Annotated in this window: 55 protein-coding genes and 1 pseudogene; 22 read left to right on the forward strand and 34 right to left on the reverse strand. The window is 70.7% G+C overall.

What is annotated here, in order from left to right; genetic code table 11:
• Positions 1 to 219 precede the first annotated feature (219 nt).
• From AB0C75_RS07745 to lxmK, 6 genes are all read right to left on the reverse strand, one after another.
• Entirely contained in the window at positions 220 to 861 is a 642-nt protein-coding gene (locus tag AB0C75_RS07745; protein WP_362888123.1) for a flavoprotein, read from the reverse strand.
• Positions 858 to 1,823: an LLM class flavin-dependent oxidoreductase gene (locus AB0C75_RS07750; RefSeq protein WP_362888125.1), complete on the reverse strand. Its 966-nt coding sequence runs from the start codon at positions 1,821 to 1,823 to the stop codon at positions 858 to 860. Before AB0C75_RS07750 ends, AB0C75_RS07745 begins: the two co-directional genes overlap by 4 nt.
• A 158-nt stretch (positions 1,824 to 1,981) precedes the next feature.
• Positions 1,982 to 2,176 carry a hypothetical protein gene (locus AB0C75_RS07755; protein ID WP_362888126.1) on the reverse strand — a complete coding sequence of 65 codons (195 nt, stop codon included), beginning with the start codon at positions 2,174 to 2,176 and terminating at the stop codon, positions 1,982 to 1,984.
• A gap of 59 nt (positions 2,177 to 2,235) precedes the next feature.
• Positions 2,236 to 2,436, reverse strand: coding sequence for a hypothetical protein (locus tag AB0C75_RS07760; protein WP_362888128.1), 201 nt, complete (start codon positions 2,434 to 2,436; stop codon positions 2,236 to 2,238).
• Between the two features lie 164 nt (positions 2,437 to 2,600).
• Complete coding sequence (locus AB0C75_RS07765) at positions 2,601 to 3,551, reverse strand: T3SS effector HopA1 family protein (RefSeq protein ID WP_362888130.1); 951 nt, start codon at positions 3,549 to 3,551, stop codon at positions 2,601 to 2,603.
• Complete coding sequence (gene lxmK, locus AB0C75_RS07770; RefSeq protein WP_362888132.1) at positions 3,551 to 4,645, reverse strand: class V lanthionine synthetase subunit LxmK; 1,095 nt, start codon at positions 4,643 to 4,645, stop codon at positions 3,551 to 3,553. The genes AB0C75_RS07765 and lxmK overlap by 1 nt, the downstream gene beginning before the upstream one ends.
• 296 nt (positions 4,646 to 4,941) lie before the next feature.
• Here lxmK and AB0C75_RS07775 point away from each other — a divergent pair, with 296 nt between their 5' ends.
• Together AB0C75_RS07775 and AB0C75_RS07780 are read left to right on the forward strand one after the other, a co-directional pair.
• A complete protein-coding gene (locus tag AB0C75_RS07775) occupies positions 4,942 to 6,672 on the forward strand; it encodes an ABC transporter ATP-binding protein (protein WP_362888134.1) in 1,731 nt (576 codons plus the stop codon).
• Positions 6,673 to 6,689: 17 nt separating this feature from the next.
• On the forward strand, positions 6,690 to 8,633 hold the full coding sequence (locus tag AB0C75_RS07780; RefSeq protein ID WP_362888652.1) for an ABC transporter ATP-binding protein: 1,944 nt from the start codon (positions 6,690 to 6,692) through the stop codon (positions 8,631 to 8,633).
• Between the two features lie 39 nt (positions 8,634 to 8,672).
• On the opposite strand, the gene AB0C75_RS07785 is transcribed toward AB0C75_RS07780, so the two are convergent.
• Positions 8,673 to 8,990: a helix-turn-helix transcriptional regulator gene (locus AB0C75_RS07785; protein ID WP_362888136.1), complete on the reverse strand. Its 318-nt coding sequence runs from the start codon at positions 8,988 to 8,990 to the stop codon at positions 8,673 to 8,675.
• The gene (locus tag AB0C75_RS07790; protein ID WP_362888138.1) at positions 8,987 to 9,346 is read right to left on the reverse strand and encodes a type II toxin-antitoxin system RelE/ParE family toxin; all 360 of its coding nucleotides are present in this window, start codon (positions 9,344 to 9,346) and stop codon (positions 8,987 to 8,989) included. Before AB0C75_RS07790 ends, AB0C75_RS07785 begins: the two co-directional genes overlap by 4 nt.
• Positions 9,347 to 9,465: 119 nt before the next feature.
• On the opposite strand from AB0C75_RS07790, the pseudogene AB0C75_RS07795 reads away from it, so the two are divergent.
• Positions 9,466 to 9,869: pseudogene (locus tag AB0C75_RS07795) on the forward strand (hypothetical protein); the annotation flags it as partial.
• A 100-nt stretch (positions 9,870 to 9,969) separates the two neighbouring features.
• Here AB0C75_RS07795 and AB0C75_RS07800 read toward each other — a convergent pair.
• Entirely contained in the window at positions 9,970 to 11,325 is a 1,356-nt protein-coding gene (locus AB0C75_RS07800; RefSeq protein WP_362888140.1) for an LAETG motif-containing sortase-dependent surface protein, read from the reverse strand.
• 95 nt (positions 11,326 to 11,420) lie between these two features.
• Complete coding sequence (locus AB0C75_RS07805; protein ID WP_362888142.1) at positions 11,421 to 13,094, reverse strand: sigma-70 family RNA polymerase sigma factor; 1,674 nt, start codon at positions 13,092 to 13,094, stop codon at positions 11,421 to 11,423.
• A gap of 205 nt (positions 13,095 to 13,299) precedes the next feature.
• On the opposite strand from AB0C75_RS07805, the gene AB0C75_RS07810 reads away from it, so the two are divergent.
• The gene (locus tag AB0C75_RS07810) at positions 13,300 to 16,521 is read left to right on the forward strand and encodes a tetratricopeptide repeat protein (protein ID WP_362888144.1); all 3,222 of its coding nucleotides are present in this window, start codon (positions 13,300 to 13,302) and stop codon (positions 16,519 to 16,521) included.
• Positions 16,522 to 16,579: 58 nt separating this feature from the next.
• Here AB0C75_RS07810 and AB0C75_RS07815 read toward each other — a convergent pair whose 3' ends face one another.
• Both AB0C75_RS07815 and AB0C75_RS07820 read right to left on the reverse strand, forming a co-directional pair.
• On the reverse strand, positions 16,580 to 17,551 hold the full coding sequence (locus AB0C75_RS07815; RefSeq protein ID WP_362888146.1) for a type II CAAX endopeptidase family protein: 972 nt from the start codon (positions 17,549 to 17,551) through the stop codon (positions 16,580 to 16,582).
• Positions 17,548 to 17,736, reverse strand: coding sequence for a hypothetical protein (locus AB0C75_RS07820; protein ID WP_362888148.1), 189 nt, complete (start codon positions 17,734 to 17,736; stop codon positions 17,548 to 17,550). Before AB0C75_RS07820 ends, AB0C75_RS07815 begins: the two co-directional genes overlap by 4 nt.
• A 190-nt stretch (positions 17,737 to 17,926) precedes the next feature.
• On the opposite strand from AB0C75_RS07820, the gene AB0C75_RS07825 reads away from it, so the two are divergent.
• Together AB0C75_RS07825 and AB0C75_RS07830 are read left to right on the forward strand one after the other, a co-directional pair.
• The gene (locus AB0C75_RS07825; RefSeq protein WP_362888150.1) at positions 17,927 to 19,240 is read left to right on the forward strand and encodes a sensor domain-containing protein; all 1,314 of its coding nucleotides are present in this window, start codon (positions 17,927 to 17,929) and stop codon (positions 19,238 to 19,240) included.
• Positions 19,228 to 19,887: a response regulator transcription factor gene (locus AB0C75_RS07830; RefSeq protein WP_362888152.1), complete on the forward strand. Its 660-nt coding sequence runs from the start codon at positions 19,228 to 19,230 to the stop codon at positions 19,885 to 19,887. Before AB0C75_RS07825 ends, AB0C75_RS07830 begins: the two co-directional genes overlap by 13 nt.
• 62 nt (positions 19,888 to 19,949) lie before the next feature.
• Here the strand turns inward: AB0C75_RS07830 and AB0C75_RS07835 are convergent, their stop codons facing one another.
• Together AB0C75_RS07835 and mca are read right to left on the reverse strand one after the other, a co-directional pair.
• A complete protein-coding gene (locus tag AB0C75_RS07835; protein WP_362888154.1) occupies positions 19,950 to 20,240 on the reverse strand; it encodes a hypothetical protein in 291 nt (96 codons plus the stop codon).
• Between the two features lies 1 nt (position 20,241).
• Entirely contained in the window at positions 20,242 to 21,123 is an 882-nt protein-coding gene (mca, locus tag AB0C75_RS07840) for a mycothiol conjugate amidase Mca (RefSeq protein WP_362888156.1), read from the reverse strand.
• 97 nt (positions 21,124 to 21,220) lie between these two features.
• On the opposite strand from mca, the gene AB0C75_RS07845 reads away from it, so the two are divergent.
• The 3 genes from AB0C75_RS07845 to AB0C75_RS07855 all read left to right on the forward strand — a co-directional run bounded on the left by AB0C75_RS07845 (position 21,221) and on the right by AB0C75_RS07855 (position 23,988).
• Positions 21,221 to 21,625, forward strand: a complete 405-nt coding sequence (locus AB0C75_RS07845) for a DUF4307 domain-containing protein (RefSeq protein ID WP_362888157.1) — start codon at positions 21,221 to 21,223, stop codon at positions 21,623 to 21,625.
• A gap of 191 nt (positions 21,626 to 21,816) precedes the next feature.
• The gene (gene greA / locus AB0C75_RS07850) at positions 21,817 to 22,314 is read left to right on the forward strand and encodes a transcription elongation factor GreA (RefSeq protein ID WP_362888159.1); all 498 of its coding nucleotides are present in this window, start codon (positions 21,817 to 21,819) and stop codon (positions 22,312 to 22,314) included.
• 129 nt (positions 22,315 to 22,443) lie between these two features.
• Positions 22,444 to 23,988: an FMN-binding glutamate synthase family protein gene (locus tag AB0C75_RS07855; protein WP_362888161.1), complete on the forward strand. Its 1,545-nt coding sequence runs from the start codon at positions 22,444 to 22,446 to the stop codon at positions 23,986 to 23,988.
• Positions 23,989 to 24,036: 48 nt separating this feature from the next.
• On the opposite strand, the gene AB0C75_RS07860 is transcribed toward AB0C75_RS07855, so the two are convergent.
• From AB0C75_RS07860 to ilvA, 3 genes are all read right to left on the reverse strand, one after another.
• On the reverse strand, positions 24,037 to 24,894 hold the full coding sequence (locus AB0C75_RS07860) for an ABC transporter permease (RefSeq protein WP_362888163.1): 858 nt from the start codon (positions 24,892 to 24,894) through the stop codon (positions 24,037 to 24,039).
• Entirely contained in the window at positions 24,891 to 25,925 is a 1,035-nt protein-coding gene (locus tag AB0C75_RS07865; protein ID WP_362888165.1) for an ATP-binding cassette domain-containing protein, read from the reverse strand. Before AB0C75_RS07865 ends, AB0C75_RS07860 begins: the two co-directional genes overlap by 4 nt.
• Positions 25,926 to 26,102: 177 nt before the next feature.
• Entirely contained in the window at positions 26,103 to 27,332 is a 1,230-nt protein-coding gene (ilvA, locus tag AB0C75_RS07870; protein WP_362888167.1) for a threonine ammonia-lyase, read from the reverse strand.
• A gap of 157 nt (positions 27,333 to 27,489) precedes the next feature.
• On the opposite strand from ilvA, the gene AB0C75_RS07875 reads away from it, so the two are divergent.
• Entirely contained in the window at positions 27,490 to 28,020 is a 531-nt protein-coding gene (locus AB0C75_RS07875; protein ID WP_362888168.1) for a MarR family transcriptional regulator, read from the forward strand.
• A gap of 52 nt (positions 28,021 to 28,072) precedes the next feature.
• Here AB0C75_RS07875 and AB0C75_RS07880 read toward each other — a convergent pair whose 3' ends face one another.
• On the reverse strand, positions 28,073 to 29,218 hold the full coding sequence (locus AB0C75_RS07880; RefSeq protein WP_362888170.1) for a cystathionine gamma-synthase: 1,146 nt from the start codon (positions 29,216 to 29,218) through the stop codon (positions 28,073 to 28,075).
• Between the two features lie 79 nt (positions 29,219 to 29,297).
• Here AB0C75_RS07880 and AB0C75_RS07885 point away from each other — a divergent pair, with 79 nt between their 5' ends.
• The 3 genes from AB0C75_RS07885 to msrA all read left to right on the forward strand — a co-directional run bounded on the left by AB0C75_RS07885 (position 29,298) and on the right by msrA (position 31,382).
• Positions 29,298 to 30,401 (forward strand): hypothetical protein, encoded by a 1,104-nt coding sequence (locus AB0C75_RS07885; RefSeq protein WP_362888172.1) that lies wholly within the window; start codon positions 29,298 to 29,300, stop codon positions 30,399 to 30,401.
• A 40-nt stretch (positions 30,402 to 30,441) separates the two neighbouring features.
• A complete protein-coding gene (locus AB0C75_RS07890) occupies positions 30,442 to 30,603 on the forward strand; it encodes a hypothetical protein (protein ID WP_362888174.1) in 162 nt (53 codons plus the stop codon).
• A gap of 68 nt (positions 30,604 to 30,671) precedes the next feature.
• The gene (msrA, locus tag AB0C75_RS07895) at positions 30,672 to 31,382 is read left to right on the forward strand and encodes a peptide-methionine (S)-S-oxide reductase MsrA (RefSeq protein WP_362888176.1); all 711 of its coding nucleotides are present in this window, start codon (positions 30,672 to 30,674) and stop codon (positions 31,380 to 31,382) included.
• Between the two features lie 48 nt (positions 31,383 to 31,430).
• Here msrA and AB0C75_RS07900 read toward each other — a convergent pair whose 3' ends face one another.
• The 8 genes from AB0C75_RS07900 to AB0C75_RS07935 all read right to left on the reverse strand — a co-directional run bounded on the left by AB0C75_RS07900 (position 31,431) and on the right by AB0C75_RS07935 (position 38,578).
• Positions 31,431 to 31,805 carry a helix-turn-helix transcriptional regulator gene (locus AB0C75_RS07900; protein WP_362888178.1) on the reverse strand — a complete coding sequence of 125 codons (375 nt, stop codon included), beginning with the start codon at positions 31,803 to 31,805 and terminating at the stop codon, positions 31,431 to 31,433.
• Between the two features lie 134 nt (positions 31,806 to 31,939).
• Positions 31,940 to 32,209, reverse strand: a complete 270-nt coding sequence (locus tag AB0C75_RS07905) for a type II toxin-antitoxin system RelE/ParE family toxin (RefSeq protein WP_362888180.1) — start codon at positions 32,207 to 32,209, stop codon at positions 31,940 to 31,942.
• On the reverse strand, positions 32,206 to 32,466 hold the full coding sequence (locus tag AB0C75_RS07910; protein WP_362888182.1) for a type II toxin-antitoxin system Phd/YefM family antitoxin: 261 nt from the start codon (positions 32,464 to 32,466) through the stop codon (positions 32,206 to 32,208). The genes AB0C75_RS07905 and AB0C75_RS07910 overlap by 4 nt, the downstream gene beginning before the upstream one ends.
• 99 nt (positions 32,467 to 32,565) lie before the next feature.
• Positions 32,566 to 33,945 carry an NADP-specific glutamate dehydrogenase gene (gdhA, locus tag AB0C75_RS07915; protein ID WP_362888183.1) on the reverse strand — a complete coding sequence of 460 codons (1,380 nt, stop codon included), beginning with the start codon at positions 33,943 to 33,945 and terminating at the stop codon, positions 32,566 to 32,568.
• A 290-nt stretch (positions 33,946 to 34,235) separates the two neighbouring features.
• Positions 34,236 to 34,919, reverse strand: coding sequence for an ABC transporter ATP-binding protein (locus tag AB0C75_RS07920; RefSeq protein WP_362888185.1), 684 nt, complete (start codon positions 34,917 to 34,919; stop codon positions 34,236 to 34,238).
• A gap of 59 nt (positions 34,920 to 34,978) precedes the next feature.
• Complete coding sequence (locus AB0C75_RS07925) at positions 34,979 to 36,478, reverse strand: ABC transporter permease (RefSeq protein WP_362888187.1); 1,500 nt, start codon at positions 36,476 to 36,478, stop codon at positions 34,979 to 34,981.
• 236 nt (positions 36,479 to 36,714) lie between these two features.
• On the reverse strand, positions 36,715 to 37,974 hold the full coding sequence (locus AB0C75_RS07930; protein WP_362888189.1) for an Ig-like domain-containing protein: 1,260 nt from the start codon (positions 37,972 to 37,974) through the stop codon (positions 36,715 to 36,717).
• A 181-nt stretch (positions 37,975 to 38,155) separates the two neighbouring features.
• Positions 38,156 to 38,578, reverse strand: coding sequence for a hypothetical protein (locus AB0C75_RS07935; protein WP_362888191.1), 423 nt, complete (start codon positions 38,576 to 38,578; stop codon positions 38,156 to 38,158).
• A 108-nt stretch (positions 38,579 to 38,686) separates the two neighbouring features.
• Here AB0C75_RS07935 and AB0C75_RS07940 point away from each other — a divergent pair, with 108 nt between their 5' ends.
• On the forward strand, positions 38,687 to 38,995 hold the full coding sequence (locus tag AB0C75_RS07940) for a hypothetical protein (RefSeq protein ID WP_362888193.1): 309 nt from the start codon (positions 38,687 to 38,689) through the stop codon (positions 38,993 to 38,995).
• A gap of 60 nt (positions 38,996 to 39,055) precedes the next feature.
• Here the strand turns inward: AB0C75_RS07940 and hutH are convergent, their stop codons facing one another.
• The 5 genes from hutH to AB0C75_RS07965 form a co-directional block, all read right to left on the reverse strand.
• Positions 39,056 to 40,615: a histidine ammonia-lyase gene (gene hutH / locus AB0C75_RS07945; protein WP_362888195.1), complete on the reverse strand. Its 1,560-nt coding sequence runs from the start codon at positions 40,613 to 40,615 to the stop codon at positions 39,056 to 39,058.
• A 66-nt stretch (positions 40,616 to 40,681) separates the two neighbouring features.
• Positions 40,682 to 41,848 (reverse strand): GGDEF domain-containing protein, encoded by a 1,167-nt coding sequence (locus tag AB0C75_RS07950; protein ID WP_362888197.1) that lies wholly within the window; start codon positions 41,846 to 41,848, stop codon positions 40,682 to 40,684.
• 87 nt (positions 41,849 to 41,935) lie between these two features.
• Complete coding sequence (locus AB0C75_RS07955) at positions 41,936 to 42,748, reverse strand: enoyl-CoA hydratase-related protein (protein WP_362888199.1); 813 nt, start codon at positions 42,746 to 42,748, stop codon at positions 41,936 to 41,938.
• A 55-nt stretch (positions 42,749 to 42,803) separates the two neighbouring features.
• Positions 42,804 to 43,994: an adenylate/guanylate cyclase domain-containing protein gene (locus tag AB0C75_RS07960; protein ID WP_362888200.1), complete on the reverse strand. Its 1,191-nt coding sequence runs from the start codon at positions 43,992 to 43,994 to the stop codon at positions 42,804 to 42,806.
• Positions 43,995 to 44,147: 153 nt separating this feature from the next.
• Entirely contained in the window at positions 44,148 to 45,017 is an 870-nt protein-coding gene (locus AB0C75_RS07965) for a biotin--[acetyl-CoA-carboxylase] ligase (RefSeq protein ID WP_362888202.1), read from the reverse strand.
• Positions 45,018 to 45,174: 157 nt separating this feature from the next.
• On the opposite strand from AB0C75_RS07965, the gene AB0C75_RS07970 reads away from it, so the two are divergent.
• The 4 genes from AB0C75_RS07970 (at position 45,175) to AB0C75_RS07985 (ending at position 47,964) form a co-directional block, all read left to right on the forward strand.
• Positions 45,175 to 46,755, forward strand: coding sequence for an acyl-CoA carboxylase subunit beta (locus AB0C75_RS07970; RefSeq protein WP_362888204.1), 1,581 nt, complete (start codon positions 45,175 to 45,177; stop codon positions 46,753 to 46,755).
• 24 nt (positions 46,756 to 46,779) lie between these two features.
• Positions 46,780 to 46,986 (forward strand): acyl-CoA carboxylase epsilon subunit, encoded by a 207-nt coding sequence (locus AB0C75_RS07975; RefSeq protein WP_362888206.1) that lies wholly within the window; start codon positions 46,780 to 46,782, stop codon positions 46,984 to 46,986.
• 122 nt (positions 46,987 to 47,108) lie between these two features.
• Positions 47,109 to 47,237 (forward strand): hypothetical protein, encoded by a 129-nt coding sequence (locus AB0C75_RS07980; protein WP_099174806.1) that lies wholly within the window; start codon positions 47,109 to 47,111, stop codon positions 47,235 to 47,237.
• Between the two features lie 115 nt (positions 47,238 to 47,352).
• Complete coding sequence (locus AB0C75_RS07985) at positions 47,353 to 47,964, forward strand: nucleoside triphosphate pyrophosphatase (protein ID WP_362888208.1); 612 nt, start codon at positions 47,353 to 47,355, stop codon at positions 47,962 to 47,964.
• 31 nt (positions 47,965 to 47,995) lie between these two features.
• On the opposite strand, the gene AB0C75_RS07990 is transcribed toward AB0C75_RS07985, so the two are convergent.
• Positions 47,996 to 48,448, reverse strand: a complete 453-nt coding sequence (locus AB0C75_RS07990) for a hypothetical protein (protein ID WP_362888654.1) — start codon at positions 48,446 to 48,448, stop codon at positions 47,996 to 47,998.
• Between the two features lie 381 nt (positions 48,449 to 48,829).
• On the opposite strand from AB0C75_RS07990, the gene AB0C75_RS07995 reads away from it, so the two are divergent.
• Both AB0C75_RS07995 and AB0C75_RS08000 read left to right on the forward strand, forming a co-directional pair.
• A complete protein-coding gene (locus AB0C75_RS07995) occupies positions 48,830 to 50,584 on the forward strand; it encodes a biotin carboxylase N-terminal domain-containing protein (protein ID WP_362888210.1) in 1,755 nt (584 codons plus the stop codon).
• A gap of 121 nt (positions 50,585 to 50,705) precedes the next feature.
• Positions 50,706 to 51,344: a helix-turn-helix domain-containing protein gene (locus AB0C75_RS08000; protein WP_362888212.1), complete on the forward strand. Its 639-nt coding sequence runs from the start codon at positions 50,706 to 50,708 to the stop codon at positions 51,342 to 51,344.
• Positions 51,345 to 51,432: 88 nt separating this feature from the next.
• On the opposite strand, the gene AB0C75_RS08005 is transcribed toward AB0C75_RS08000, so the two are convergent.
• Both AB0C75_RS08005 and AB0C75_RS08010 read right to left on the reverse strand, forming a co-directional pair.
• Positions 51,433 to 52,422 (reverse strand): DeoR/GlpR family DNA-binding transcription regulator, encoded by a 990-nt coding sequence (locus tag AB0C75_RS08005; protein WP_362888214.1) that lies wholly within the window; start codon positions 52,420 to 52,422, stop codon positions 51,433 to 51,435.
• 145 nt (positions 52,423 to 52,567) lie between these two features.
• Positions 52,568 to 54,007 carry an NAD(P)H-quinone dehydrogenase gene (locus tag AB0C75_RS08010; RefSeq protein ID WP_362888216.1) on the reverse strand — a complete coding sequence of 480 codons (1,440 nt, stop codon included), beginning with the start codon at positions 54,005 to 54,007 and terminating at the stop codon, positions 52,568 to 52,570.
• Between the two features lie 275 nt (positions 54,008 to 54,282).
• Here AB0C75_RS08010 and AB0C75_RS08015 point away from each other — a divergent pair, with 275 nt between their 5' ends.
• Together AB0C75_RS08015 and AB0C75_RS08020 are read left to right on the forward strand one after the other, a co-directional pair.
• On the forward strand, positions 54,283 to 54,720 hold the full coding sequence (locus AB0C75_RS08015) for a gamma-glutamylcyclotransferase (RefSeq protein ID WP_362888218.1): 438 nt from the start codon (positions 54,283 to 54,285) through the stop codon (positions 54,718 to 54,720).
• 103 nt (positions 54,721 to 54,823) lie between these two features.
• Entirely contained in the window at positions 54,824 to 55,648 is an 825-nt protein-coding gene (locus tag AB0C75_RS08020) for a purine-nucleoside phosphorylase (protein WP_362888220.1), read from the forward strand.
• The last annotated feature ends 49 nt before the right edge of the window (positions 55,649 to 55,697 follow it).

Below are 55,697 nucleotides of genomic sequence, written 5' to 3' on the forward strand. Positions count from 1 at the left end.
CCGGTATGCCCGTCACCGGGCGCCCTCCGGATGCGGGGTTCACGTCCCGGTCACCGAGCCGTCGGATCTCGGCGAGCAGGTGTGGCGCGGGTACGGGCTCGAAGGAACGTGGCGCGAGCGGGCCCGGAGTACGACGCCACCGGAAGGATCCCGCCACACCGCGATGGACCTCTGTGCGCAAGAGGCCGGTGCCATACGCGGCGACGAGGGCACGGTCGCTCACGGCCGGGCCGCCCCGGCGGGGTCATGCGGCTCCGTACCTCTTCGGTCCTGGCGTTCCCGCAGACGCTCCACTTCCCGGAGCACCTCCGGAAGGATGGCCGGGGCCCAGGCGTCCTTGCGGCCCGTGGTGCGGCTCACGGCGGGCACCGGTGGGACCACGGCAGTGTTCGGACGCTCGGCGAGGGCGGCGACATGCCCTGCGCACACAGGACTCTGCCAGCCTCCCGGAGGAAGAGCGGGCGCGAGCACCACCGGCACGGTGCAGCACTGGATGGCGAGCAGCGCGGGGCTGTCGGCCAGACCGAGCGCACAGCGGGCCAAGAAGTGGAAGGTCGCCGGATACACGAGGACGGCTTCGGCCCACTCCGCCCACTCGACGTGCAGTGCACTGGGCTCGTCGGCGGGCCACGTGTCGGTGCGCACATCGGTGCCACGGTGGTCCATGAGCGCCTGCAGGGTGACGAAGCGCTCCGCACTGCGCGTCACGACGACCCTGGTCTCCAGCTCCGGATACACCTGGCCCAACCAGGTCAGCCAGAAAGGCATGTTGGAGGCGGATGCGGAGCCGGTGACCACCACCAGCAGCCGCGAGATGCCGAGCGGCGGTACGCCTGGGGCCGGCGTGGCTTCGGTGCTCACAGCGCGGCCTCACGGATGATCTCGTCGAGCTCGGTGAGGGCGGTCTGTGACCCGTACAGCGTGTGTACACCGGACAGGTTGACGACCACCTCGTCCACACCGGAATCCCAGTAGCGGTGGATCGCCTCCGCGAGTTCCCGCACGGTTCCGTACAGGAAGGCCCCGCTCTCCAGCAAACCCTTGGCGCCGGACTCCAGGTCCGACGGATCGGTGTCGACTCCTGCCCGCCGCAGCATGTCCTGGTAGTGCGGCAGCCGCAGGTGTCCGGTGTTGCTGGCGAGAGCGAGCCGCACCGGGTCCCGCTTCGCTCCACGGATCGCCATCGGCACCATGGAGACGACCTGGGGCGCCGTGCGCCGCCCCGCCTCGGCACCTTCGGCGAGTGCGGGCCGGAGCGTCTGCCGTACGTAGTCGGCGGGAGTGAGCCAGGTGATGGCGACGTCGGCAAGCTCGCCTGCCACGCGGGCCATGCCGGGGCGCAGCACTCCGAGCCCGATCTGCACCGGAGGTGCGGGCAGCGGGTGCAGTCCGCCGTTCACCTGGAAGATCTCACCGTCGAGTACCGTCCCCTGCTCGCCTTCGAGTAGTCCCCGCACCACGGACACGTACTCCCTGACCGCGGTCAGCTGACTGCGGTAGGGGGATCCGAGCAGACTCTGCTGGAAGGTCCTGGCACCAGGGCCGAAGCCCGCGACCACGGGGTGTCCGGTGGCCGCCGCCAGCGAACGGGCCTGGAGGGCGGCCTCGTAGGGGTGTCGCAACGGCATCAGCGTGACACCGGTTCCGACCGGCACACGGAACCCCGCGGCGGCGGCGTAGGAGAACGACTGGAAGGGGTCGATCAGAGTTCCCTGCCCCTGCCAGAGGCGATGCGCCGGGCTCCACTGCAGATACGCTGCGTACGGGACGATATGTTCCGGCCGGTGCGGAACGAACGGGACTAGGACGGAAAGTACGGGCAAGGTTTTTCTCCTGGAGGGCCGACCCGGCCGAACCGGGCGGCGCGATGAGGCCCGGGGCGCTGCCGGTCGGCGCCGGGGCCCACGGACCGCCGCAGCGGGCGCCGTCTCTCCCGGCACCCGCTGCGGCTCGGCTTCACACCTGTGGGGTGTGAACCCCGTCAGCAGCCGTGGTCGACCGTGGCGGTGACGGCCTGCGACGTGGCGAAGCTGGCGGCCGCGCTCTCGATGGCGCTCAGCACGCACAGCGGCGTCGTCGCCGGCGCGTCGACCGTGGCCTCGACGGTCAGGCTGTCAGCCGACACGTACTCCCCGTAGTGGGAGATCAGCTCCATGGTGGTGGCATTCTGCGACATTTTTTATGCACTCCTGTTGTCTGTTGTTCGGAAGGCGTCTGCCGATCGGAAAGAAGGGGTCAGCAGCCCTTGTCGAAGGTGGAGGTGACCACGCTCACCGCGGCCGAGGCGCTGGCGGCACACGCGGCCGAGCTCTCGGCGGAGATCACCGAGACGCAGACGAACGTGGTGGCCGGTGCCTCCGAGGCGGCGGCGTCCAGCTCGGTCGCGTCGGCGTAGGTGCCGTAACCGGCGATCAGCTCCATGGTGGCGTTCTGCATCAGATTTCCCCTTGTTTGGTTTTCCCTTGATTCCCCGTAGGCGGAGGCGATCCAGCCGGGCCGGGGCGGAAGCAGGGGATGTCGAGCCCTCTCCCTGCAACCGTCCCGGGCCGGTGGCGCACGCCCAGGTCTTTCGAGCTGTCTGTACGAGGTGCGAGGCGCCCTTACGGGGCCGTGATGTTCGCCGACGGGTCGTCGGGGTCGATGCCGGCCTCGGTGAAGCGGTCCACGATCACATCGGCCAGCGACCCCCCGTCCTTGCGGTGCTCGATCAGGGCCTGCGCGAGAACACCCGCGCGGTGCTGGCCGAAACTCAGTCCCCGCATGCCGCTTCGGGAGTCCGAGGGTTCCCAGGCCACGGCCACTCCGTCCGCAAGCGGCCGTGCGAAAGCCGAGACGCCCGCGCCCAGCCCCGGCGCGCCCGACAGGGCGTCCGCGAGAGGCCCGGCCAACTCCCAGGAACCCTTGCGGAGATAGACCACCAGTCCGTCGCGCCGCGGGTACAGACGGCGGACCGAGAGCACCTTCGCCCGGTAGTGCGCCTGGCGTTCCTCAAGGAACTCCAGAGCCCTTCCCCACACCTCTCCCGCTCGGTCCGCGTCGACGAGATGCACGTACACCCTCAGTACGGCCCCGCCGCCCGACGCCTGCCGGGATCCGTCGACGAGGAAGAACCCGGGTGACAGGGCAGGCCGGGCGGCCGGCACGTCCAGGACCACCCGTGCCCCCTCGACCAGCGGCCCCGGAGCGCTGATCCGTTCGCGAGGCGTCCACACACGCACCCCCTCGCGCTCCAGCAGCACCCGGGTGTCGTCCGCCTCCGGTTCGGCGCGCACCAGTCCGGACGCCCGCGTGGTCCGGTGCGGAACCCAGCCGGCCAGCTCCTGTTCGAAGCGGGCGTCCCTCGTGCGCCATGGGACCGGAGTGGGCTCGACGGGCAACCCCGCGTGCAGCACCTCGTAGATACCCAGAGCCAGCAACCTCTGGAGCTCACGGGGGTTGTCCGCCTCGATGTCACGACCGGCGACGGTGGCCGTGCGGAGGTCATCGGCGATTTCCACCGATCGCGCCGCATCCTCCACCGAGCGCGCCGGGATGCGGACTCCTGTGGTCATCACGCGACACCTCCCAGACCAAGAGTTGCGGCGAACCGCTCGGGGGCCAGCAGCGCGGCCCGGCCGACTCCGGCCGCCGCGCGTTCGATACCGGAGACCCGTGTGCTGCGTTGGGAACTCGCGATCAGCCGGTCCAGAGCGTGCCAGCCCGCAAAGGCGGTGGCCCGTACCGGAAGTGACGAGTCGGCCGAGGGTCGGACCTCGCGGTATCCCCTCCAGAAACTCTCCACCCGGGGACGGAGCCGCCCCAGCTTCGCCGCACCTCGTTCCACGATCACTTCGTGCGTCAGATCAAAATCCACGAACGAGCTGTCACCGCGGTCCGTGACAATATCGAGAACAGCGCGGTACAGCCATTCACCGGCGAAACTCCCGATATCGCGTGCGGCATCAGCAAGGCGGAATTCCTCCCAGTCCGTGATGTGCAGAGTCCCGTTGGACACAAGAATCTGATCCAGCCTGAGATCGCAGTGACTGGGCACCTTGACGGCACCCTTCTCACTCTCCAACAGTTTCTCCAGCCCCTCCTGCAGCGCCTTGTCCCCCTGCAGCAGACCCCACACAGTCATCTGACCGAAGCTGAACTCCTGGAACATCTCGTCCGAGATTCCCCGGAGCAGCTTGGGGCTGGGCAGCACGGGTGGGACGGTCTCCAGCTCCACACCGTGCGCGTCGGTGACGTGCACGCGGGCGACGGCTCGCCCCGTCGCGTACGCCAACTCGTCGTCGAACGCCTCGTCCACCATCATCCGGGCGCCGGACTCGGCCTCCTCGACACACGTGAAGGCGACCACACACGCCTCGGCGTCGCTTCCCAGCAACTCCGGCCTGGCCAGCACGTCCTGCGGTATCCGGTCCCCGAACTCCTCGAAGGCCAGCATCCTGTTCAGGCGCTCCGCCGGGCCGGCTCCTGAGCCGGTGAGCCGCTTGGCGAAGATGTGCCGACCGCTCCGTGTCCGCCCCTTCCACACGTCGTTGCGGCCGGGCGCCGCCTCCAGCGTGTCACGGTCGAACGTCCCTAGCCCCAGACGCTCAAGCAACGCGTCAACTTCAGGAACACTGTCCAGGTCAGCGGGTACAACCCTGGCCTCCACCAGCTGTCTTCCTTCTGTCGCTCGATGTCGTTCTGAACTCGATCAACAATGACGACTGAGCACGTGGAACTCCACCCCTGAGAGAGGCAGTCGGCTGCCAATTCGTTGGCAGCCGACTGCCAACGGGGAATGGCAGGCAACTGCCACTCACCACCCGGGTCGCCGCGACTCACCAGTGCTATACAGGAGAACCTCGCGCGCCGTTGAAATCGGTTTACGCCGCGGTTTTCTGACGCCCCGTAAGTGTGAGCAGGCCCACATCCGCCACATATCGCTGCAACTCCGAGAAGGCCCACGTGCTCTTCCGTCTCCTTCGTAGCCGACTACGCCCGTACCGCCGGCAGGTGATGCTTCTGCTGCTGCTGCAACTGCTGCAGACCGGCGCGACCCTGTGCCTGCCCACACTCAACGCCTCAGTCATCGACAACGGCCTGGTCCGGGGTGACAGCGGCTATGTGCTGCGGATGGGTGCCCTGATGGCCGGGGTGACCCTGGCGCAGGTCGGCTGCACCCTGGGAGCGACCTACTGGAGCGCACGGACGTCCATGGCGGTCGGGCGTGACCTGCGTGCGGCAGTCTTCGACCGTGTGATGTCGTTCTCCTCGCGGGAACTGCGCCGGTTCGACGTGCCCTCGCTCATCACGCGCACCACCAACGACGTCCAGCAGGTGCAGATGCTGGTGCTGATGGTGTTCGCACTGGCCGTCGTGGCACCGGTGACATGTCTGGGCGGGATCGTCCTCGCGCTCCAGCAGGACGTCCCGTTGTCGTCGCTGCTGCTTGCCTTCGTGCCGGTCCTGGCCTTCCTCGTCGCTCTGCTCGTACGCGGCATGCGCCCGCTCTTCCGTCAGATGCAGGAGCGTACGGAGGCCGTCGCCCGGGTCCTGCGCGAACAGATCGCCGGGGTGCGGGTCATCCGGGCCTTTGTCCGGGACGACCACGAACGGGAGCGGTTCGCGCGGGCGAACACAGGACTGACGGATGTGGCCCTCCGATCGGGCCGGCTGCTCTCCCTGCTCTTCCCCGCCGTGTTGCTCGTGGTGAACGTCTCCAGCATCGCCGTGGTCTGGTTCGGTGGTCAGCGCATCGCCCAGGGCGACATGGAGATCGGCGCGCTGACAGCCTTCCTCAGCTACCTCATGCAGATACTGACCGCGGTTCTGATGACGACGACCGTGTTCATGCTGCTGCCCCGTGCGGAGATCTCCGCCGACCGCATACGCGCGGTACTCACGGTCGAGAACAGCGTCCTTCCGCCCTCGTCCCCCGTGACGCAGCTGCGCCGACGAGGCCACGTGGAACTGCGCACGGTTGAATACCGCTACCCGGGCGCCGAGAAGCCCGTCCTGACGGACGCGTCCCTGACCGCGCGGCCCGGTCGGACCACGGCGGTCGTGGGCTCCATGGGCTGCGGGAAGTCGACCCTGCTGGAGCTGGTCCTCAGACTCAGCGACCCGACGAGCGGAACGGTGCTCGTGGGTGGCGAGGACGTCCGCTCGCTGGCACCCGACGTGCTCTCCGCCTCCATCGGGTACGTCCCGCAACGGCCGTACCTGTTCGCCGGCACGGTCGGGTCGAACCTCCGCCACGGACGGCCGGAGGCCACGGACGCCGAGCTGTGGCGGGCTCTGGAGACAGCCCAGGCAACGGAGTTCGTCACGGCTGCGGGGGGCCTGGACGCCGCGGTCACCCAGGCGGCCACGAATCTCTCAGGTGGGCAACGCCAACGGCTCGCCATTGCCAGGGCGCTGGTGGGCGAGCCGGACATCCACCTTTTCGACGACGCCTTCTCGGCACTGGACCAAGGGACGGAGCTCGCTCTCCGTAGGGCGCTGGCGCGGGACCGCGGCACGGCAACCACCTTGCTCGTCACGCAGCGCGCCACCACCTTCCGCAGCGCGGACCACATCGTCGTACTGGACGAGGGACGCGTCGTGGGCAGCGGCACCCACACCGCTCTGATGGCGACGGACAGGATCTACCAGGAGCTGGTGCTCTCCCAGCTCACCGAGGAGGAAGCCGCGTGACGGCCAGGAAGGGCGGCGTGACGGCCGTGGAGAGCCCGGAGGCAGCTGACGGGACCGCACGGCTGTCGGACTTCCGCGGCTCCGTGACCCGACTGCTGAGCACCATGGGGCCGGACCGCCCGCTACTCGTACTCACCGTGCTCTGCGGCATCACCGGAATCGCACTGACCGTTCTCGGTCCGGCACTGCTCGGGCGGGCGACGGACCTGATCGTGAAGGGCATGCTCGGTGGCCGACTGCCTGAGGGCCTGACCCGCTCCCAGGCGAGCGATGCCCTGCGACGGAGCGGGAACGACGGCCTGGCGACGCTGGTCGAGAACCTGCACGTCGTCCCGGGCACGGCCATCGACTTCGACGCGGTCGGAACGGTCCTGCTGTGGGCCCTGCTCGCGTACGCAGGCGTGTCCCTCATCGGATTCGTCCAAGCACGGGCCGCGACGGCACTTGTGCAACGAGCGGCGTTCCGGCTGCGCCGGGACATCCAGGAGAAGCTGTCGCGGCTGCCACTGAGCCACTTCGAGGGACAGTCCCGCGGCGATCTCCTGTCCCGGGCGACCAACGACATCGACAACATCCAGCAGACACTCCAGCAGACACTCAGCCAGATCCTCACCTCATTGCTGACACTGGTGGGTGTACTCGCGATGATGTTCTGGATATCGCCCTTGTTGACGCTGGTCGTTCTGGCCACCGTCCCGTTGTCCGTGTGGGTGGCGGCGCGGCTGGGCAGACGCGCACAGCCGCAGTTCGTCCGCCAGTGGCAGACGACCGGGGCGCTCAACTCCCACATCGAGGAGATGTACACGGCGCAGGCACAGGTACGGGCCTTCGGGCGGCAGAGCGAGGCCGCAGCCGCCTTCCGGAAACACAATGACGAGCTCTGCCAGGTGGGGGTCAGAGCCCAGTTCGTCTCCGGCTCCATCCAGCCCGCCATGACGCTCCTGAGCAACCTCACCTATGTGCTCGTAGCCGTCATCGGCACCCTCCGTGTGGTCTCCGGCACGCTGTCCATCGGTGAAGTCCAAGCATTCGTCCAGTACGCGCGCCAGTTCGGCCAGCCGCTCTCCCAGCTGGCTTCTGTGGCCAACCTGCTGCAGTCCGGCGCCGCCTCGGCCGAACGCGTCTTCGAACTTCTGGACGCCCCGGAGGAGCGCGAGGACGCCCGGGAGCGGTCCGGTGCCGGACAGGCCGGCGGTGAGGCCAGCCGCGAGGGCATCGGCCGGGTGGAATTCCAGAAGGTCTCCTTCCGCTACGCGGAGGACCGACCGCTCATCCACGACCTGACACTTTCCGTCCCTCCCGGCCGGACCGTCGCCGTCGTCGGTCCCACGGGAGCGGGCAAGACCACACTCGTCAACCTGCTGCTCCGGTTCCACGAGGTTCAAGGCGGTCGCATCACGCTGGACGGTACGGACATCAGCACCATGTCGCGAGCTCGCCTTCGTTCCCGGATCGGCACAGTGCTCCAGGACACCTGGCTCTTCGGCGGCACCGTCGCGGAGAACATCGCCTACGGGGCGCCGGACGCCACGCAGGACGAAATCGTCGAGGCCGCGCGGGCCACACAGGTGGACCGGTTCGTGCGCACGCTGCCGGAGGGATACGACACCGTGCTGGACGAGGAGGGCTCCAACATATCGGCCGGCGGCCGACAACTGATCACCATCGCCCGTGCCTTCCTGGCGAAGCCGACCGTTCTGGTCCTGGACGAGGCGACCAGCCAGATCGACCCACGCACCGAACTCCAGATTCAGCGCGCCATGGCACGCCTGCGCGCGGGCCGCACCAGCTTCGTCATCGCACACCGGCTCTCCACGATCCGCGACGCGGACACCATCCTGGTGCTGGACAACGGTGCTGTCGTGGAACAGGGCACGCACGACACCCTCGTGAGCGCGGGCGGCACATACGCACGGTTGTACGGGGCGCAGTTCACGGAGCTCACTGGGGCGCCCGGTTAGGCATCGCCGAGGCGTCCAACTTGACGGCCACCGTCCCCGTCAGGCGATAGCGGCGATGTCACCATCATCGAAATAAATGGCTTGGTGCAGACGCCCGCCGAGCGCGGCGGCAAACCGCGCGAGAACGTCCTGTCCGGAGACATTCCCCCGCTCGATCTGCGACACACGGCCCTTGGTGACTCCCATGCGGTCGGCCACGTCCTGCTGGGTCAGCCCACGGGCACGCCGCAGCTCCGCCAGACGGCGACCGGTCACCTCAGCGAGAAGTTCCTCCTTGCCTTCCCGTACGGCCTCCTCTCCACCGGCGCGGGCGACGTGCTCTGCACGGATGTCCTGCCAACGGGTGTAGCCACTCATGATCGTCCGCCTTCCCGGGTTCGTTCTTTCACATATGTCTCGTAGCGCCGTTCGGCCAGAGGGATCGCGTCCCGATACCACTCGTTCCATCGGCCCGACTTGTCTCCCGCGACCAGCAGAACACTGCTGCGCCAGGGATCGAAGGCGAACAAGATCCGAACTGTCTCCGGTCGCAGCTCCTTCAGGTTCGCCATCGACGAGCCGTGAATGGTGTCGACCAGCGGCCGCCCCAGCCCAGGACCTCCCTCGGCCAGCGCGTCCAGCGCCTGCACGACCCGTGCTAACGCCAGCCCGTCCAGGCCGTCGATCCACTCACGAATCTCGTCAACGAGGAAAATCTCCCACTCACCTTCCACGAGTCGAGTATAGCTATCGCTATACCTCGCGGCCACCGGAGAGGAAAGCACCGGATCGCGGGCCCGGCCGACCGAATCAGGTCAGGTACCTCCTGATCACCTGGCGAAGCATGCTGCCCGTCGTGGCGGTCACCGTCCACAGCGGACAGTCCCGACTGTTGCTCTCCGCCCCCTCGATCTGCCTAATCCTGGGCTGGACCTACCTGGTCAATGACGAGAAGATCTCGTCGATCGTCTACTACGTCCGCGACCAGCTGGGGCCGCGTCTGGGGGGGGGCTCTCCTCAGCCCGGGGCACGGTGTTCGGCTGGGAGATCTACCACCGCAACGTCGCGGGCCGCACCATGCGCAAGCGTCTTCAGACCGCGGTGGACCTGTTCACGTACCTGATCCTACCGATGGTCTGCACGATCGCCTTCTGGTGCCCTCCAACCGCTCGCCCCCTGCTGGTGTTCACTTCTGTCGTGCAGACGCTCGCCTTGGCTGTACTGGGCTGGCAGTTCCTGCGCCGTACGGAGCGATAGCACCAAACCATGGCGGGGCACGCGTACGACGCCTGGTCGCGAGGGCCCCGTCCGGATGCCCAAGGGTGGGGCAAGCCGGACGGGGTCCACCCGGGGTGCGTCAGGTGCGCTTGCGGCGGCGCATCATGGCCAGGGCGCCCGCGCCCGCGGCCACCAGGGCGGCGCCCGCCGCGGCGAGCGGGGCCGTGGCCGAGCTGGAGCCGGTGGCGGCGAGGTCGGCGGAGGAGTCGCCGGAGGGCGTGGCGTCCTTGCCCTCGGCCGGTTCCGAGCCGCCGCTCCTGACCTCGGTGCCGTCACCCGTGCCGTCGCCCGCGTCGGTGTCCGAGCCGGTGTGCTCCGGGGCGGGTGTCGCGGCCTTTTCGGCGGTGGTTCCGGCGGAGAGCTTCTCGCCGTCGAGGGAGACCTTCACCGTGGCCTTGCCGCCCCCGGAGGAGACGACCGCCACGGAGACCTTGCTCGCGCTGTCGTTGACGGCGGTGATGGCGTCCGCGTCGGCCGGGGCGTCGTTGCCCGCCGTCTTGTTGGCCTCGGTCATGTCGATCAGCGAGGAGGAGCCGTAGGCGTCGCCGGGCACCCGGTAGGCGTGTACGCCCTCGATGTCGCCGTCCAGGGTGCCCGCCGTGTGGCGGTACTCGATGACGAGCCGGTCCTTGCCCATCGGTATGTCCAGGGCGCGGGTTCCGCCACCCTCGCCGTGCAGCGACCGCAGGGTGTACGTCCCCGACTTGTCGACCTCTGCGGCCTCGCTGCCGGAGAGCCACCCGGCGTGGATCATCTCGGGTGCGGAGAAGCCCGTCGCCGGGCCGCCGCCACCCATGAGCGACTTGGCGCTTGTGCCGTCCAGCTTGCAGTCGGCCAGGTCGCCGTCGGTGCACATCGAGCGGCCCTGGTGGGCGAAGCCCAGGTTGTGCCCGAACTCGTGGCCGACCACGCCCAGTCCACTGGCCGTGCCGTACAGGTTGATCCAGGTGTACGGGCCGGGTACGGAGCCGAGTCCGGCCCAGTCGCAACCGGCCTTCTGCGCGGGGAAGACGATGGACAGGCTCTCGTAGTCCTCGTCGCGCACCAGTCCCTTGGCGGCCAGCGCTTCCTGCGTCAGCGTGTTGATCTTGTTGTGGTCGCAGCCGGCGGCGGTCATCGGCAGCGTGATCGGGCCGACGACCCCTTCGTCGACGGCGGGGACCGTCGTGTACCGGCCGCGTGAGACCTCCGTGTAGAACGAGGCCAGCGAGTCCTTCCGCGTACCGAAGTACGTGTCCGGCGTGCCCGCCTTCACGGCGTCCGCGTCCTCGAAGGACGCGTCGCTGAACTCCACCATGACGGGGAGGGTCTTCCTCTCGACCTTGCTGTCGTCCGCGTGCGCCGTGGCGGGGAGGGCGCCTGCGGTGAGCGCCGCGACGCCTGCGGCCAGGGCGATGCGGCCAAGGGCGATGCGGCCAGGGGCGGATGTCTTCATGAGGTCCTTTTTCCTTCGGAAGTGGTTCCGAGGGGAAAAGAGGGTGCGCCCCGGGACCCATCCCGCGACTTTGCCGTTTCTTTACCCTGGCCGCTTCACCCGGGGAGCAGCGCGGGCTCGAAGCGGAATCTCATGGACGCCGATCCGTAGTAGTAGCGCGTGGTGCCCACCGACACCCCGTGGTCCTCGTCCTTGTCCGCCTTCGCCCACTCGACGAGGCCGAGATGCCGGGTGCCGTCGGCGGTCCGCAGGGCCGCCTCCCCCTTGGCGGTGTCGGCCCAGAGATTCCAGAGCTGGTTCTTCTCCGCCGCGTCGCAGGGCCGCTGTTCCACCGGGGCGTGGTCCTCCGTGCCGCCCGAACGCGTCAGGCACAGCCCGCTCCCCTCGTTACGCACCTGCGTACGCCCCCGGTCGCCCTCGTACGGCTCGAGCAGGACCCACCGCTGGTGCTCCCCGTCGTCGCACGAGGCCTCCACGGGCCGGGCCCCGGCACCGGCTCCCGCCGTGACGCTCATACAGCTGCCGGTCGACACGAACCGCAGGGTGCTCGGCCCGCCCAGGGCGGACGCCGCGGGTTCCGGGGGCGCCGAGGAGCCCCTGCCGGACGGGGAGGAGGACGGGGAGGACCCGGACGGGGAGGGGGACCCGGTCACCGAGGGGGACAGCGAGGCCTGGGACACGGAGGGCGCCGCAGCGCCGCTCACCGCGGGTGCCGGCCGGTCCGCGGGTTCCTCCCCGCCGCCGGGCCACAGCGCCCAGCCGCCGAGCAGCAGCGCCACCGCGCCCACGGCCAGCGCGCCGGCCTTCACCCCCGCCGCACCGCCACCGGACGCGGCGGCGTGCCCAGAGGCACCCGATGCCGCCACGGCTGTCGCGCGGGCCTCCAGATAGGCCGGTCCGCCGAACAGCAGCACTGCCACCGGAAGCACCGTACGCAGCCGCTGGTTGAGGTCGGTCAGCTCCCGGGCCGCCCTGCGGCACCGTCCGCACCGCTCCAGATGGCGGTCCAGCCGCGGGTCGTTGCTCGGGCGGGACCGCCGTACCGCCGCGGCCAGCAGGTCGCCACATCTGCGGCACTCCTCGTCGGCGGCGCCCTGCGTGGCGTGGGCGGCCAGATACGCCTCCCGCAGCCCTTCCCTGGCGCGCGAGGTCAGCGAGGCCACCCCGCTGGGGGTGAGGCCCAGGACGTCCCCCACCCGCGCCGTGGGTTCCTCCTCCACGACGCAGTGCCAGAGCACCGCCTGCCACCGCTCCGGCAGGGAGCGGAAGGCGGCCGCGACCATGCCGCCGTCCTCGGCGCGCAGCACGTGTTCCTCGGCACCCGCCTCCGCCTTCGCCGCCCCCGCGCCCTCGCGCCGCCGTGCCGCGGCGTCCAGCCACGCCCCGAATCCGGGGGTGAGGTCCACCCGGCGGTCCCGGTCCGCCCAGTCGGCGGCGGTGTGGCGCACGACGGTCAGCAGATAGGGCCGCCAGGCCTCGGCCGGGCCCTTTCCGTCGCGTACGGCCCGCACGGTGCGGGCGAACGCCTCCGAGGTGAGGTCCTCCGCGGTGTGCGGGTCGCGGCAGCAGTTCCTGGCGTACATCAGGACGGCCGGAGCGTGGCGGCGGTAGAGCTCGGCGGTCGCCCCGGCGTCGCCGTCGTCGCGTATCGCGGCCGTCAGCAGGGCGTCGGGCAGCGCCTCGGGGGGCCCTTCCGCGGCGTCCTCCGCCCGGTGCCGGCCGCCGGGAGCCCCGCTCCGGGGCCTGCCGGCGTTCCCACTGTCGTTCATTTTCCCTGCGCTCCGGATCCGTTCCGTAAACCGTTCCGTACGGCTCACGGCGCGCAGTCTTGCAGACTTCCGCGGGCGAGTTCCCCCGGACTCGGGCCGGTCGGCCGCCGCGCTGTCTCGCGCTGACGGGCCGTACGCAGGACACTGGGTGGTCCACACAAGGGATCCGGTCACGACCGGCCGACGTGCGCAACGAGGGGGACGTATGCGGGACAGCCATCGGGCGGAAGCCGAAAGGCTGTTGGTGCGTGCCGTGGAGGAAGAGACACGGCGGACAGGCGGCCGGACGGACGCCGGAGCGCTGCTGGCGCGGGCGCGGGGGGCGCTCGACACCACCATGGCCGCCGGCGCGGCCGAGGAGTACGCCGCCTACACCAGGGCACTGGACGCCGCGGGGGCCGGCCAGCAGCCGCTGTCGGCGCGATTCAGCAGAGCGACCCTGGGAACACCGTTGCTGGTGACGGGAGTCTCGGCCGCCGCGGCCTTCGCCGCCGACCTGGCCCTCGGCACCGCGGCCGGTCTGGCCCTCGGCGCGGGCGTGGTCGTCGCCGCGGCGGGGACCACGGCGACGGTGGCGCGGGTGACCGCGTCGCACTGGCCCGCCGCACACCGCAGGGCGGGCGAACGCAACCAGCCGGGCGGTCCCGAGCAGCTGCGCCTGGAATGGCTGACAGCCCTCGAGGTACGCGGCATCCGCCCGTTCCTCGACCAGCAGCGGATGCTGACCGCCGCCAGGCGGCCGCCGAAGAAGGCCGGCGCCTCCGTGGTGGCGCAGCTGCGCGGCGGTGACCGGAGCGCGGCCGCACGCACCCGCTCACTCCTCGAACAGTCCTTCGGTCATCTCCCCGCTGTGGACGGCCCGTTCGCCGGTCGCCGTGGTGAACTCGCCCAGATCGCCCAGTGGGTGCACGCCGCGCGCGCCGCGACCGAGACCAGGCCGACCGTCGTCGTCCTGCACGGCACACCGGGCTCCGGGCGCACCACACTCGCCGTGCGGGCCGCGCACGCCCTCAAGGACCAGTTCAGGGGGGCGTGCGTGGTCGATCTGCGGGGCGATGTCTCCGGCGACACCCCGCTGCCGACCCGGGACGCCCTGCTGCACCTGCTCAACCGGCTGGGGGCACCGCGCGAGCAGCTGCTCTTCCGGGAGAGGTCGTCCGCCGAGCAGCAGGTACGGCGCCTGAGCGAGCTCTACCACCAGCATCTGACGGGCACACCCGTCACGATTGTCCTGGACGACGCCACCGACGCCGCCCAGGTCCGCACACTCGTCCCCGAGCGCTCCGACAGCCTGGTCCTCGTCACCTCCCGCGAGCCGCTCGAACTGCCCGACGACATCCCGGCCCGGGTCCACCACCTGCCCGTCGGGGGTCTGGACGCGGCCGGCGCCGAGGAGCTGCTGCGCGAGTCCGCCCTGGACGAAGAAGCAGGCCCGTACGACTACCCGTCGACCGACACCGTCGTCGAGCTGTGCGGCGGGCTGCCGCTCGCGCTGCGTGTCGTGGGCTCCGCACTCGGCGCCCGCAGCCGCGCCGAACTCGCCGCGGCCCTCGGGGACTACGGCCCGGTCGCGCCCGTCGAGCGTGCCCTGTGGCTGCGCTACACCGACCAGTCCGAGCAGGGCCGCCGGCTGCTGCGGCGGCTCGCCCTGGCCGGACGGGCCAGCCTCGGGGCGGCCGCCGCCGCGTCCCTGCTGTCCTCGGACGAGCAGGAGGCGGGACGCCTGCTTGAGGCCCTCGCGGGGGCCGGGCTCCTGGTCCACGTACGGGGCGCGCGCTACCGACTGCACGACCTCGTACGGGACTTCGCCCTGGCCAGGCTGCTCGACGAGGAGCCGGCCGCCGACCGTACGGCCGCGCAGGAACGCCTCATCCGCAACTACGGCGAGCTCGCCGACGCGGTGATCCGCATGGTGGACGGCAAGATGTCCACCCGCGCCAACCAGTTCGGCTCGCACGGCTTCAGCTCGCTGGACGCCGCCCTGCGCTGGCTGGACGACGAGTCGAGCTTCATCACCTCGGCCCTGCGGCACGCCGAGGGCGTCGACCAGGGGGCGGTGCTCCATCTGCTGGGCGCGCTGTGCGACTACTGCCTGCTGCGCGGCGACCTCTACCGGCTCGGGGAGATCAGCGAGCTGACGCAGGCCGTCGACCAGGGGCTCCTGGAGCGGTCGGTCCAGTGGCGCACGGGTATCGCCGCCCGGCAGCTCGGCGAGCTCGACAAGGCACGCACCACGCTGTCCTCCGTCGTCGGCCTCTACCGCGAGGCGCAGAACGACTCGGGCGCCGCCCTGGCGCTCTGTTCGCTCGGCATCACCCTGCACCACCAGGGCAATCTGACCGAGGCCTCGGCCCGGCTGCGGGAGGCGCTCGCCCTCCAGTCCTCGGCCGAGCAGGCCGAGGACCGCGCCTGGTCCCTGCACGCCCTGGCCGCCGTCGAGCGCGACCGGGCCAATCTGCCCGAGGCGCTGACCCTGCTGGACACCGCGCTCGCCCTGCACCGCGAGGGCGAGTCGCTGCACGGCGAGGCCTGGTCGCACTTCCAGCTCGGCCAGGTCTGTCTGCGCCTCGGCGAGGTCGCCAGGGCCGAGGAGGAGCTGTCATCGGCACTCGACCTGTACGGCCGCACCCGGGACGAGCGCGGCGAGGCCTGGGCCCTGACCCAGCTGGCCCGCGCCCGGCTGCTGGACGGAGACCCCACCGCGGCGGTGGAGCAGCTGCGCGGGGCGCTCGCCCGGCACCGGGGCAACGAGGACGCCCGGGGCGAGGCATGGACGCGCTACTACCTCGGGCAGGCGCTGGAGGAGGACGGCGACACCGACCAGGCCGTACGGGAGTTGGAGCGGTCCCGCACGATGTTCTCGCGGATGCGGGACGTGTACGGGCTGGCCTGCGCCCGCCACCACTCGGGGCGCGTCACCCGCGACCAGCGGGCCGCGCAGACGGGCAATCTGCGCAACTCCGGCTTCGCCCGACAGCTCCTGGTGGACGCCCGCGCCGACTTCCGGCGCATCGGGGTGGCGCACGGCGAGGCCTGGACCTGTCTGGAGCTGGCCCTGATCGACGGCGGGAACAACCGCGCCGCGCAGGCGCTGGAGCTCTGCGGCGAGGCGGTCACCCTGTTCGCGTCGTACGACGATGCCAGGGGCGGCGACTGGGCGGCGTTCCTGCGGTGCACGCTGCTTCCCTACGCGTCCCCGGGCGGCAGCGAGGTCGGCACCGCGGTGGCCCAGCAGGAGCTCGCAGACCTGCTGGATGCCTCGCATCCGCTGCGCGACGCCAAGCTGGAGGACTGCGCGGAGGCCTTCCGGGTGGTCCTGAACCGCGGGGTGGACCTGGACGACGGCTGGCAGGCCTGGCGCCTCGGCCTGACACCGTCCCGGCACGCCCGCGAGGTGATGGGGGTGCCGGTGGGCGTACGGCCATGACGGGCTGCGGGCAGCGGGCAGTCGACTGCCCGCTGCCGGCTGCCCGCACCGCACCGCGTCACGCCGGCGCGTACGGCCCGGCGTCCGGGGCCGTCGCCGTGGCCCTCGGCAGCCCGAGCCGCCCACGGGTGGCGACGAGCAGGACGGCCGCCACGACGGCGGAGCTGACCAGGAAGGCGTGCGCCGCGTAGGAGTCGGCCAGCGACGGGAACACGTCCGAGTAGGCGATCGAGAAGAAGTTGTTGACGCCGGTGTGCAGCAGCATGGCCAGCAGCAGGCTCTGCCGGGTGTGGTTGAAGATCCACGTCATGACGAAGCTGAAGGCGACCGTGGTCGCCACGAACTCGACCGGGGTGTACCAGACGAGATCCGTGCCGCCCCAGTCGGTCAGGAACAGCGGAAGGTGCCAGACACCCCACAGCGGGCCGAGGATCAGCGTGCCGACGACCGGGCCGTAGGCACCCTGGAGCCGGGGCATCGCGAAGTCGCGCCAGCCGGGCTCCTCGGCGACACCCGTGGTGATCATCTGCAGGAGCAGGCCGGGCAGGAAGGCGGCCAGCACCATGGCGCTCGGCACGACCGGGCTCTCACCGCCCAGGGCGTACAGCGTGACGATCAGCACGAGGGGCACGGCGACGATGACGCCGATCCACCAGCGCCACCCGACCCGCCAGTTGGTCATCCGGCCCACCCAGGCACGGAGCCCGGGACGCCCGTCGGCGACGGCGGTGACGATGAACGCCGACAGGATCGGACCGAGGTAGGCGCCAGGGAGGATCCCCAGCAACTGGCTTCCGCCGTCGCCCCCGGGGAAGGTGAAGTCCACGACTCCCTGCCCGTTCCCGGACAGGATGTACGGCACCCACGCCACCCAGCTCAGCAGGAAAGCGAGCGAGAAGAACCAGGTCAGCGGGCGGCGACGCATACCGCCCCGCCAGCCGCCGCGCGGGACGGGCGCACCGGGCGCACCGGGCCTCTGGATCGAAGGAGTCAGGGCGTCGGGCTGCGACGGGACACCGGTGGCCTTCATGCCTTCCTCGCCCGGCGGTGGTCTGCGACGAGCGCGATACCGCAGGCCAGCGTGGCCAGCCCGAAAGCGATGGAGACAGCCACGGCGACCCCGCCCATCATCGAGGTGACCGCGTTGCACACGGCACTGATCACCAGCAGCAGCCACAGCACGGGACGTACCGGGAGGCGAGAGGATCCAGCCATCGTATTCTCCTTGTCCGAAGGGGAGTTGGGCATGGACAAGACGCTACGGAGACGGCGCGGAGGCGACGATCCGGCCAGATGGAGAACCGGGGTACAGCAGGCTGTACCAAGCGTCCCCGGCTCGCCCCGAGTCCCGCGCGGGATGCCATAGTGGCGCGGCACATGAGGTGGCGCGGCACAGGAGGTGGAGATGCCCACGCACGACGTCCCACCGACGACCGGCCCGGCAACCGGCCCGACGACCGGCCGGGCGGCGGGAGGCCCGAAGCCGCCGCGCCCCTGGGACGTGTTCGCACGCGCCCGCACCGCACTGGACGCCTTCGAGCACATCGTCGGCGGCATGGGGACGGCGATCCTCGCCCTGATCATGCTGCTGTGGCTGATTTTCACCGCCGCCGCCTGCCTCTTCGGGGTCGGCCTGTTCCTGGTGCCCGGCACCCTGCGGGCACTGCGCACCGTCACCGAACGCGAACGTGAACGGCTGTCCCGGTGGGGCCCCGAGATCATCGGGCCCGGTCCAGGACCCACCCGGCTGCGTCAGGCCGTCGCCGACCCGGCCACCCGACGCGAGGTGGGCTGGGTGGCCTGGCACGCCGTCCTCGGGACGGCCCTGGGTCTTGTCGGTCTCACACTGCCCCTCACCTCGGCGTCCGACGCCGCGTTCCCGCTGTGGTGGCGGCTCGTACCGGCCTCGGAGGCCACCCCGTCCATCGGCCTGTGGACCGTCCACGACTGGCCGGGCGCCTTCGCCGTCAGCCTGCTGGGGATCGGCTGGTTCGGCGTCATCCTGGGTGTCGCTCCGGGCATGGCCTGGCTCCAGGCGTGGCCGGGTCGCCGGCTGCTCTCCCCGCCGCCCGGCACCGACCTCGTGACACGGGTCGCCGAGCTCACCGCGACCCGGGCCGCCGCCCTCGACGCGCACGCCACCGAGCTGCGGCGCATCGAACGCGCCCTGCACGACGGCACCCAGAACCGCATGGTCGCCGTCAACGTGCTGATCGGCGCGTCCCGCCGCGCGGTGTCCCGCAGCCCCGCCGACGCGGACGCCCTCCTGGAACGGGCACAGGACGCAGCCGAGCAGGCCCTCGCCGAGCTCCGCGCGGTCGTACGCAGCATCCTTCCGCCGGTGCTGGCCGACCGGAGTCTCAGCGACGCGCTCTCGGGCCTCGCGAGCAGCTGCCCGGTGCCCTGCCGGATCGACGCCGACGTGGACGGACGGTACGCGGCGTCCGTCGAGGCGACCGCCTACTTCGTGGTGGCCGAGACGCTCACCAACATCGCCAAGCACAGCCGGGCCGGGCACGCCACCGTCACGGTCCGCCACCGCGACGGCCTGCTGCGGCTGCGGATCACCGACGACGGCCGCGGCGGAGCGGACGAACACGACGGATCGGGCCTGGCCGGCATCCGTAAGCGCGTCGAGGCACTCGACGGCACACTCACCCTGGCCAGCCCACCGGGCGGGCCCACGACACTGGAGGCCGAACTGCCATGCGGATTGTGATCGCGGAGGACGATCCGCTGCTGCGGGAGGGGCTCGCGCTGCTGCTGCGCGCGGAGGCACTCGACGTCGTGGCGACCGCCGGCACCCCGGACGCCCTCCTGGAGGCGGTGGACGCGCACCGGCCGGACGTGGCGATCGTCGACGTCCGGATGCCTCCGACCCATACCGACGAGGGGATCAGAGCGGCCGTGGAGGCGCGGCGCCGCCGGCCGGACCTCGCGGTCCTCGTCCTCTCCGCCTATGTGGAACAGGCCTTCGCCACCGAACTGCTCGCCGACGGCAGCGCACGGCTCGGCTATCTGCTCAAGGAGCGGGTCGGCCGGGTCGAGGAGTTCCTGGAGGCGCTGAACCGGGTCGCGGCCGGCGGTACGGCCATCGACCCCGAGGTGGTCGCACAGCTCTTCGCGCGCACCCGCCCCGACGCCCATCTGGACCGGCTCAGCCCGCGCGAGCGCGATGTCCTGGCCCTGATGGCGGAAGGCCTGGGCAACGCGGCGATCGCCGAACGGCTCGTCGTGACGGACGGCGCCGTCCACAAGCACATCCGGAGCATCTTCGCCAAGCTGGACCTGGCACCCGCCGACCGCACGGACCGCCGGGTCGCGGCCGTGCTGCGCTATCTCAACGACGCGCACCGGCGGGCCTGACCAGCGGCGCGGGCCCCCTCGTCCGTCCCGGAGCGGGAGGGGAGCGAGGTGGCCCCGCCGCGTCAGCCCTTGCCCGAAGCGCCGGCCTTCGGGGTACCGGCCTTGGAGGCTCCCGCCTTCGATGCGGTGGCCTCCGCCTTCCCCTCGGCGCCCCGGGGCTCCGCCGCCGGGTCGGGGGTCTCCTTGAAGTCGACCTTGCCCATGTGGCGGTTCATCGACTTCATCAGGAACCACGTCCCCACGGCCAGGGCCGCGAAGACGAGGAAGCCGAGGACCCCGGGAGTCACCTTGTTCGTGTCGAGGTCGTCGGCGGCGAGCGGAACGAGCTGCGTCAGTGCCTGGGTCGCGTACATATCAGGCATTGTCGCGGATGCCCGCGAAGAGGTCGCTCTCGGGGAGGGAGGTATCGACCAGTGACTTCGCGAGCTCGTACTCCTCGGTCGGCCAGACATCGCGCTGGACGTCCATCGGCACCCGGAACCAGCCGCCGTCCGGATCGATCTGCGTCGCGTGCGCGATCAGCGCCTTGTCACGGATCTCGTAGAAGTCGTCACACGGGATGTGCGTGGTCAGCGTGCGTTCGGCGCGCCCGAACTCCTTCCAGCGCTCCAGCCAGTCGCCGTACGGGGACTCCATCCCGCGGGCCAGGAGCGCCTCGTGCAGGGCGAGCGTGCGCGCCTTGTTGAAGCCCTGGTTGTAGTAGAGCTTCTGCGGCTGCCAGACCGGACCGAACTTCGCCTCGGGGAACCTCTCGGCGTCCCCCGCGCCCTCGAAGGCGATCATCGAGATCGTGTGGGTCTTGATGTGGTCCGGGTGCGGATATCCGCCGTTCTCGTCGTAGGTGGTGATCACCTGCGGGCGGAACGCGCGGATCTTCGCGACGAGACGCCCCGCCGCCGTCTCGTCCTCCTCCAGCGCGAAGCAGCCCTCGGGCAGCGGGGGCAGCGGGTCGCCCTCGGGCAGACCCGAGTCGACGAAGCCGAGCCACTCCTGCTTGACGCCCAGGATCTCCCGGGCCTCGTCCATCTCCTTCTTGCGCACCTCGTGGATGTTCGCCTCGATGTACGCGTCTCCCTGGAGCTTCGGGTTGAGAATGGATCCCCGCTCGCCCCCTGTGCAGGTGACGACCAGGACGTCCACCCCCTCGGACACGTACTTGGCCATGGTGGCCGCGCCCTTGCTCGACTCGTCGTCGGGGTGGGCGTGGACGGCCATCAGTCTCAGCTGCTCGGTCAAGACTCGGTCCTCAGTGATTGGTCGCAATGGTCGGCTTCTATAGTGACTGAACCGGGGGACGGAAAATTCCACGATCCCCGGTACGGAAGGAATGATCATGGCGGCGGTTCGCGAGGCCTTGCCCGAGGGGCGCTACGGCCGGTCCCAGGACCAACGCGCCGACCGCAAGCTGAAGATCATCGGTTCGGTGCTGGGTGTGGCCTTCCTCGCGCTGATCGGCTGGTTCGGTTACGACTACCTGGCCGGCAACGACATCAGCGCCGAGCTCATCAAGTCCAAGATCGTCTCGGACACCCGCGCCGAGGCCCATCTGGAGGTCCGTAAGGACCGGGACACCGACGGGCACTGCACGCTCCGCGCCCTGAGCACGGACGGCGGAGAGGTCGGCCGGGCGGCCTTCCCCTTCGACGAGCACTCCGACCGGATCGACAAGATCGTCACCCTGCGCACCACCTCCAGGGCGACGGCGGTGCAACTCCAGGGGTGCACCGCAGACAGCTGACCGCGCTCCGGCGCGCGCGCCGTCCGTGATGCCCGCACTCCGGTGCTGACCTGCGCCGAGGGGCATGCCACGTTTTGCCTTCTCCCCCTTCTCTCAGGGAATTGTTAAGCTGGTTGTTTCGCCCACCCGTGGCAGCGCATGCTTGGGGTAGGGCGTTGCTTTGTATTCCCAGCACCGACGAGGAGCACCCTGTGACCCAGACCAGCGATAACGTCACCTGGCTCACGCCGGAGGCGTACAACCAGCTGAAGGCAGAGCTGGAGTACCTGTCTGGTCCCGCGCGCACGGAGATCTCCGTCAAGATCGCGGCGGCCCGCGAGGAGGGTGACCTCCGCGAGAACGGCGGGTACCACGCGGCCAAGGAGGAGCAGGGCAAGATGGAGCTCCGGGTCCGTCAGCTGACCCAGCTCCTGGAGCACGCGAAGGTCGGCGAAGCCCCTGCCGACGACGGCGTGGTCGAGCCCGGCATGGTCGTGACCATCGCCTTCGACGGCGACCCCGACGACACGGTCACCTTCCTGCTCGCCTCCCGCGAGTACGCGAGCGCCGACATCGAGACCTACTCGCCGCAGTCCCCGCTCGGCACGGGCGTGAACGGCAGGCGGATGGGCGAAGAGGCGGAGTACGAGCTGCCGAACGGCAAGACGGCCACGGTGAAGATCGTCTCGGCGAAGCCCTACAAGGGCTGACCCGCACAGCACACACGACGTAGCCCCGGCCGCAGAGCGGCCGGGGCCGCGTCGTGCCCGCCGCCGACGTCCGACACGACGACGTCCACCGCGCGGCGACAGAGCCGAGCACCGACGAGAGGAACGTTCATGCGCGCCCGGAGCATCGCAGCGGTCACCGCAGCAGCAGTTGCGGCGGTGGCAGCCCGCGACCTCGCCCAGAAGAAGCACGCGTTGCTCAGGAACTTTCCGGTGATCGGGCACGCCCGTTATCTGCTGGAGACGATCGGGCCGGAACTGCGCCAGTACATCGTGAGCTCCAACGACGAGGAGCGTCCGTTCAGCCGCGACCAGCGCACCTGGATATACGCGTCCGCGAAGGAGGAGAACAACTACTTCGGGTTCGGGACCGACAACGACGTCGAACACATACAGGGGCACGCGTACCTGAAGCAGCGCACGTTCGCCGGTGCGCTGCCCGACGTGCACGACCCGCAGGCCACCCTGCCTTCGGCCAAGGTGCTGGGCGGGCCGCGCGGGCGGGCCCGGGCGTTCCGGCCGGCGAGCGTGGTGAACATCTCGGCGATGAGCTTCGGATCGCTCTCCGGTGCGGCGGTCACCGCGCTCAACGAGGGGGCGGCGCTGGCGGGCACGCTGCAGAACACCGGAGAGGGAGGCCTCTCGCCGTACCACCGCAACGGCGGCGACCTCGTCCTGCAGATCGGTACGGCGTACTTCGGCTGCCGCGACGAGGACGGCACCTTCAGCATCGACAAGCTCAAGGACGTCGTCGCCGGCGCCCCGGTCAAGGCGATAGAGATCAAGCTCTCCCAGGGTGCCAAGCCGGGGCTCGGCGGGATGCTGCCTGGCCCGAAGGTGACACCGGAGATCGCCGAGATCCGCGGTATCCCGCTCGGCGAGGACTGCGCCTCCCCCTCGCGGCACACCGCGTTCAGCGACGTCGACTCGATGCTCGACTTCGTCGAACTGATCGCCACCGAGACCGGTCTGCCGGTCGGGATCAAGAGCGCGGTGGGCGAGATGGACTTCTGGCAGGAGCTGGCCAAGCTCATGGCGCGCGGTGACCGTGGGGTCGACTTCGTGACCATCGACGGCGGCGAGGGCGGCACCGGGGCGGCGCCGCTGACCTTCGCCGACTCGGTGTCGCTGCCGTTCCGGATGGGTTTCTCCCGGGTCTACGGCACCTTCGCCGAGCTGGGGCTGACCGACGACCTGACCTTCATCGCCTCCGGCAAGCTCGGCCTGCCCGAGAACGCCGCGGTCGCCTTCGCCCTGGGTGCCGACATGATCAACGTGGCGCGTGAGGCGATGCTGTCGATCGGGTGCATCCAGGCGCAGAAGTGCCACACCGACAAGTGCCCCACCGGCATCGCCACCCAGAACCCGAGGCTGGCCCGCGGTATCGACCCGCCGTCGAAGGCCGCCCGGGCCGCTGCCTACCTGCGCACCCTGCGCCGGGAGCTGATGAAGATCTCAGCGGCCGTCGGCGTCGCCCACCCGGCGCTCATCACGGCCGCCGACATCGAGATCATGAACGGCGACTACGACGCCCGCACCCTGCTCAGCGTCTACGGCTACAAGAACGGCTGGGGTGAGCTCGGCCCGCACCTCGCCGAGGAGATCACCGCACTGCTCACCACGGGACCGCCCTCCGAGCAGAAGCCGGTCGTCTGAACCGGCCGGAGTGATCGACCACCCCGGCCGGTCGACTTCACACCGTCATCAGGTCACTGCCGAACGGTACTTGCGGACAGCCAGCGTCCGGAACACGACGACGATCACGACCGACCAGATCACCGACGCGAGGATCGGGTGCTGCATCGGCCAGGCGTCCGGGGTGACGAAACCCGGCGGCAGATTGCCGAACAGCTCACGGCAGGCCTGCACGGTCGCACTGAACGGGTTCCACTCCGCGATGTGGCGCAGCACCGTCGGCATCTGGTTGGCGTCCACGAAGGCGTTCGAGATGAACGTCAGCGGGAAGAGCCAGATCAGCCCGCCGGAGGTGGCCGCCTCGGGTGTCCGCACGATCAGCCCGATCAACGCCCCGATCCAGGAGAACGCGTATCCCAGCAGGAGCAGCAGCAGGAATCCGCAGAGCACCTTGCCGATGTTCTCGTGGCTGCGCCAGCCGATGATCAGCGCGACACCGGCGAGCACGACGAGCGTCAGCGCGGTCTGCACGAGGTCGGCGATGGTACGTCCGGTGAGGACGGCACCCCTCGCCATCGGCAGCGACCTGAAGCGGTCGATCAGTCCCTTGTGCATGTCGTCCGCGATGCCCGCTCCGGCTCCCGCGGTGGCGAAGGTGACGGTCTGGGCGAAGATCCCGGCCATCAGGAACTCGCGGTAGTCCGACGACGAGAGGGTGCTGCCGACCTTGATGGAGCCGCCGAACACATAGGTGAACAGCACCACGAACATGATCGGCTGCACGAGGCCGAAGATCACCATCTCCGGGATCCTGATCATCCGGATCAGGTTCCGCCGCGCGACCACCAGCGAGTCGGCCACCGACCGGCTGATCGCCCCGCGCGACTTGAGCGGCGCCGGGTTCGGCGCATCCGTGATGGCGGTCACCGCCCGTCCTCCTTCCGGCCCTGTGCGGCCCCCGTCGACGCGCCCTCGGCGGGTACGTCGTCGGCCACCGCGTCCTCGCCGTTCTTCTCCAGCTCGGCGGCGTGGCCGGTGAGCGAGATGAAGACGTCGTCGAGGGTGGGGCGGCGCAGTCCGATGTCGTCGATCTCCACACCGTGGGTGTCGAGGTCGCGGATGACCTCGGCGAGCAGCTTGGCCCCGCCGGTGACCGGGACGGTCAGCTTGCGGGTGTGTTCGGCGACGGAGATCTCACCCTTGCCGTACGTGGCGAGCACCTCCCGGGCCGGCCCGATCTCGTCGGGCCGGTGCACGACGACCTCGACGCGCTCACCGCCGGTGCGCGCCTTGAGCTGGTCGGACGTGCCGCGGGCGATGACCTTGCCGTGGTCGATGACGCAGATGTCATGGGCGAGGTGGTCGGCCTCCTCCAGATACTGCGTGGTCAGCAGCAGCGTCGTACCGCCCGCGACGAGCTCCTCGATGACCTCCCACAGCTGCTGCCGGTTGCGCGGGTCGAGCCCGGTGGTGGGCTCGTCCATGAACATCACCGGCGGGGAGACGACGAGCGCGGCCGCCAGGTCGAGGCGGCGGCGCATGCCCCCGGAGTACGTCTTCGCGGTGCGGTCACCGGCGTCGGCGAGGTGGAACTTCTCCAGGAGCTCCCCCGCCCGCTTCTTCGCGTCGCGTGCACCCATCTGGTAGAGCTGCCCGACCATCTGGAGGTTCTCGCGGCCCGTGAGGTATTCGTCGACGGCCGCGAACTGGCCGGAGAGACCGATCGAGCGGCGCACCTCGTCGGGGTTCTTCAGGACGTCGATGCCCGCCACCACGGCCTGCCCGCTGTCCGGCTGGAGCAGGGTGGTCAGGACACGTACGGCGGTGGTCTTACCCGCACCGTTGGGCCCGAGCATGCCGAGCACGGTGCCTTCGGGTACGTCGATATCGACGCCGTCCAGTGCTCGTACATCGCCGAAGGTCTTCACCAGGCCTTCGGCATAAATGGCGCCTGGCATTCGTGATTCCCCCAGTTGCTTTCGCGTGAATTCCTGAGCGGATCGTAGAGTTCCAGGCCCCTCGGGACCGGGAACCCACCGGAGTGTTCGGCGATGAACCGTAACGCGATACATCGCGACACACAACGGGTTTTCCCAGGAATCCGCCGGGGAAGCCGCCGCGGAGCCGGACGCGGGTCAGACCCGGATCAGATAGCCGGCGGACCGCAGTGCGGAGGCGACCTCGTCGCAGTGCTCGGGGCCCTTGGTCTCCAGGTGGAGCTCCACCTCCGCCTCGGTGAGCCCCAGCCGGGGATCGGTCCGTACGTGGCTGATGTCGAGCACGTTGGCGTCGGCGAGGGACAGCGTGGCGAGCAGCGCCGCCAGCGCACCCGGGCGGTCGGTGAGCCGCAGCCGCAGGCTGAGGTAGCGGCCGGCCGCGACCATGCCGTGCGTCAGGACGCGCTGCATCAGCAGGGGGTCCACATTGCCGCCCGACAGCACGGCGACGACGGGCCCGCGGAAGCCCTTCGGGTCGCTCAGCAGGGCCGCGACCGGGCTGGCCCCGGCCGGCTCGACGACCATCTTGGCCCGCTCCAGGCACAGCAGCAGGGCGCTGGAGAGCTCGTCCTCGGTGACCGTACGGACCTCGTCGACCAGCTCCTGGACCAGGGGGAACGTGAGGTCGCCCGGGCGTCCCACCTTGATTCCGTCGGCCATGGTCTGCACCGCGTCGAGCGCCACCGGGTGCCCTGCGGACAACGAGGGCGGGAAGGCGGCGGCGCCCGCCGCCTGGACACCGACGACCTTGACGTCGGGGCGCAGGGCCTTCACCGCGACCGCGATTCCCGCGGCGAGACCGCCCCCGCCGATCCCGACGACGACGGTACGGACCTCCGGGCACTGTTCGAGGATCTCCAGGCCCACGGTGCCCTGGCCCGCGATGATGTCGGGGTGGTCGAAGGGGTGGATGAAGACGGCGCCGGTCTCCTCGGCGTACTCCTGCGCCGCGGCGAGCGTCTCGTCGACGACCTGCCCCTGCAACCGGACCTCCGCGCCGTACTCCCGGGTCGCCGCGACCTTCGGCAGGGGGGCGCCGACGGGCATGAAGACCGTGGAGCGTACGCCGAGCAGGGAAGAAGCCAGCGCGACTCCCTGCGCATGGTTTCCCGCGCTCGCGGCCACCACTCCGGCCGCCCGTTCGACGGGGCTGAGGCCGGAGATCCGCACGTACGCGCCACGCAGTTTGAACGACCCGGTGCGCTGGAGGTTCTCGCACTTGAAGTGGACCGGCGCCCCGACGAGGGAGCTGAGATGACGGCTTCCTTCCATCCCGGTCGTTCTGGCCACCCCGGACAGCATCTTCTGCGCCCCTCGGATGTCGTCGAGGATCAGCGGAGGGTGGGGACCTGACGTACGGAAGCTCATGAAAGCAAGTCTTGCAGCTCGGAGCCGCCCGGGCCGTCGCATCTCATGGCGGCCTGCGGTGGTGTCCACAGGTTTGTGCAGCGCTGGTACGCGTTGCCCCGTGGCCGCGTACTCTGTCCCCCACCCATCCGACACCGCACGAAGAGAGCCCCCGGCCATGCCCCCTCAGGACATGACGACTGCTGCGTCTCCTTCCGGGGGCGCGGCCCCCGGACATCCGGGAACGGACCACCTGCTCGACCTACTCCAGCACCAGGTGGCCGTCTTCGCCCGGCGTGCCGAGCAGACCCGCCTCGGCGGTGTCGGCCAGGTCCGCAACTCGATGGACAGGGCGGCGTATCTGCTGCTCAACCGGCTCGACGTGGAAGGTCCCATGGGCGTCAAGGCGCTGGCCTCGGGCATGGGGATCGACTCCTCGACCGTGACCCGGCAGGTCGCGCCGCTCGTCGACACCGGTCTGGTCAAGCGCACCTCGCACCCGGAAGACGGGCGCGCCGTCGTGCTCCAGCTGTCGCCGCGCGGCCAGTCACGTCTGGAGGAGGTCCGCGCCTCGCGGCGTGAGCTGATGTCCCAGGTGACCGACGAGTGGACCGAGGACGAGCGCGACACGTTCTGCGCCCTGCTGACCCGGTTCAACACCTCACTGGCGGCCCGCCAGGCGGCGCACCAGCCGGCGCAGGAGGGCTGACCCGTCGGGTGGCCGGGATGTTCCCGGCCACCCGACGGTTCCGTTCGCCTTCTCAGCCGATGGCCTGCGTGAGGTCGGCCAGCAGGTCGTCGGCGTTCTCGATGCCGACGGACAGCCGCACCAGGTCGGCCGGCACCTCCAGCGGGGAGCCCGCGGCGGAGGCGTGCGTCATACGGCCCGGGTGCTCAAGGAGCGACTCGACGCCGCCCAGCGACTCCCCGAGCGTGAAGAGCTTCGCGCGGTTGCAGACCTCGACCGCCGCCTCCTCGCCGCCCGCGACCCGGAACGACACCATCCCGCCGAACGCCTTCATCTGCTTGGCGGCGATCTCGTGGCCCGGGTGATCGGGCAGCCCCGGGTAGAGGACCTGGGTGACCTTGGGGTGCCGGGTCAGCAGGTCGGCGACCTTGGTGGCGTTCTCGTCGTGACGGTCCATGCGGACCGCGAGGGTCTTGATGCCGCGCAGCACCAGCCACGCGTCGAACGGCCCGGCGACCGCGCCCATCGCGTTCTGGTGGTACGTCAGTTCCTCGGCCAGCTCCGGGTCGCTGACGACGAGCGCGCCGCCGACGACGTCCGAGTGGCCGCCCATGTACTTGGTGGTGGAGTGCACGACGACATCGGCGCCGAGCGAGAGGGGCTGCTGGAGGTAGGGGCTCGCGAAGGTGTTGTCGACGACGAGGCGCACGCCCGCCTGCCGGGCCACTCCGGCGACGGCCGCGATGTCGGTGATGCCGAGCAGCGGGTTGGACGGCGTCTCCACCCAGATCGCCTTGGTACGCGGGGTGAGCGCCGCCCGTACCGCGCTGACGTCCGAGGTGTCGGCGACCGAGAACTCGACGCCCCAGCGCGAGGCGACCTTCGCGAACAGCCGGAACGTGCCGCCGTAGGCGTCGTTCGGGATGACCACGTGGTCGCCGGGTGTCAGCAGCGCGCGCAGGAGGCAGTCCTCCGCGGCGAGGCCCGACGCGAAGGCGAGCCCGCGGCGGCCGCCCTCCAGCGCCGCCAGGTTCTCCTCCAGTGCGGTGCGGGTCGGGTTGGCGCTGCGGCTGTACTCGTAACCGCCGCGCAGTCCGCCCACGCCGTCCTGCTTGTACGTGGACACCTGGTAGATCGGCGGGACCACGGCGCCGGTGAGGGGATCCGCCGTGTTGCCGGCGTGGATCGCAAGGGTCTCGAAGCTGTGCTGGTCGCTCATGAGGCCCGAGCGTAGTTCGTCAGGAGGGGTGTCACAGGCCACTCGCCGCGCGGCTACCCGTCCGGGGACAATGGACCGCATGGAGATTCTTTGGGTCCTGCTCGCCCTGTGCATGCTCGCCGCCGTTCTCGGCCCCGTCATGCTGCGGCGCCGTGGCGGTATCCGCCAGGTCGCGCCCGGTTCGCCCGACGCCGCCGACCCGGACACCTACGGCTTCGCGCGCCAGGAGGAGCTGGACATCCGGATGCCGGGGCCCGACCAGGATCTGCTCGACGTCCTCGATGTCGTCCAGGGGACCGGGAGCTGGCGCGCCGCGTCCCAGTTGCTCGCGGGTACGCCCAAGGAGAGTGAGGTCCGCTGGCAGCGGGTGCAGGCGTTCGCCGGTGCGGCGTCCCTGGAGCTGGCCCAGCGGCCCGGTGCCGGCGGGGCGTGGCTGCGGGAGTGGCGGGCCGAGGCCCCGAAGGACGCGGGCGGGGCGGCGGTGCACGCGGAGTTCCTGGTGCAGCAGGCATGGCGCACCGGCACCGTGGGCACGGACGACTTCCGGATCATCCTGGAGGAGGCCCGTACGGTCTGCGGGGACGCGGCCCTGCTGGCGCCGGGCGACCCCGTGCCGTACATCGTCGAGCTGGCCGTGGCCCGTGGCCTCGGTTACTCCCACGAGGAGTTCGACCAGCTCTGGGTGAAGATCATCGACCGTGCGCCCGCGCACATGGGCGCGCACATCGCGGCCCTGCACTTCTGGTGCGAGAAGTGGCACGGCTCCCGCGAGGAGGCCGACCGCTTCGCGACGGCGGCCGCTGCCCGCGCCCCGCAGGGCTCGCTGCTCGCCGCGCTGCCGCTGTTCGCGCTGTACGAGCATCTGCCCGAGGTCAATCTGGTGCGGGGGTTCTACAGCGGTCTCGTCGTGACGAAGGCGGTCGAGGGCGCGATGTTCGCGGTGCACTCGGCCCGCTCGGACGACCCGTTGCTCGCCCATGTCCGGCACCTGCTGGTCCTCTTCCTGGTCCGCATGGAACGCTGGTCGGAGGCGATGCACCAGTTCGTCCACATCGACGGCCATGTGGGGGCGCTGCCCTGGACCCAGAATCCCGACCCGGCCGCCGAGTACACGGTGTACCGGGCGCTGGCCGTCGCCGGTTACGAGGCGAACGGCGGCAGCCCCGCGACGCTGCTCCACTGACCCGGCACACCCGCCATCTCCGGATTGGACCGGCACACCCATGGCACGACTGATCCCGCTGATCCTGATAGCGCTCGCCGTCTGGTTCTGGCTGCGGGCGCGCAGGAAGACCGCCGCGTACATGGCTTCGTACGAGCACCCCACCGACCGGCACGGTGAGGGTGACGAGCAGCGCCGCGAGCCCCCGGCCCCGGCGGCCTGAGACCCGGAATCCCCGGCGCCCCCACGGCGTTGTACGGAGCGAACACCGACCCCCGGAGGAGCCCCCGCATGTTCCTGACCCACCGCACCCCGCAGCTCCCCACCCCGGAGGAGGCCCTGCGCGGTCGCCCCACCCCCGAATTCTCGGTGCCCTCCCGCCACACCGTCCTCGGCAACCCGCTGACCGGCCCGTACCCGCAGGGCCTGGAGGTCGCCGACTTCGCGCTGGGCTGTTTCTGGGGCGCCGAGCGCAAGTTCTGGCAGACGGAGGGCGTCTGGACGACGCTCGTCGGCTATCAGGGCGGTTACACCGAGAATCCCTCGTACGAGGAGACCTGCTCGGGTCTGACCGGCCACACGGAGGCGGTCCGTGTCGTCTTCGACCCGAAGGTCGTGAGCTACGCCGACCTCCTGAAGGTCTTCTGGGAGTCCCACAACCCGACCCAGGGCTTCCGCCAGGGCAACGACGTGGGTACGCAGTACCGCTCGGCGCTCCACACCCACTCCCCCGAGCAGGCGGAGGCCGCGGAAGCGTCCCGCGAGGCGTACCAGCAGGTGCTGACCGGCGCGGGCTTCAAGGAGATCACCACGGAGATCCTCCCGGCCGATGGCCGTACCTTCTGGCCGGCCGAGGGATACCACCAGCAGTACCTGGACAAGAACCCCGACGGCTACTGCGGCATCGGCGGCACGGGCGCCACACTGGAGTCCCCGTCGGAGACGAACTGGGGCCGGTCCTGCCCGACGGGCATCGCTCAGGCGCCCGCAGCCTCGGAGTGATCAGCCGGAGCCGGCCGCGTGGTGCGGCCGGCTCTCCCCGGCGCGGCCTCAGGCGGCCAGCCGCACCTCGCCCATCGAGCCCCGCGCCGGTGCGCTCCGGGCCGTCCCGGCGGTCCGTGCGGTCCCGGCGGTCCGGGTCAGTTCCCGCTGGGCCAGGGACAGTACGTCGGCCAGCCCAAGGCCGAGCGAGCGGGCCGCCGCGGCGAGCACCTCGGACGACGCCTCCTTACGGCCGCGCTCGACCTCGGAGAGGTAGGGCATGGAGATCCGGGCGGCCTCGGCCACGTCCTTCAGCGTCCGTCCCTGGGCGTTGCGCTCGCGGCGCAGGACATCGCCGACGATGTCCCGCCAGAGCGGCTCCCTGTCGGCGGGGACGGGGCGCAGGGGGATGACGCGGGCGTGGTCCCGCGGGTGGCTGCTCATCGTCCGAGCGTAGGAGCGAACCGCCCGGCGCGGGAAGGGAAAACCTTCCTCGCCGGGCGGATCTGCTGTCGGCAGAACGGCCGTTACCGGGCCGGCCCTTCGACCGCTGGGGCACCGACAGCTACGTCCGGCGCTCAGAGCCCTCGGTAGACGTCACTTCTGTGGCCGAGGTGGACGACGAGGATGACCAGAACCTCGTTCCGGATCTCGTACACGACACGGAAGTCTCCAGCGCGCACCCGGTACAGGCCCTCGTGGCCTGACAGCTTCTCCACGTCCGCGCCCTCCCGCCACGGGTCGTCCCCGAGAGGCGTGATGGCGGTCAGGATGCGCAGAGCGTCCTGCCGGTCGATCGAACGGAGCTGGCGCTGAGCGTGAGCCGTGAAACGAAAGGCGTACTTCACTCGGCCCGGTCTCCGCCCTCGAACAGATCCGCGAGGAGTTCAGCCATGCTGACCGTCGGATCCTGACGATGCGCCTCGGCTTCCCGTGCGGCCATTTCGTCAGCCGCGGCGTCCAAGGCGTCGAGCACCTCTATGGGCACGAGCGCGGCGACCCGCTTGCCATTGCGGGTCACGACGGTCGTCTGCCCACCCTCCGCCCTGTCGATAACCTCGGCCAGGTGGGTGCGAACCTCACGTACGGTCACGGTGTCAGCCATAAGAGAAAGTGTACGCACGATTGCGTACACCCGCACTTCCCCCGCATGCCCCTCGTACGGCCCGGGGCTCCGGGCTCCGGGCCGTACGGCATGGGGGTGTCAGATCAGGCCCTGTGCCAGCATCGCGTCGGCGACGAGCTCGAAGCCGGCGATGTTCGCGCCGACCACGTAGTTGCCGGGGCTGCCGTAGCGCTCGGCGGTGGTGTAGCTGGACTCGTGGATGTGGCGCATGATGTCCGCCAGCCGCTCCTCCGTGTGGGCGAAGGTCCAGGAGTCGCGGGAGGCGTTCTGCTGCATCTCCAGGGCGCTGGTGGCCACCCCGCCCGCGTTGGCCGCCTTGCCGGGCGCGAAGGCGACGCCCGCGTCCTGGAAGATGCGGACCGCGTCGGGGGTGGTGGGCATGTTGGCGCCCTCGGCGACCGCCTTGACCCCGTTGCGTACGAGGGTCTGCGCGTCGGCCTCGTGGAGTTCGTTCTGGGTGGCGCAGGGCAGCGCCACGTCCACCGGGACACTCCAGACGCCGGCGCCCTCGACATACCGCACATGCCCGCCGCGCCGCTCGGCGTACTCGGAGATCCGGCCGCGGCCGTCCTCCTTGATCTCCTTGAGCAGGGCGAGGTCGATGCCCTTCTCGTCCACGACGTAGCCGCCGGAGTCGGAGCAGGTCACGACGGTCGCGCCGAGCTGCTGGGCCTTCTCGATCGCGTAGATGGCAACGTTGCCGGAGCCGGAGACCGCGATGCGCTGGCCTTCGAGGGATTCGCCGCGCACCCGCAGCATCTCGGCGGTGAACAGGACACAGCCGTAGCCGGTGGCCTCGGTGCGCACCAGAGCGCCGCCCCAGCCGAGGCCCTTGCCGGTGAGGACACCGGACTCGTAGCGGTTGGTGATGCGCTTGTACTGGCCGAAGAGGTAGCCGATCTCCCGGCCACCGACGCCGATGTCACCGGCGGGCACGTCGGTGTACTCGCCCAGGTGGCGGTGGAGTTCGGTCATGAACGACTGGCAGAACCGCATGATCTCGGCGTCCGAGCGGCCCTTGGGGTCGAAGTCCGCGCCGCCCTTGCCGCCGCCGATCGGCATGCCGGTGAGGGCGTTCTTGAAGATCTGCTCGAAGCCGAGGAACTTCACGATGCCGAGGTTGACGGACGGGTGGAAGCGCAGTCCGCCCTTGTACGGGCCGAGCGAGCTGGAGAACTCGACACGGAAGCCGCGGTTGACGTGGATGTCGCCCGAGTCGTCCGACCACGGCACCCGGAAGATGAGCTGGCGCTCGGGCTCGCAGACGCGCTCGATGATGCGGGCGTCGACGAACTCCGGTCGCTGCGCCAGCACGGGGCCCAGGGTTTCGAGGACCTCGCGCACCGCCTGGTGGAACTCGCCCTCGCCCTGGTTGCGCCGCAGGATCTCCGCGTAGAGCGGCTCGATCACACGGTTCTCGGAGGTGCGCTGGGTGAGGGAGTCGGAGCTGGCCGGCATCTGATCAAGACCTTCCATGGGTGGGCTCTTGCGCGTCGGCGCCCCCCGTCCCCGGGGGCGCCACCGGCCCGTGGGGACCGTTGCACCATGCAAGTCTCGCAGCGGTGCGCCGCGCCGCTCCGGCGACATCCACATAGTGGCCACGGCCGTACGTCCCGGTAGGGGCCCTTCTGTCCTCGTACACCCGCTTCCGCCGGGGCGAGCGGGCCTCACGCCACCCGCGCGTCCCGGGTGCGCGGGTGGCGAACCTCACAGCCGGAGGAGGGCGGCCGTGAGGTCCGCGCCGGGGGTCAGGCCGAGGCGTTCTCCGTCACGGTGACCTTCCCCTTACGGATGGTCGCCACCCGGGGCGCCTTGCGGGCGAGTGAGCTGTCGTGGGTGACCATCACGAAGGTCAGCCCGTGCTCCTTCCACAGCCCGTCGAGCAGGTCCATGATCTCGTCGCGCATGGACTCGTCGAGGTTGCCGGTCGGTTCGTCGGCGAGCAGCACCTTCGGCCGCTTCACCAGCGCCCTGGCTATCGCGACGCGCTGCTGCTGGCCGCCGGACATCTCGCTCGGCAGGTGGGTGGGGCGGTCGCCGAGACCCACGGACTCCAGGGCTTCGGCGGCCCGTTCACGGCGGGTCCTCGCGCCCAGGCCGAGGGGGACGAGGGCGGTCTCGACGTTCTCCTGGGCGGTGAGCGTCGGGATCAGGTTGAAGCTCTGGAAGACGAATCCGATGGACTCGGCCCTGACCTTGGTGAGCCGGGACTCGGGGAGCTCGGCCAGGTCGACGCCGTCGAGTTCGACGGTGCCCGAGGTGGGGCGGTCGAGACCGCCGAGCATCTGCAGGAGGGTGGACTTGCCACCGCCGGTCGGGCCCTGGATGACGAGCCTTCCGCCGTCCTCGATGGTCAGATCGACACCGGCGAGCGCGTCGACGGGATTCTTGCCGCGCATGTAGCGCTTGGTGACGCCCTTGAGCTGGTACACGTGTGGACTCCTGCTGCTGTACGTACGAAGAGGGAGGGGCGGGGCTTTCGGGACACGCCCTACGCGACGCGGCGCAGCGCGTCGGCGGGGCGCAGCCGCGAGGCACGCCAGCCGCCGAAGGCGCCGGCGATGAGTCCGCCCGCCACCGCGAGGCCGACCGCGACGAGGATCGTGGTGAGGGAGACCGGTGCGGTCAGCGCGATGTCCAGGGTCCTGGACGCGGCCTGACGGCCACCGCCGCCACCGCCTCCACCCATCGGGCCTCCGCCGCCCATGCCGCCGCCTCCTCCGCCGCCGCCCGTGGAGCCGAGCTGGGCGCTGAGAGTGGGGCTGATGGCGGTCACGACGTACGCTCCGGCGACACCGACGGCGATACCGAGCACACCGCCCATCAGACCGTTGACGAGGGCTTCACCGATGACCTGACGGGTGACGCGCCCGCTCTTCCAGCCGAGGGCCTTGAGGGTGCCGAACTCCCGCACGCGACGGCTGACAGCGGAGGAGGTCAGCAGGCCCGCGACGAGGAACGCGGCGATCAGGACCGCGATGGAGAGCCACTTTCCGACGCTGGAGGCCAGGTCGGAGGCGGTGGAGAGGGAGCCGGACACCGTGTCGGCGAGGTCGGCGGATGTGGTGACCGTCGTGCCCGTGATGTTCTTCTGGATGGCGGCCTTGACGGTGTCGATCTTCTGCGAGTCGGCGGCCTTGACGTAGACCGTGGTGACCTTGTCCTCGGAGTCGGCGACGGTCTGCGCCTGCTTCAGCGGGATGTAGACGTTGGCCGCCGCGTCACCGCTGTCCGCGGTGGAGACGCCGATGACTGTGTACTTGGTGCCGGAGATGGTGACGGTCTTGTCGACCGCGAGCTCCTTCTCCTTGGCGTAGGCGGAGTCGACGATCGCGACCTCGGCGTCGGTCTCGGACGCCTTGAAGGTACGGCCCTTGGTGATCTTGGAGGAGGTCAGCGGGCCGAGGCCCTGCTGGGTGACGTCGGTGCCGTACACCGTGAAGGAGTTGACGTCGAAGGAGGCACCGCCGCCCCTGACCTCACCCTGCGGCTGGCCGCCGCCCGAGCCGCCACCGGGGCCGCCGCCCTGGCCGCCGCCTTCGGAGGTGGCGCCCTCGTCCTGTTTGAACTCTCCGCGCTTGAACTGGCCGTCGACCTTCATGACGGTCAGGCTCAGCCCGCCGACGGCGTCCGCGACCCCCTCCTGCTTGCCGACCTTGCCGACGGTGCTGGAGGCCAGCGTCGACAAGCCCTGGACCATGACCCGGTCGGTGCTCTGGGTCGCGTCGTCGTCGTCCTTCGCGTCAAATTCGAACTTGGGCCGCTCGTTGCCGCCCGAGCCGGAGCCCGGGGCGGCCGCGGCCTTGGTCACGGTCATGTCCGTTCCCAGGCCGTACAGCGATTCGAGGACCTTGTCCTGGGCCTTGGTCATGCCCGAGGAGACCGAACTGACGATGATGACCAGCGCAATGCCGAGGGCGAGCCCCGAGGCGACGACGAGCGCCGCCTTTCTGCGGCGGCGCAGCTCGCGCCGGAGGTAGGTGAAGAACATGGCGCGAAGATTATGGAGCCGGTGTGATGAAGAGTTAAGTCTCCGATGAAAGACGGATGAGAACGCCGTCACCGCTCATAGGCCGGACACTCACAGGCCGGACACCGCACCGTTCGTACGCCGTATGCGGCGCCGTCGGTACGCCGGACGCGGCGCCCCGCGCACGCCGAAGGCGGCGGCGCCCGGAAGGATCCGGGTGCCGCCGCCTTCGGAGGGGGAAAGGCGCGATCAGGAGATCAGGCGGCGCCCGCCGTCCACTCCGACCAGCTCATGTTCCAGCCGTTGAGGCCGTTGTCGGGGGCGATCGTCTTGTCCGGGGAGTTCTTGACGGTGATGACATCGCCGACGATCGAGTTGTCGTACAGCCACGCGGCAGGCGTGTTGGGGTCGTCCGCGCCCTGGGTGTCGGACAGGCCGACACAGCCGTGGCTGGTGTTCGCACTGCCGAAGATCGACTTGGCGCCCCAGTAGTTGCCGTGGATGAAGGTGCCCGACGTGGAGAGCCGCATGGCGTGCGGCACGTCCTTGATGTCGTACTCACCCTTGCCGTCGTCGTCCGTGAAACCGACGGTCGAGCCGTCCATGCGGGTTTCCTTGAACTTCTCGGCGATCACCATCTGGCCGTTGTACGTCGGGTTGTCGGACGAGCCGGCCGAGATCGGGATCGTCTTGACCGTCTTGCCGTCCCGGGTGACCGTCATGGTGTGCGCCTTGGCGTCCACGGTCGAGACCTGGTTGCGGCCGACCTTGAAGGTGACCGTCTTCTGCTGCACACCGACGACGCCGTCGGCACCTTCGACGCCGTCCAGCGCCAGCTTCAGCGTGACGGTGGAGCCGCCCTGCCAGTAGTCCTCGGGGCGCAGGTCGAGGCGCTGGTTGTTGAACCAGTGGCCGACGACCTCCTGGCCGCTGCTGGACGTCACGGTGATGCCGCCCTGGACGGCCTTCTTGTCCGTGATCGCCTTGTTGAAGTTGATCGAGACGGGCATGCCGACGCCGACGGTGGAGCCGTCCTCGGGGGTGAAGTTCCCGATGAAGCTGTTCTCGGGCGAGACCGTGGTGAAGGAGCTGTTGCCGTGCGCCTCACGCCCCTCGGAGTCGGCCGCCGTGGCACTGATCTTGTACGTCGTCGAACGCTCCAGCTGCCCGCTGGGCTTCCAGCTGGAGCCGTCGGCCGCGAGGGTGCCCTTGACGGCTTCGCCCTCCGCCGTGGTCATGTCGACCTTGGTCAGCTTGCCCTTGGCGACGGTGACGACCGCGGCGTTGTTGATGCTCGCGTTTGTCGCACCGTTCTTCGGCGCGATCGTTATCTGCGCCTCGGAGGCGTCCTTGGCGGCCGCCTCGTCCACCTGTGCCTGTGACTTCTTCGAGCTGTCGGCGCTCGCGCCACCGCCGTCGTCGTTACAGGCAGAGAGCACCATCACGCCGCCGAGCAGTACGGACGCGGCCGCGAGGCCCCTGCGCCGCTTGCTGTCCGTCATCACACGCTTCTCCATCGTTGCCGATTCCCCAAGATCCCCGGGCGGGTCCGCCCGACGGCGGTTCCCCGTCAATGCCCTAAGAACACTTTGACCGGGCCTTCCGTTCCACATCCGTCGTGAATGTGGGGAACACCACTCATCGACGCGCCCTGGACCGGTGTGGTTCCCGCCGTCTTCGAGGAGTGCTCCGCGGCCGTCAGCGTTCCGTATGCCCGCCGCCTTCTTCGTCGTCCGTCTCATTGTCCTCGATCCCGTCGTACAACTCGTCCTCGTCGGCGTCGTCGGCGGCCTCGTCCTCGTCGGCGGCCCAGTCCTCGGCGTCGGGGTCGTAGTCGATCGTCTCGCTGCTCCAGGAGGCCTGGGCGAGCTCGACCCCGGGCACCTGACTGACCAGGTCGAACGGGTCGAGCAGCGAGGCGAGGGCCTCAGCCGCGTCTTCCCTGACCGTCTCCTCGGCATGCGTGCGTTCCTCGATGGAGTCGTCGGCGGAGGCCCCGGAGGCGGTGAAGTCGGCGGCGATGCTCTCCAGCGCGGTTCCGGTCAGGGCGTCCACGTCGCTGATCTCCAGGACCATCTCCACGCGAAGCCGAACAAATGTGGGTGTCTTCGATGTGCTCATACGCCGGAGCGTAAGGCTCCCTGGACCGGTGGGTTTCCTCCGACCCGCTGCTTTGCTTAGCATCGGCCCACGGGGCTAACTGATGGTTGTCGCAAGGGGATCGATTCTGTGTCCATCGCTCGTCGCACGCTGCTGACCACCACAGCGGCAGGCACCCTGCTGTGTGCTCTCTGGTTCGTCCCCTCCGCCAACGCGACCGACGAAGCGGACACGCCGAGCGCCTCCGCCGGTTCGTCCGTCACGACCCGACAGGCCTCCGCCACGGGGGAGTTCATCTCCGGTGAGGAGCTCGCCGACACCGGGGCGGGCGTCGACACGACCCCCTACCTGGTCGGCGGCATGGCATCCCTGTGCGTCGGCGCGGGATTCGTCGTGTACTCGGCGCGCCGGGGCACCACGCCGAGCACCGGCTTCTGAGGTACGTGAGGGCTGCCGCACGACCCATGAGGTCGCGCGGCGGCCCTCACGCGCAACAGCTCAGGCCAGCGGCCCTGTCACCGACTCGACGGCCGCGAGCAGCCTCCCCTCCCGTACGAAGGTGTCGGCCGCGTCCAGATCCGGGGCGAGGAAGCGGTCGGGGCCGGGCCCCTGCACCCCGGCGGCCCGCAGCGCGGCGATGGCGGCCTGCGAGGCGGGAGCCGGGGTCAGCCCCTGGGCGGCGCGCAGTTCGACGGCGCGCGTGGCGGCGTACAGCTCGACGGCCACGATCCGCGCGAGGCCGGTGACGGCGGTACGCAGCTTCCGCGCGGCCGACCAGCCCATGGAGACGTGGTCCTCCTGCATCGCGGACGACGGGATCGAATCGACGGACGCCGGAACCGCGAGCCGCTTCAGCTCGCTGACCAGGGCGGCCTGGGTGTACTGCGCGATCATCAGCCCGGAGTCGACCCCGGCGTCGTCCGCGAGGAACGGCGGCAGCCCGTGCGAGCGGTTCTTGTCCAGCAGCCGGTCGGTGCGGCGCTCGGTGATCGACCCGAGGTCGGCGGCGACGATCGCCAGGAAGTCCAGGACGTACGCGACGGGCGCGCCGTGGAAGTTCCCGTTGGACTCCACACGGCCGTCCGGCAGCACCACCGGGTTGTCGACGGCAGAGGCCAGCTCGCGGGCGGCGACGAGCGCACCGTGCGTGAGGGTGTCACGCCCCGCGCCGTTGACCTGGGGTGCGCAGCGCACGGAGTAGGCGTCCTGGACCCGGGGCGCGTCGGACGTGATGTCGGAGTGCCGCCCCGTGAGCCCGGACCCCGCGAGGACCCGCAGCATGTTGTCGGCCGAGACGCCCTGGCCGGGGTGCGGGCGGATCGCGTGCAGCTCGGGGGCGAGGACCCGGTCGGTGCCGAGGAGCGCCTCCAGGGAGAGCGCGGCGGTGATGTCCGCGCTGGTGTAGAGGTTCTTCAGGTCGGCCAGTGCCATCACGAGCATGCCCAGCATGCCGTCGGTGCCGTTGAGGAGGGCGAGGCCCTCCTTCTCTCGCAGCTCGACGGGGGTGATGCCGTGCGCCGCGAGGAGTTCACCGGCCGGCCGCACGATGCCGTCGGGGCCCTCCGCGTCGCCCTCACCCATCAGGGTCAGGGCGCAGTGCGAGAGCGGGGCGAGGTCGCCGGAGCAGCCGAGCGAGCCGTACTCGTGGACGACGGGGGTGATACCGGCGTTGAGCACGTCGGCCATGGTCTGCGCGACCCCGGGGCGTACGCCGGTGTGACCGGAGGCGAGCGTCTTCAGCCGCAGGAACATCAGCGCACGGACCACCTCGCGCTCGACGTGGGGGCCCATGCCCGCCGCGTGCGAGCGGACGATGTTGCGCTGGAGCTGCGCCCGCAGACCGGGGCTGATGTGCCGGCTGGCCAGGGCTCCGAAGCCGGTGGAGACGCCGTAGACCGGCTCGGGCTTTGCGGCGAGGGCGTCGACGGTCTCCCGCGCGGCACGGAGCGCGTCGACCGCGGCTGCGGAGAGCTCGACACGGGCGCCCTGGCGGGCCACGGCGACGACGTCATCGGCGGTGGTACCGGACGTCCCCACCACGACTGTATGCATATCCATATTCAGAAGCGTACGGACTGAAACCCGCTATGTCATCAGTGGTCGTGCGGTTGACCCCTTACGACCTCACCCCGGCGGGTTGCCACGCAGCCTGCGACGGTCGTGGGGCGACTTGGGCGGGGAGTCGGCGAGCCGGATCACATCACCGTCGCGCCCGGCGACCACGGGCCTCCTGGAGTGCGCGGCCTTCGCCTGGTACTGGGCGGCGTCGGCCAGCCGGAAGAGCCGGCGCGCGGACCGGACCGGGCCGATGTCGTCACCCGTGGACGCGACCCCGCAGGCGACCCCGTCGCCGAGCTCCAGGGCGACGGCCCGCGCGCAGAGCTCCTCGGAGACCCGGACCACGTCGTCCGCCGGGGGGCCTACGGTCAGCAGACAGAACTCGTCCCCGCCCAGGCGGGCTGCCAGGGCGCCGGGAAGCATCGCGCCGCAGAGCGACAGCACGGAGCCGAATCGTTCCAGCAGACGGTCGCCGACCGCGTGACCATGCGTGTCGTTGACCACCTTGAGGCCGTTCAGGTCACAGACGACCAGGCTGACCACGGCCCCGTCCGCGTGATGCCGGTCCACCGCCTCGTCGAGGCGCAGATCGACTGCCCTGCGATTCGCCAGGCCGGTCAGCGGATCCGTGAAGGCCAGCTTGCGGACCTCCTCCAGCCGCTCGGTCTGGGCGATGCCCGCCGCGACGACCGCCGCGAGCACGGTCGCGAAGTCCGCGTCGTCCCGGTCGAACACCGGGGCCTCCGTCGGGCGGGCCACATAGAGCTCGCCCCAGGCGCGGCCGTGCAGCACGATCGGCGCCACCACACAGCAGCCCCGCCCACGCCGGCGCAGCGCGGCGACCCGCTGGGGGCAGTAGGGGCGGGCGCCGGCGTTCGACCGGGCCGGCGCCCCGGCGGCCGGGGCGCCGTCGGCGGTCTCCACCCAGGCGTCCGGCTCACCGCCACCCGCCCAGCGCTCGTGCAGGAACTCGGTGATCTCCGGGAACTGGTGCACGGGGTAGGCCTCGGCCTCGGGGAACTCCTCCTCCCCCTCGGCCCGCTCCCCCGCGTTCACCAGGACGCGCAGCCGGCCTTGATCCCGCTCCCACACGGAGAGGGCGGCGAAGCTGCCTCCCAGCGCCTCGCACGCCCCTACCGCCGCGGCGCGCCAGGACTCGCGCGGGGTGCAGGCCGCCGCCATCGTCTGTGCCAGCGCAACCACGGCGCGCAGCCGCGCATCATCACCGCCCATCGCCCCAGCTTAGGGAGGTTTGTAATGATTTGATCAGTTGGCAGCACTGATGATCTTCAGATCGTTTCCGTCAATCCCGGGCCGGGGTCACTCACCGGGCCAGCTGGGCTTCCGCTTCTCGTTGAACGCGGCGACACCCTCGGCACGGTCCCCGGAGAACGCCACGGAACGCCAGGCGGCGTCCTCCACCTCGAGGCCGGCCCGCAGGTCGAGCCCCTGCCCGAGCCGCAGAGCCCGCTTGGCCGCCCGGAGCCCCACGGGAGAGTTCGCCGCGATCCGGCCGCCCAGGGCCAGCGCCGCCTCCCGGTCCTGGCCCGCCTCCACCAGCTCGTCGACCAGGCCGAGCTCACGCGCCTCGGCCGCCTCCACCCGCCGGGCGCTGAAGACCAGCTCGGCGGCGCGCGCCGCGCCGACCCGGCGGGGCAGCAGCTGCGTACCGCCGCCGCCCGGGATGACCCCGACGGACACCTCGGGCAGCCCGACCACGGCCGTACGGTCCGCCACGATCACGTCGCAGGCCAGCGCGAGCTCGAAGCCGCCCCCCAGGGCGAAGCCGTGCACGGCGGCGACGACCGGCATCGGGAGCTCCAGCACCCCGGTGTAGGCGGCCCTCGCGGTGGGCCGCTGCCGCACGAGCTCCGCGTCGGTGAAGGTGTTGCGCTCCTTGAGGTCCGCGCCCACACAGAAGGCCCGCTCATGGCTGGAGGTGAGCACGGTCGCCCGCACCCCCTGATCCGCGCCGATCGCGGCGCAGGCATCGGCGAGGGAACGCGCCATACCGGTGCTCACGGCGTTCATCGCCCGGGGCCGGTCGAGCACCAGCTCGACGACATGCTCCTGCCCCTCGTGCCTCCGTACGACGACGAAGTCCCCGAACCTCTGCTCCGACGTGTCACCCATGACTGCACCCCTCCGGTTAACGAGCGTTACCGGAATAGTAGGTGCGGCCCCGCGGTCAGGTGGAGGGCTTTCCCCGCCGGGCCAGCAGCCAGGGCTCCACCACACCGAGACCGCGCACCGGCCGCTGCCACATCGGCTGCATCCCGAAGCGGTACGCCGACGGCGGCGGGCCCTCGCCCACGCCGTGGTCGTCCTCAGCCGCCAGCCGGGCACGCTCGGCCGCCGCAGCGGTCTCCTCGGCCTCGGATGCGGGGGCGTCGCCGTTCTTGATGAGCTCCGCGGCGAACGCGCCGTCGACCAGCACCGCGTCCTTGGGCGCTATCGAGGTGAGCCGGCTGGCGAGATTCACCGTCGTACCGAACACGTCGCCCATGCGTGTGGTGACCGTGCCGAAGGCGATACCGACCCGCAGCGCGGGCATCGTCGCGTCCTGGGCCATCGCCTCGACCAGCCTGAGCGCGATCTCGCCCGCCGTGCCCGCGTCGTCCGCGGCGAACAGGACCTCGTCGCCCAGGGTCTTGACGAGCCGCCCGCCGTGCGCGGCGACCAGGTCGGCCGAGGTCGTCTCGAAGGCCTCGACCAGCTCGCCGAGCTCCTCCTCCTCCAGGCGCCGGGTCAGCCGGGTGAAGCCGACCAGGTCGGCGAAGCCCACGGCGAACCGCCGGTCGACCATCTCCTCGTCGTCCGCCGCCTGCACCACCCGGCCCGTGGCGGCGGCGAGCTGACGCCGCCAGACGTAGACCAGGAACTCCTCCAGCTCGGGCAGGAGCAGCTCGATCAGCGGATAGGTGACCTCGGTCCTGGTCATCCCGGGCTCGGGCGGCTCGGTCAGCCCCTCCAGGAAGGAGTCGATCTGCCACTCCGCGAGCCGGGCTGTGGTCTGCCCCGTCGACCTGGCCACCTGGATCGCCAGCGGCTCGCTGAGCAGCCCGGCCTCCACCAGACCGGCCAGACGGCGCAGCGCCAGGACGTCGGCCTCGGTCAGCGCCTTGGCCTGCCCGATGTCGGCGAAGCCCATCGCCCGCCAGAACCGGGACGCCAGGTCCATGGAGACCCCGGCGGTCCTGGCCGCCTGGAAGGGCGTGTAGCGGCGGTCGGCACCCAGAATGAGCGCTTCCAGCCGGATGGCGAGGGGGTCGTCGGTCGGTTCAGCCGTGTGGTCGACCTCGTGGTGGGGTGTGGAATGGACCGAGGGTTCCGACGAAGGGTCGGTGTCGTCCCCGGAACTCGTGTCCTCGACGGTCACCGGCCGCCTCCTGCCCGTTCCCTGCGCACTGCCCTGCCGATCTGTCGCTGGATCGCCTCAACGATACGGCAGGTGTGCCCTGGCTCACGTCCCCGGTGGCGCGGTTCCGGATCCGTCGTACGTGACATCACCCGTCCGTGCGGGGCGACCGGATCAGGTGAGACCGCCCGCTTCCCCCCGCAGGTGGACGATGTCGCCGGCCGATACGGGCTCCTGGAGCCCCTCTGCCGTGGCCAGCACGAGCCGTCCGTCGCCGTCGATCGCGACGGCCTCGCCGACGAGGGTCCTCTCGCCCGGCAGCTCGGCCCGCACCGTCCGGTCGAGCGTGGCGCAGCCCGCCGCGTAGGCCGCCTGGAGCCCGCTCTCGGCGGCGTCGCCGTTCGCGTCGCGCCATCGGCCGTACCACTGTTCCAGTGAACGAAGCACGGCCCTGAGCAGGGTCTCGCGGTCGGTGGAGACGGCTCCGGCGAGCGCCAGCGAACCGGCGTGCGGGGCCGGCAGCTCGGCCGCGCGCAGCGACACGTTCAGGCCGATGCCGATGACGACACCGTCCCCGGCGCGCTCCGCGAGGATGCCCCCGGTCTTGCGTTCCGTGTCGCCGATCGTCACCAGGAGGTCGTTGGGCCATTTCAGCGCCATGTCCACGCCCGCCGCCTTCGCGAGGCCCGTGGCGGCCGCGACCCCGGCCAACAGCGGAAGCCACCCCCATCGCTCGGCCGGCACGTCCCCGGGGATCAGGTGGACGGACAGGAAGATGCCCGAGCGGGGCGGAGCCGTCCAGCTCCGGTCGAGCCGCCCACGGCCCGCGGTCTGCTCCTCCGCGATGAGCACCGCGCCTTCGGCCAGCCGGCCTTCGACGGCCTGGGCCGCGAGGTCGGAGTTGGTGGAGCCGGTCGCGTCGACGACGTCGAGCGAGGTCCACAGACCGTCGGGCTTCAGCAGCCCGCGGCGGAGCGCCGCGACGTTCAGGGGCGGCCTGTCGAGGTCCGACCAGCGATTGTGCGGCGCATCAGGAGGTGTCATGCAACCCACATTAGGTGTGGCAAACGACGCACTGCCGAACGGTATCCGCGCCGATACGCTACGGGGCAGTAGCCGTCGTGCACGTATGAGCACCGCACCTCCACCACTGCATGTATGTACCAGCCGTCCCCGTGACCAGGCAGGGAGCCGCCACCCGATGTCCGAGCCGCAGAGCGACATCCACACCACCGCGGGCAAGATCGCGGACCTGCAGCACCGTATCGAAGAGGCCACACACGCAGGTTCCGCCCGCGCTGTCGAAAAGCAGCACGCCAAGGGCAAGTTGACCGCCCGGGAGCGGGTCGAGCTCCTGCTCGACGAGGGTTCTTTCGTGGAGCTCGACGAGTTCGCACGGCACAGGTCCACCAATTTCGGCATCGAGAAGAACCGCCCCTACGGAGACGGCGTCGTCACCGGTTACGGCACGGTCGACGGCCGTCCCGTCTGCGTGTACTCGCAGGACTTCACGATTTTCGGCGGCTCGCTCGGCGAGGTCTACGGCGAGAAGATCGTCAAGGTCATGGACTTCGCGATGAAGACCGGCTGCCCGGTGATCGGCATCAACGACGGCGGCGGCGCGCGCATCCAGGAGGGTGTGGCCGCCCTCGGGCTGTTCGCGGAGATCTTCCGCCGCAATGTGCACGCCTCGGGTGTCGTCCCGCAGATCTCCCTGATCGTCGGCCCCTGCGCGGGCGGCGCGGTCTACTCTCCCGCGATCACGGACTTCACGGTCATGGTCGACCAGACCTCGCACATGTTCATCACAGGGCCCGACGTCATCAAGACGGTCACCGGCGAGGACGTCGGCTTCGAGGAGCTGGGCGGCGCCCGTACGCACAACACCACGTCCGGCGTGGCCCACCACATGGCGGGCGACGAGAAGGACGCCATCGAGTACGTCAAGTCCCTGCTGTCCTACCTCCCGTCGAACAACCTCTCGGAGGCGCCCGCCTTCCCCGAGGAGGCCGACCTGGAGACCACGGACGAGGACCGCGAGCTCGACACCCTCATCCCGGACTCGGCGAACCAGCCGTACGACATGCACACCGCCATCGAGCATGTGCTCGACGACGGTGAGTTCCTGGAGACGCAGGCCCTGTTCGCGCCGAACATCCTCACCGGCTTCGGCCGCGTCGAGGGCTATCCGGTCGGCATCGTCGCCAACCAGCCGATGCAGCTGGCCGGTTGTCTGGACATCGACGCGAGCGAGAAGGCCTCGCGCTTCGTCCGTACCTGCGACGCGTTCAACGTGCCGGTCATCACCTTCGTCGACGTGCCCGGCTTCCTGCCCGGCGTCGACCAGGAGTACGGCGGCATCATCCGGCGCGGCGCCAAGCTGATCTACGCGTACGCCGAGGCCACCGTCCCGCTGATCACGGTGATCACCCGCAAGGCGTTCGGCGGGGCGTACGACGTCATGGGGTCCAAGCACCTGGGCGCCGACCTGAATCTGGCCTGGCCGACCGCGCAGATCGCGGTGATGGGCGCACAGGGCGCGGTGAACATCCTGCACCGCAGGACCATCGCCGCATCCGACGACCCCGAGGCCGCCCGCGCCGAGCTGATGACCGACTACGAGGACGCCCTGCTCAACCCGTACGTCGCGGCCGAGCGCGGCTACGTCGACGCGGTGATCATGCCGTCCGACACCCGGGCGCACCTGGTGAAGGGCCTGCGCCAGCTCCGTACGAAGCGTGAGTCGCTGCCGCCGAAGAAGCACGGCAACATCCCCCTCTAACCCCTCCAACCACCGGGAGTCACCATGATCAAGGTCGTACGGGGCAATCCCACCCCGGAGGAGCTCGCCGCGGCTCTCGCCGTGGTCCGGGCGCGTGCGGCGGCGGTGGCCGCCGTGCCGTCCGGGGCTCCGCTGCCGCCCGAGCAGTGGTCGGACCCGGGGCGGATCGCCCGCCGGGGCGCGCTGCGGCCGGGGCCCAGGTCGTGGGCGCGGACGTACTGGCCGGCCTGACCGCCGGGCCGGGCCGTCGGGCTGATCCGTCGGGCTGACGCCGAGCCGCCCGCCGGGCCGTGAGCGGCGCTTGAGTACGCGTACTCAGGCGCCGCGGCCGCCTCCGGAGCACCATCGGACGCATGCTGTGGTCGGACCCCGAGAACAAGCCGCCGAAAGAACTGCGCGACGCCCAGGACATGATGCGCCGGGCGGGGCTGCTGCTCGCGCTGGCCATGGTGGTGGCGATGTTCGTCCTGGGCACCCGCTGAGACACCGCTGAGGCCGCTGAGGCCGCTGAGGCCGCTGAGGCCCCTCCGAGGACACGGCTGAGGCACGGCTGAGGCACCACTGAGGCGTCCTGGGCCCCTTCCGGCCCGCCTTACGATGGCGGGCATGACTGATCAGCGCCGCCTCGTGCTCGCCTCCGCGTCCCCCGCCCGTCTCGGCCTCCTGCGCCAGGCCGGTCTCGCCCCCGAGGTGATCGTCAGCGGTGTGGACGAGGACGCGCTGAGCGCCCCGACCCCGGGCGAGCTCGCGCTCGTCCTGGCCGAGGCCAAGGCCGCCGCCGTGGCGGCCCGCCCCGAGGCCTCCGGCGCGCTCGTCATCGGCTGCGACTCGGTGCTGGAGCTGGACGGCGAGGCGCTCGGCAAGCCAGCCGACAGCGAGGAGGCCACCGCCCGCTGGAAGTCCATGCGCGGCCGGTCGGGCATCCTGCAGACGGGGCACAGCGTCATCGACACGGCCACCGGCCGTACGGCGTCCGCCACCGCGTCCACCGTCGTCAGGTTCGGCGAGCCGACGGACGCCGAGGTCGCCGCCTACGTCGCCTCGGGCGAGCCCCTCCATGTCGCCGGGGCGTTCACCCTGGACGGCCGCTCGGCGCCGTTCGTCGAGTCGATCGAGGGCAGCCACGGCAACGTCATCGGACTCTCGCTGCCGCTGCTGCGCCGACTCCTCGGCGAACTGGGCGTTTCCGTCACCGACTTGTGGGTCTGACGCACGGGTCCGAGCCACCGGCGCACGGACGTCACGCCGGCTCGGGAGCCGCCCCGGTGCCGGTCTTCACCGCTTCCGGCTTCACCTCTTCCGGCTCGCGCCGGTCGAAGGCCACCAGGGTCAACACGATCAGCCCCAGGACGACCATCATGAACACGAAGGCCGCCCAGCCGATCAGCCCCACCGCCAGGGCGCCCAGCACCCCGTGGACGACCGCACAGGCGATGAGGGCGATCCGGCCCGGACGGCCCGGAGCCCGGTCGCGTATCCCCGCCAGGAGCGGTATCAGCCCGCAGAGCACCAGCAGGGCGCCGGAGACCGCGCCCATCACCCACGCACCGGTGACCATGGCGTCCGGATCCACCCCGGCCAGAGACATGCTCTGGTTGTCGGCGACCGTCGCGAGGATGCCGTTGACGATCACGATGCCCACGGCTTCCGCGAACAGCACGACCGCGGTCACGAAGGCCACTGGTCTGCGCACCACCGCACCCACCCCCTGTTACCTGTAGTACGTCCGATACAGCGCGGACCTTACTAACGAGTAATGCCGGGGACAAGGGTTCACGCACAGCCCGGACCGACTCCGCACCACCCCGATGTCGAGGCAAAGATCCCATCGGCCGTTCGTAGGGAGTCCACAAAGAAACGCCGCGCGCCGTTGACCGTCCGGACAGAGACTTGGGCCACACTTCGTGGCTACTGTGCCGTTGAGGATCCCGGCGTACCGTATTGCGACAAGGGATTTCGCGACTCGAGCAAGCCTCGAATCACACTCCGTGTGGGCAAGTTCACTATTGGGGACGGGTCGTACGGCCGTGTCGGTTGTCCCTAAACTCAGCTTGTTCTCAAGGAGGGAGTCATCGTGCGCAAGGTGCTCATCGCCAACCGTGGCGAAATCGCTGTCCGTGTTGCTCGGGCTTGCCGGGATGCCGGGATCGGGAGCGTAGCCGTCTACGCCGATCCGGACCGGGATGCTCTGCATGTGCGCGCGGCCGATGAGGCGTTCGCTCTGGGCGGTGACACCCCGGCCGCCAGTTATCTGGACATGGCCAAGGTGCTGCAGGCCGCGAAGGATTCGGGGGCGGACGCGGTCCACCCCGGTTACGGCTTCCTTTCGGAGAACGCGGAATTCGCGCAGGCCGTGCTGGACGCGGATCTGACGTGGATCGGGCCGCCGCCGCAGGCCATCCGGGACCTGGGCGACAAGGTCGCGGCGCGTCACATCGCGCAGCGCGCGGGCGCCCCGCTGGTGGCCGGCACACCGGACCCGGTGTCGGGTTCGGCCGAGGTCGTGGACTTCGCCGAGAAGAACGGCCTGCCGATCGCGATCAAGGCGGCGTTCGGCGGTGGCGGGCGCGGCCTGAAGGTGGCGCGCACGCTGGAGGAGATCCCGGAGCTGTACGACTCCGCGGTGCGCGAGGCCGTTGCCGCGTTCGGCCGTGGGGAGTGCTTCGTCGAGCGCTACCTCGACAAGCCCCGGCACGTGGAGACGCAGTGCCTGGCCGACACCCACGGCAACGTCGTCGTGGTGTCCACGCGTGACTGCTCGCTCCAGCGCCGCCACCAGAAGCTCGTCGAGGAGGCCCCGGCGCCGTTCCTGACCCAGGCGCAGAACGACCAGCTGTACGCGGCGTCGAAGGCGATCCTGAAGGAGGCCGGCTACGTCGGCGCCGGCACGGTCGAGTTCCTCGTCGGCCTGGACGGCACGATCTCCTTCCTGGAGGTCAACACGCGACTCCAGGTCGAGCACCCGGTCACCGAGGAGGTCACCGGCCTCGACCTCGTCCGCGAGATGTTCCGCATCGCCGACGGCGAGGAGCTCGGCTACGGCGACCCCGCGGTGCGCGGGCACTCCTTCGAGTTCCGCATCAACGGCGAGGACCCTGGCCGCGGCTTCCTGCCCGCCCCGGGCACCGTCACCCTGTTCGCCCCGCCCACCGGTCCCGGTGTCCGGCTCGACGCGGGAGTCGAGTCCGGCAGCGTCATCGGCCCGGCGTGGGACTCGCTGCTGGCCAAGCTCGTGGTGACCGGCGCGACCCGTGAGCAGGCACTTCAGCGCGCCGGGCGTGCGCTGGCGGAGTTCACCGTCGAGGGCATGGCCACCGCGATCCCCTTCCACCGCGCGGTCGTGGCCGACCCGGCGTTCACCGCCGACCCGTTCCGGGTCCACACCCGGTGGATCGAGACGGAGTTCGTCAACGACATCAAGCCGTACGCGGTCCCGGCGGACCAGGACACCGATGAGGAGTCCGGCCGCGAGACCGTCGTCGTCGAGGTCGGCGGCAAGCGCCTGGAAGTCTCCCTGCCGTCCTCGCTGGGCATGAGCCTGGCCCGCACCGGCCTGGCCGCCGGCGCGAAGCCCAAGCGCCGCGCCGCCAAGAAGTCCGGCTCCGCCGCGTCCGGCGACACCCTCGCGTCCCCGATGCAGGGCACGATCGTCAAGATCGCCGTCGAGGAGGGCCAGGAGGTCAAGGAAGGCGACCTCGTCGTCGTCCTCGAAGCCATGAAGATGGAACAGCCCCTCAACGCCCACCGCTCAGGCACGGTGAAGGGCCTGGCGGCGGAGGTCGGCACCTCGGTGTCGTCCGGCGCCGCGATCTGCGAGATCAAGGACTGAGCAGCGCACGGACCGACTGCACGTTCTTCTGCCCCTGGGGGCCCGGCGACCGCCGGGCCCCCAGGGCGTGTCGGGTGGCATCCTTGTGGCACGGGGCTGACACACCAGGAGGACAGGGGCGATGGCGATGAGCACGGCACCGACACCTGCCCGGCCGTTGCGCGCCGACGCGCGCCGCAACTACGACCGGCTGCTGAGTGAAGCCCGTACGTCCTTCGCCGCCCAGGGCACGGACGCCTCGCTCGAGGACATCGCCCGCCGGGCCGGCGTCGGCATCGGCACGCTCTACCGGCACTTCCCGAACCGCCAGGCCCTCATGAACGCGGTGTTCCAGGAGGCCCTGGCCGCGCTGCTCGACCGTTCCCGCGTACTGGCGACGGCCGACCGGCCGTGCGCGGCGCTGGTGGAGTGGCTGGGCGCCATCGTCACCCACGCCGGTGCGTACCGGGGGCTGGCACAGGCCCTCATGTCGGCCTCGGGGGACGAGACTTCGGCACTGATGTCATGTCATGTGCCGCTGCGCCAGGCCGGGGACCGGCTGCTGACGCGAGCGCAGTCGAGCGGCTCGGTGCGGGCGGATGTGTCGATCGACGACCTTCTGCAGCTGACGAACGCCATCGCGCTGGCCGCGGAACAGACCCCGGCCGACCCGGCCCTGGCCGACCGACTGCTACGGCTGACGCTCCAGGGCCTCAAGGAAGGACCGCCGGCACCAGCCGAAGCGACCGCACCGATCGCGCAGGCCCGACCGGCCACCTGAGCCGGCCCTGCCGACTCCAGCAGTCGACCCTCGCCTGAGCCGGCTCTGCCGGCTTCCGGCCACCCGCCACCGACTGCCCGCTACCCGCTCACCGGCGCCGCAGGTCCGTGACCCGGCCGCCCACCGACCCCTCCGCCAGCGCGGCGGCGCTCCTCAGCTGCGGACCGAGCGCTCCGGGCCCGCCACCACCGGGCCCACCACTGCCCTGCGTACGCCGCTGGCCCGGCAGCGGCATCTCCGGCCGCGTCTGCCGTCCCGGCGGCAGGGATTCACCGGCCGCAGCCCCGGACTCCGCACCCGGCCCCGCCACGGTGATCTCCACACCCTGGTCGGCCAGGGCCTGGAGCTCGGTGGCCGCCCGCTCGTCGTGAGCCGGCGGCTCGTCCGTCACCAGACGGGTGATCAGCTCCGTGGGAACCGTCTGGAACATGGTGTCGGAGCCGAGCTTCGTATGGTCCGCGAGGACCACCACCTCGGCCGCCGCCTGCACCAGCGCCCGGTCCACGCTCGCCGAGAGCATGTTGGACGTGGACAGCCCGCGCTCCGCGGTCAGACCGCTCCCGGAGAGGAAGGCCCGGCTCACCCGTAGCCCCTGGAGGGACTGCTCGGCACCGCTGCCGACGAGCGCGTAGTTGCTCCCGCGCAGGGTGCCGCCCGTCATCACGACTTCCACCCGGTTGGCATGGGCCAACGCCTGGGCGACCAGCAGCGAGTTGGTGACCACGGTCAGACCTGGCACCCGCGCGAGGCGGCGGGCCAGCTCCTGCGTGGTCGTGCCGGCGCCGACCACGATGGCCTCGCCCTCGCCGACCAGACCGGCGGCCAGGTCGGCGATGGCCGTTTTCTCCGCGGTGGAGAGATGGGATTTCTGCGGAAAGCCGGACTCCCGCGTAAAACCGCCCGGCAAGACCGCACCGCCGTGCCGGCGGTCGAGGAGTCCTTCTGCCTCCAGTGCCCGCACGTCCCGCCGTACGGTCACTTCGGAGGTCTGGACGACGCGGGCGAGCTCACGGAGCGATACCGCCCCGTTGGCGCGCACCATTTCGAGGATCAATTGACGACGTTCTGCAGCGAACACGAAACTGACAGTAACCTGACCGGGAGTTACTTTTCAGCAGTTTGCGCCGAATAGCAGAAGTTGTACACAGGCGAGGCCCCCTAGTGATATAGAGGGCCTCGCCTGTGTACACACGGCCCGTACGCCGCTCCGTCACACCTCGCCGTCACGCCTCGCCGGCGGTCTTACGCGTATGCAACTGCCGGGCCACTTCGGCGATCGAGCCGGACAGCGACGGGTACACCGTGAACGCGTTGGCGATCTGCTCCACCGTCAGGCTGTTGTCGACGGCGAGCGCGATCGGGTGGATCAGCTCACTGGCCCTCGGGGCGACGACACAGCCGCCGACCACGATGCCGGTACCGGGCCGGCAGAGGATCTTGACGAAGCCGTCCCTGATGCCCTGCATCTTGGCGCGCGGGTTGCGCAGCAGCGGCAACTTCACGACACGGGCGTCGATCCTGCCGGAGTCGACGTCGGCCTGGCTGTAACCGACCGTGGCGATCTCGGGGTCGGTGAAGACGTTCGCGGAGACCGTCTTCAGGTTCAGCGGCGCCACCGCGTCACCGAGGAAGTGGTACATCGCGATCCGGCCCTGCATCGCCGCGACCGAGGCCAGCGCGAAGACGCCGGTGACGTCCCCGGCGGCGTACACACCGGGGGCGCTGGTGCGGGACACCCGGTCCGTCTTGACGTGCCCGGACTCCTTGAGCGTGACCCCTGACTCCTCCAGGCCCATGCCCTCGGTGTTGGGGATCGCGCCGACCGCCATCAGACAGTGGGTGCCGGAGATGACACGGCCGTCGGCCAGCGTGACCTCGACACGGTCGCCGACGCGCTTGGCGGACTGGGCGCGGGAGCGGGCCATGACGTTCATGCCGCGGCGCCGGAAGACGTCCTCCAGGACGGCGGCGGCGTCCGGGTCCTCGCCCGGCAGCACCCGGTCGCGGGAGGAGACAAGGGTGACGCGTGAGCCGAGCGCCTGGTAGGCACCGGCGAACTCGGCGCCCGTCACACCCGAACCGACCACGATGAGCTCCTCGGGGAGCTCGTCCAGGTCGTAGACCTGGGTCCAGTTCAGGATCCGCTCGCCGTCGGGCAGGGCGTCCGGGATCTCCCTGGGGTGGCCGCCGGTCGCGATCAGCACCGCGTCGGCGGTGAGCCGCTCCTCGGTGCCGTCGGCGGCGGTCACCACGACCTGGCGCGACCCGTCGGCGGCCTGGAGACCCTCCAGCCGGCCACGGCCGCGCATGACCCTGGCACCCGCGCGCGTGACGGACGCGGTGATGTCGTGGGACTGGGCGAGCGCGAGACGCTTGACGCGCCGGTTGACCTTGCCGAGGTCGACCCCGACGACCCGCGCGGCCTGCTCTATGTGCGGAGTGTCGTCGGCGACGATGATGCCGAGTTCCTCGTAGGAGGAGTCGAAGGTGGTCATCACCTCGGCCGTCGCGATCAGGGTCTTGGAGGGCACGCAGTCGGTGAGTACCGACGCGCCGCCGAGGCCGTCGCAGTCGACGACGGTCACCTCCGCGCCGAGCTGGGCGCCGACCAGTGCGGCCTCGTAGCCGCCGGGGCCGCCGCCGATGATCACGATCCGGGTCACGAAAAGTCCGCCTCGCGTGGTGTCATCCCACGGCCGTCTGCCGCCCCGGCCGGGGGTCCGGGGGATCGCCCCGGCGTATGCAGTACGTAATTCATTGTCCCGCACGCGCCAAGCTGCTTCGCCCCGGGGCCCTCCATACGGGCACGCACCGTGCCGGGCCACGGCCCGCTCCTCTGTCGGGGCCCCCCGCGAACCGTCCACGGCCGCCTCCCACGACCGGGCGTCTTCCCCACCGGAACCGGCACACTTTCCATCGCCTCCCGTACCCTCGACCCATGTCGCTCTACGCCGCGTACGCCGGCAACCTCGACGCGCGGCTGATGACGCGCCGCGCACCGCACTCCCCGCTGCGCGGCACGGGCTGGCTCAACGGCTGGCGGCTGACGTTCGGCGGGGAGCAGATGGGCTGGGAGGGCGCACTGGCCACGGTGGTGGAGGCGCCCCGTTCCCAGGTCTTCGTCGCGCTGTACGACCTGGCTCCGATGGACGAGGACTCCATGGACCGCTGGGAGGGTGTCGGCCTCGACATATACCGGCGCATGCGGGTGCGGGTGCACACGCTGGACGGCGAGGAACCGGCCTGGATGTACGTGCTCAACGGCTACGAGGGCGGGCTGCCCGCGGCGCGCTATCTGGGCGAGGTGGCGGACGCCGCCGAGTCCGCGGGCGCACCGCACGACTACGTGATGAACCTCCGCAAGCGCCCCTGCTGAGCGGCACCTCAGGCCCTCTTTGTGTGAAAGTACGAACACACCCGGCCAGACTCTCCACGGCCGCATCTACGCGCGTAGGGAATCACCGGTTACCCTCGTCCGCGTGAACGCATCTGTTATTCCGGACCACGTCCAGGGCGACCCGTACGCCGCCGCTGCCGACGCCGCCGCCCGCCTGCGCGAGCTGACCGGCGCCGATACCCACGACGTCGCTCTCGTGATGGGCTCCGGGTGGGCCCCCGCCGGCGATGCGCTCGGCATCCCGGAGGCCGAGTTCCCGGTCACCGCGCTGCCCGGATTCCCGGCCCCGGCCGTGCAGGGCCACGGCGGCACGATCCGCTCGTACCGAATCGGGGAGAAGCGCGCCCTGGTCTTCCTGGGCCGTACGCACTACTACGAGGGCCGAGGGGTCGCCGCGGTCGCGCACGGCGTCCGTACGGCGGTCGCCGCGGGCTGCGGGACCATCATCCTGACGAACGGCTGCGGCGGCCTGCGCGAGGGCATGCGCCCCGGCCAGCCGGTACTCATCAGCGACCACATCAACCTCACGGCGGCCTCGCCGATCGTGGGCGCGAACTTCGTCGACCTGACCGACCTGTACTCGCCGCGGCTGCGCGCCCTGTGCAAGGAGATCGACGGGACGCTCGAAGAGGGCGTGTACGTGCAGTTCCCCGGCCCGCACTACGAGACTCCGGCCGAGATCGGCATGGTCCGCGTCATGGGCGGCGACCTGGTCGGCATGTCCACCGTCCTGGAGGCCATCGCGGCACGCGAGGCGGGCGCGGAGGTGCTGGGCATCTCCCTGGTCACGAACCTCGCCGCGGGCCTGAGCGGAGAACCCCTCAACCACGAGGAGGTCCTCCAGGCCGGCCGCGACTCGGCCACGAGGATGGGCGCACTGCTGGCCCGGGTCCTGGAACGTATCTAGCGGGGGTCCGGGGGCAGAGCCCCCGGCAGCCGACCCGCGCAGCGGCCCT

This window comes from Streptomyces sp. NPDC048565 (assembly GCF_040650935.1).
Lineage (GTDB): Bacteria > Actinomycetota > Actinomycetes > Streptomycetales > Streptomycetaceae > Streptomyces.

Bases quoted from the DNA above. Each gene is read 5' to 3' on its own strand.
- AB0C75_RS07900 (WP_362888178.1), bottom strand. From the start codon at position 31,805: ATGAGCAGCCACCCGCGGGACCACGCCCGCGTCATCCCCCTGCGCCCC.
- AB0C75_RS07785 (WP_362888136.1), bottom strand. From the start codon at position 8,990: ATGAGTGGCTACACCCGTTGGCAGGACATCCGTGCAGAGCACGTCGCC.
- AB0C75_RS07835 (WP_362888154.1), bottom strand. From the start codon at position 20,240: ATGTACGCGACCCAGGCACTGACGCAGCTCGTTCCGCTCGCCGCCGAC.
- AB0C75_RS07760 (WP_362888128.1), bottom strand. From the start codon at position 2,436: ATGCAGAACGCCACCATGGAGCTGATCGCCGGTTACGGCACCTACGCC.
- AB0C75_RS07890 (WP_362888174.1), top strand. From the start codon at position 30,442: ATGGCACGACTGATCCCGCTGATCCTGATAGCGCTCGCCGTCTGGTTC.
- AB0C75_RS07800 (WP_362888140.1), bottom strand. From the start codon at position 11,325: ATGAAGACATCCGCCCCTGGCCGCATCGCCCTTGGCCGCATCGCCCTG.
- AB0C75_RS07865 (WP_362888165.1), bottom strand. From the start codon at position 25,925: ATGCCAGGCGCCATTTATGCCGAAGGCCTGGTGAAGACCTTCGGCGAT.
- msrA (WP_362888176.1), top strand. From the start codon at position 30,672: ATGTTCCTGACCCACCGCACCCCGCAGCTCCCCACCCCGGAGGAGGCC.
- AB0C75_RS08000 (WP_362888212.1), top strand. From the start codon at position 50,706: ATGGCGATGAGCACGGCACCGACACCTGCCCGGCCGTTGCGCGCCGAC.
- AB0C75_RS07830 (WP_362888152.1), top strand. From the start codon at position 19,228: ATGCGGATTGTGATCGCGGAGGACGATCCGCTGCTGCGGGAGGGGCTC.
- ilvA (WP_362888167.1), bottom strand. From the start codon at position 27,332: ATGAGCTTCCGTACGTCAGGTCCCCACCCTCCGCTGATCCTCGACGAC.
- AB0C75_RS07965 (WP_362888202.1), bottom strand. From the start codon at position 45,017: ATGACACCTCCTGATGCGCCGCACAATCGCTGGTCGGACCTCGACAGG.
- AB0C75_RS07825 (WP_362888150.1), top strand. From the start codon at position 17,927: ATGCCCACGCACGACGTCCCACCGACGACCGGCCCGGCAACCGGCCCG.
- hutH (WP_362888195.1), bottom strand. From the start codon at position 40,615: ATGGATATGCATACAGTCGTGGTGGGGACGTCCGGTACCACCGCCGAT.
- AB0C75_RS08015 (WP_362888218.1), top strand. From the start codon at position 54,283: ATGTCGCTCTACGCCGCGTACGCCGGCAACCTCGACGCGCGGCTGATG.
- AB0C75_RS07880 (WP_362888170.1), bottom strand. From the start codon at position 29,218: ATGAGCGACCAGCACAGCTTCGAGACCCTTGCGATCCACGCCGGCAAC.
- AB0C75_RS07925 (WP_362888187.1), bottom strand. From the start codon at position 36,478: ATGTTCTTCACCTACCTCCGGCGCGAGCTGCGCCGCCGCAGAAAGGCG.
- AB0C75_RS07975 (WP_362888206.1), top strand. From the start codon at position 46,780: ATGATCAAGGTCGTACGGGGCAATCCCACCCCGGAGGAGCTCGCCGCG.
- AB0C75_RS07765 (WP_362888130.1), bottom strand. From the start codon at position 3,551: ATGACCACAGGAGTCCGCATCCCGGCGCGCTCGGTGGAGGATGCGGCG.
- AB0C75_RS07910 (WP_362888182.1), bottom strand. From the start codon at position 32,466: ATGGCTGACACCGTGACCGTACGTGAGGTTCGCACCCACCTGGCCGAG.
- AB0C75_RS07805 (WP_362888142.1), bottom strand. From the start codon at position 13,094: ATGAACGACAGTGGGAACGCCGGCAGGCCCCGGAGCGGGGCTCCCGGC.
- AB0C75_RS07755 (WP_362888126.1), bottom strand. From the start codon at position 2,176: ATGTCGCAGAATGCCACCACCATGGAGCTGATCTCCCACTACGGGGAG.
- AB0C75_RS07970 (WP_362888204.1), top strand. From the start codon at position 45,175: ATGTCCGAGCCGCAGAGCGACATCCACACCACCGCGGGCAAGATCGCG.
- AB0C75_RS07935 (WP_362888191.1), bottom strand. From the start codon at position 38,578: ATGAGCACATCGAAGACACCCACATTTGTTCGGCTTCGCGTGGAGATG.
- AB0C75_RS07845 (WP_362888157.1), top strand. From the start codon at position 21,221: ATGGCGGCGGTTCGCGAGGCCTTGCCCGAGGGGCGCTACGGCCGGTCC.
- AB0C75_RS07980 (WP_099174806.1), top strand. From the start codon at position 47,109: ATGCTGTGGTCGGACCCCGAGAACAAGCCGCCGAAAGAACTGCGCGAC.
- AB0C75_RS07955 (WP_362888199.1), bottom strand. From the start codon at position 42,748: ATGGGTGACACGTCGGAGCAGAGGTTCGGGGACTTCGTCGTCGTACGG.
- AB0C75_RS07810 (WP_362888144.1), top strand. From the start codon at position 13,300: ATGCGGGACAGCCATCGGGCGGAAGCCGAAAGGCTGTTGGTGCGTGCC.
- gdhA (WP_362888183.1), bottom strand. From the start codon at position 33,945: ATGCCGGCCAGCTCCGACTCCCTCACCCAGCGCACCTCCGAGAACCGT.
- AB0C75_RS07815 (WP_362888146.1), bottom strand. From the start codon at position 17,551: ATGAAGGCCACCGGTGTCCCGTCGCAGCCCGACGCCCTGACTCCTTCG.
- AB0C75_RS07855 (WP_362888161.1), top strand. From the start codon at position 22,444: ATGCGCGCCCGGAGCATCGCAGCGGTCACCGCAGCAGCAGTTGCGGCG.
- AB0C75_RS07985 (WP_362888208.1), top strand. From the start codon at position 47,353: ATGGCGGGCATGACTGATCAGCGCCGCCTCGTGCTCGCCTCCGCGTCC.
- AB0C75_RS07820 (WP_362888148.1), bottom strand. From the start codon at position 17,736: ATGGCTGGATCCTCTCGCCTCCCGGTACGTCCCGTGCTGTGGCTGCTG.
- AB0C75_RS07930 (WP_362888189.1), bottom strand. From the start codon at position 37,974: ATGGAGAAGCGTGTGATGACGGACAGCAAGCGGCGCAGGGGCCTCGCG.
- AB0C75_RS07885 (WP_362888172.1), top strand. From the start codon at position 29,298: ATGGAGATTCTTTGGGTCCTGCTCGCCCTGTGCATGCTCGCCGCCGTT.
- AB0C75_RS07950 (WP_362888197.1), bottom strand. From the start codon at position 41,848: ATGGGCGGTGATGATGCGCGGCTGCGCGCCGTGGTTGCGCTGGCACAG.
- AB0C75_RS07875 (WP_362888168.1), top strand. From the start codon at position 27,490: ATGCCCCCTCAGGACATGACGACTGCTGCGTCTCCTTCCGGGGGCGCG.